This window comes from Inquilinus limosus (assembly GCF_002195995.1).
Lineage (GTDB): Bacteria > Pseudomonadota > Alphaproteobacteria > DSM-16000 > Inquilinaceae > Inquilinus > Inquilinus limosus_C.
Map to the genome: position 1 here is coordinate 110399 of NZ_NHON01000003.1, position 56357 is coordinate 166755.

50 protein-coding genes, 2 tRNA genes and 1 pseudogene (2 of these 53 running past the window's edge) are annotated in these 56357 nt (G+C 69.1%); 23 read left to right on the forward strand and 30 right to left on the reverse strand.

Features of this window, described 5'->3' with window-relative positions; genetic code table 11:
• Positions 1 to 903: the 5' portion of an alpha-D-ribose 1-methylphosphonate 5-triphosphate diphosphatase gene (locus tag BWR60_RS03000; RefSeq protein WP_218823320.1), read on the reverse strand. The gene continues 309 nt to the left of window position 1, outside the view; the window shows 903 of its 1212 coding nt (coding positions 1–903); the start codon lies at positions 901 to 903; the stop codon falls past the left edge of the window.
• Between the two features lie 333 nt (positions 904 to 1236).
• Positions 1237 to 1824: a DUF6456 domain-containing protein gene (locus tag BWR60_RS36845; RefSeq protein WP_179221608.1), complete on the reverse strand. Its 588-nt coding sequence runs from the start codon at positions 1822 to 1824 to the stop codon at positions 1237 to 1239.
• 120 nt (positions 1825 to 1944) lie between these two features.
• Here BWR60_RS36845 and BWR60_RS03015 point away from each other — a divergent pair, with 120 nt between their 5' ends.
• Complete coding sequence (locus BWR60_RS03015) at positions 1945 to 2238, forward strand: hypothetical protein (protein WP_088149524.1); 294 nt, start codon at positions 1945 to 1947, stop codon at positions 2236 to 2238.
• A gap of 18 nt (positions 2239 to 2256) precedes the next feature.
• On the opposite strand, the gene BWR60_RS03020 is transcribed toward BWR60_RS03015, so the two are convergent.
• Positions 2257 to 2763 (reverse strand): hypothetical protein, encoded by a 507-nt coding sequence (locus BWR60_RS03020; protein WP_088149525.1) that lies wholly within the window; start codon positions 2761 to 2763, stop codon positions 2257 to 2259.
• The gene (locus BWR60_RS03025; protein WP_088149526.1) at positions 2763 to 3095 is read right to left on the reverse strand and encodes a hypothetical protein; all 333 of its coding nucleotides are present in this window, start codon (positions 3093 to 3095) and stop codon (positions 2763 to 2765) included. Before BWR60_RS03025 ends, BWR60_RS03020 begins: the two co-directional genes overlap by 1 nt.
• Positions 3096 to 3362: 267 nt before the next feature.
• Between BWR60_RS03025 and BWR60_RS03030 the strand changes: the two genes are divergently transcribed.
• Together BWR60_RS03030 and BWR60_RS03035 are read left to right on the forward strand one after the other, a co-directional pair.
• On the forward strand, positions 3363 to 3929 hold the full coding sequence (locus BWR60_RS03030; RefSeq protein ID WP_218823321.1) for a LexA family transcriptional regulator: 567 nt from the start codon (positions 3363 to 3365) through the stop codon (positions 3927 to 3929).
• Between the two features lie 192 nt (positions 3930 to 4121).
• Positions 4122 to 5969, forward strand: a complete 1848-nt coding sequence (locus tag BWR60_RS03035; protein ID WP_088149528.1) for a calcium-binding protein — start codon at positions 4122 to 4124, stop codon at positions 5967 to 5969.
• Positions 5970 to 5987: 18 nt separating this feature from the next.
• Here BWR60_RS03035 and BWR60_RS03040 read toward each other — a convergent pair.
• The 7 genes from BWR60_RS03040 to BWR60_RS03070 form a co-directional block, all read right to left on the reverse strand.
• Positions 5988 to 6064: transfer RNA gene (locus tag BWR60_RS03040), tRNA-Arg, on the reverse strand.
• Between the two features lie 42 nt (positions 6065 to 6106).
• On the reverse strand, positions 6107 to 6397 hold the full coding sequence (locus BWR60_RS03045; protein WP_088149529.1) for an ETC complex I subunit: 291 nt from the start codon (positions 6395 to 6397) through the stop codon (positions 6107 to 6109).
• Between the two features lie 128 nt (positions 6398 to 6525).
• Positions 6526 to 6602: transfer RNA gene (locus BWR60_RS03050), tRNA-Pro, on the reverse strand.
• A 490-nt stretch (positions 6603 to 7092) separates the two neighbouring features.
• The gene (locus tag BWR60_RS03055) at positions 7093 to 7782 is read right to left on the reverse strand and encodes a DUF3313 domain-containing protein (RefSeq protein WP_088149530.1); all 690 of its coding nucleotides are present in this window, start codon (positions 7780 to 7782) and stop codon (positions 7093 to 7095) included.
• A 233-nt stretch (positions 7783 to 8015) separates the two neighbouring features.
• Positions 8016 to 10373, reverse strand: a complete 2358-nt coding sequence (locus BWR60_RS03060; RefSeq protein WP_144445509.1) for a DUF3300 domain-containing protein — start codon at positions 10371 to 10373, stop codon at positions 8016 to 8018.
• 64 nt (positions 10374 to 10437) lie between these two features.
• A complete protein-coding gene (locus BWR60_RS36850) occupies positions 10438 to 17709 on the reverse strand; it encodes an autotransporter outer membrane beta-barrel domain-containing protein (protein ID WP_179221609.1) in 7272 nt (2423 codons plus the stop codon).
• Positions 17710 to 18044: 335 nt separating this feature from the next.
• Complete coding sequence (locus BWR60_RS03070) at positions 18045 to 18635, reverse strand: hypothetical protein (protein ID WP_144445510.1); 591 nt, start codon at positions 18633 to 18635, stop codon at positions 18045 to 18047.
• Between the two features lie 364 nt (positions 18636 to 18999).
• Here BWR60_RS03070 and BWR60_RS03075 point away from each other — a divergent pair, with 364 nt between their 5' ends.
• Both BWR60_RS03075 and BWR60_RS03080 read left to right on the forward strand, forming a co-directional pair.
• On the forward strand, positions 19000 to 20079 hold the full coding sequence (locus BWR60_RS03075; protein ID WP_218823322.1) for a sensor histidine kinase: 1080 nt from the start codon (positions 19000 to 19002) through the stop codon (positions 20077 to 20079).
• Positions 20067 to 20852, forward strand: a complete 786-nt coding sequence (locus BWR60_RS03080; RefSeq protein ID WP_088149535.1) for a LytR/AlgR family response regulator transcription factor — start codon at positions 20067 to 20069, stop codon at positions 20850 to 20852. Before BWR60_RS03075 ends, BWR60_RS03080 begins: the two co-directional genes overlap by 13 nt.
• Before the next feature lie 296 nt (positions 20853 to 21148).
• On the opposite strand, the gene BWR60_RS03085 is transcribed toward BWR60_RS03080, so the two are convergent.
• Complete coding sequence (locus BWR60_RS03085; RefSeq protein WP_088149536.1) at positions 21149 to 22183, reverse strand: helix-turn-helix domain-containing protein; 1035 nt, start codon at positions 22181 to 22183, stop codon at positions 21149 to 21151.
• An 889-nt stretch (positions 22184 to 23072) separates the two neighbouring features.
• Between BWR60_RS03085 and BWR60_RS03090 the strand changes: the two genes are divergently transcribed.
• Positions 23073 to 25340, forward strand: coding sequence for a calcium-binding protein (locus BWR60_RS03090; protein ID WP_088149537.1), 2268 nt, complete (start codon positions 23073 to 23075; stop codon positions 25338 to 25340).
• Between the two features lie 266 nt (positions 25341 to 25606).
• On the opposite strand, the gene BWR60_RS03095 is transcribed toward BWR60_RS03090, so the two are convergent.
• From BWR60_RS03095 to leuC (BWR60_RS03125), 7 genes are all read right to left on the reverse strand, one after another.
• A complete protein-coding gene (locus BWR60_RS03095) occupies positions 25607 to 26356 on the reverse strand; it encodes an ABC transporter permease (RefSeq protein WP_088149538.1) in 750 nt (249 codons plus the stop codon).
• The gene (locus BWR60_RS03100; RefSeq protein WP_088149539.1) at positions 26353 to 27105 is read right to left on the reverse strand and encodes an ABC transporter permease; all 753 of its coding nucleotides are present in this window, start codon (positions 27103 to 27105) and stop codon (positions 26353 to 26355) included. The genes BWR60_RS03095 and BWR60_RS03100 overlap by 4 nt, the downstream gene beginning before the upstream one ends.
• Positions 27102 to 27929, reverse strand: a complete 828-nt coding sequence (locus tag BWR60_RS03105; RefSeq protein WP_088149540.1) for an ABC transporter ATP-binding protein — start codon at positions 27927 to 27929, stop codon at positions 27102 to 27104. Before BWR60_RS03105 ends, BWR60_RS03100 begins: the two co-directional genes overlap by 4 nt.
• Positions 27926 to 28924, reverse strand: coding sequence for an ABC transporter substrate-binding protein (locus BWR60_RS03110; RefSeq protein ID WP_088149541.1), 999 nt, complete (start codon positions 28922 to 28924; stop codon positions 27926 to 27928). Before BWR60_RS03110 ends, BWR60_RS03105 begins: the two co-directional genes overlap by 4 nt.
• A 61-nt stretch (positions 28925 to 28985) precedes the next feature.
• Positions 28986 to 29876, reverse strand: a complete 891-nt coding sequence (locus BWR60_RS03115) for an isocitrate lyase/PEP mutase family protein (protein ID WP_179221610.1) — start codon at positions 29874 to 29876, stop codon at positions 28986 to 28988.
• A gap of 5 nt (positions 29877 to 29881) precedes the next feature.
• Positions 29882 to 30508 carry a 3-isopropylmalate dehydratase small subunit gene (gene leuD / locus BWR60_RS03120; RefSeq protein ID WP_088149543.1) on the reverse strand — a complete coding sequence of 209 codons (627 nt, stop codon included), beginning with the start codon at positions 30506 to 30508 and terminating at the stop codon, positions 29882 to 29884.
• A complete protein-coding gene (gene leuC, locus BWR60_RS03125) occupies positions 30505 to 31935 on the reverse strand; it encodes a 3-isopropylmalate dehydratase large subunit (protein ID WP_088149544.1) in 1431 nt (476 codons plus the stop codon). The genes leuD (BWR60_RS03120) and leuC (BWR60_RS03125) overlap by 4 nt, the downstream gene beginning before the upstream one ends.
• A 226-nt stretch (positions 31936 to 32161) precedes the next feature.
• Between leuC (BWR60_RS03125) and gcvA the strand changes: the two genes are divergently transcribed.
• Positions 32162 to 33067 carry a transcriptional regulator GcvA gene (gene gcvA, locus BWR60_RS03130; protein WP_179221611.1) on the forward strand — a complete coding sequence of 302 codons (906 nt, stop codon included), beginning with the start codon at positions 32162 to 32164 and terminating at the stop codon, positions 33065 to 33067.
• Positions 33068 to 33364: 297 nt separating this feature from the next.
• Here the strand turns inward: gcvA and BWR60_RS03135 are convergent, their stop codons facing one another.
• From BWR60_RS03135 to BWR60_RS03145, 3 genes are all read right to left on the reverse strand, one after another.
• Positions 33365 to 34288: an SMP-30/gluconolactonase/LRE family protein gene (locus BWR60_RS03135; RefSeq protein ID WP_088149546.1), complete on the reverse strand. Its 924-nt coding sequence runs from the start codon at positions 34286 to 34288 to the stop codon at positions 33365 to 33367.
• Positions 34289 to 34316: 28 nt separating this feature from the next.
• Entirely contained in the window at positions 34317 to 35345 is a 1029-nt protein-coding gene (locus tag BWR60_RS03140; protein ID WP_088149547.1) for an ABC transporter substrate-binding protein, read from the reverse strand.
• A gap of 125 nt (positions 35346 to 35470) precedes the next feature.
• Positions 35471 to 36364, reverse strand: coding sequence for a LysR family transcriptional regulator (locus BWR60_RS03145; protein WP_088149548.1), 894 nt, complete (start codon positions 36362 to 36364; stop codon positions 35471 to 35473).
• Between the two features lie 205 nt (positions 36365 to 36569).
• Between BWR60_RS03145 and leuC (BWR60_RS03150) the strand changes: the two genes are divergently transcribed.
• Genes leuC (BWR60_RS03150) through BWR60_RS03180 form a run of 7 tightly spaced genes read left to right on the forward strand, consistent with a single transcriptional unit; the run spans position 36570 to position 43224 of the window.
• Complete coding sequence (gene leuC, locus BWR60_RS03150; RefSeq protein ID WP_429913002.1) at positions 36570 to 38000, forward strand: 3-isopropylmalate dehydratase large subunit; 1431 nt, start codon at positions 36570 to 36572, stop codon at positions 37998 to 38000.
• A gap of 2 nt (positions 38001 to 38002) precedes the next feature.
• The gene (gene leuD, locus BWR60_RS03155) at positions 38003 to 38602 is read left to right on the forward strand and encodes a 3-isopropylmalate dehydratase small subunit (protein ID WP_088149550.1); all 600 of its coding nucleotides are present in this window, start codon (positions 38003 to 38005) and stop codon (positions 38600 to 38602) included.
• On the forward strand, positions 38583 to 39698 hold the full coding sequence (leuB, locus tag BWR60_RS03160; RefSeq protein WP_218823323.1) for a 3-isopropylmalate dehydrogenase: 1116 nt from the start codon (positions 38583 to 38585) through the stop codon (positions 39696 to 39698). The genes leuD (BWR60_RS03155) and leuB overlap by 20 nt, the downstream gene beginning before the upstream one ends.
• Before the next feature lie 56 nt (positions 39699 to 39754).
• Positions 39755 to 40777 carry an ABC transporter substrate-binding protein gene (locus BWR60_RS03165; protein WP_088149552.1) on the forward strand — a complete coding sequence of 341 codons (1023 nt, stop codon included), beginning with the start codon at positions 39755 to 39757 and terminating at the stop codon, positions 40775 to 40777.
• Positions 40774 to 41628, forward strand: a complete 855-nt coding sequence (locus BWR60_RS03170) for an ABC transporter ATP-binding protein (RefSeq protein ID WP_088149553.1) — start codon at positions 40774 to 40776, stop codon at positions 41626 to 41628. The genes BWR60_RS03165 and BWR60_RS03170 overlap by 4 nt, the downstream gene beginning before the upstream one ends.
• Positions 41609 to 42415, forward strand: a complete 807-nt coding sequence (locus BWR60_RS03175; protein WP_088149554.1) for an ABC transporter permease — start codon at positions 41609 to 41611, stop codon at positions 42413 to 42415. The genes BWR60_RS03170 and BWR60_RS03175 overlap by 20 nt, the downstream gene beginning before the upstream one ends.
• Before the next feature lie 41 nt (positions 42416 to 42456).
• Entirely contained in the window at positions 42457 to 43224 is a 768-nt protein-coding gene (locus BWR60_RS03180; protein WP_088149555.1) for an SDR family NAD(P)-dependent oxidoreductase, read from the forward strand.
• 134 nt (positions 43225 to 43358) lie between these two features.
• On the opposite strand, the pseudogene BWR60_RS03185 reads toward BWR60_RS03180, so the two are convergent.
• A pseudogene (locus tag BWR60_RS03185) lies at positions 43359 to 43610 on the reverse strand (MucR family transcriptional regulator); the annotation flags it as partial.
• Between the two features lie 136 nt (positions 43611 to 43746).
• A complete protein-coding gene (locus BWR60_RS37990; RefSeq protein WP_230982930.1) occupies positions 43747 to 44241 on the reverse strand; it encodes a hypothetical protein in 495 nt (164 codons plus the stop codon).
• Between BWR60_RS37990 and BWR60_RS38915 the strand changes: the two genes are divergently transcribed.
• From BWR60_RS38915 to BWR60_RS03220, 6 genes are all read left to right on the forward strand, one after another.
• Entirely contained in the window at positions 44143 to 44394 is a 252-nt protein-coding gene (locus tag BWR60_RS38915; protein WP_429913003.1) for a hypothetical protein, read from the forward strand. The genes BWR60_RS37990 and BWR60_RS38915 overlap by 99 nt on opposite strands.
• A 32-nt stretch (positions 44395 to 44426) precedes the next feature.
• Positions 44427 to 44696 (forward strand): hypothetical protein, encoded by a 270-nt coding sequence (locus tag BWR60_RS38920; protein ID WP_088149558.1) that lies wholly within the window; start codon positions 44427 to 44429, stop codon positions 44694 to 44696.
• 25 nt (positions 44697 to 44721) lie between these two features.
• The gene (locus BWR60_RS03205; protein ID WP_088149559.1) at positions 44722 to 45372 is read left to right on the forward strand and encodes a tyrosine-type recombinase/integrase; all 651 of its coding nucleotides are present in this window, start codon (positions 44722 to 44724) and stop codon (positions 45370 to 45372) included.
• Positions 45373 to 45812: 440 nt separating this feature from the next.
• On the forward strand, positions 45813 to 47468 hold the full coding sequence (locus BWR60_RS03210) for a DEAD/DEAH box helicase (protein ID WP_088149560.1): 1656 nt from the start codon (positions 45813 to 45815) through the stop codon (positions 47466 to 47468).
• Positions 47469 to 47559: 91 nt separating this feature from the next.
• Positions 47560 to 48309, forward strand: a complete 750-nt coding sequence (locus tag BWR60_RS03215) for an HAD family hydrolase (RefSeq protein WP_088149561.1) — start codon at positions 47560 to 47562, stop codon at positions 48307 to 48309.
• 92 nt (positions 48310 to 48401) lie between these two features.
• The gene (locus tag BWR60_RS03220) at positions 48402 to 48875 is read left to right on the forward strand and encodes a VOC family protein (RefSeq protein ID WP_088149562.1); all 474 of its coding nucleotides are present in this window, start codon (positions 48402 to 48404) and stop codon (positions 48873 to 48875) included.
• A gap of 7 nt (positions 48876 to 48882) precedes the next feature.
• On the opposite strand, the gene BWR60_RS03225 is transcribed toward BWR60_RS03220, so the two are convergent.
• From BWR60_RS03225 to BWR60_RS03235, 3 genes are read right to left on the reverse strand one after another with little or no spacing between them, the layout of a single operon-like run.
• The gene (locus tag BWR60_RS03225; RefSeq protein WP_088149563.1) at positions 48883 to 49086 is read right to left on the reverse strand and encodes a hypothetical protein; all 204 of its coding nucleotides are present in this window, start codon (positions 49084 to 49086) and stop codon (positions 48883 to 48885) included.
• Positions 49083 to 49310 (reverse strand): hypothetical protein, encoded by a 228-nt coding sequence (locus BWR60_RS03230; RefSeq protein WP_088149564.1) that lies wholly within the window; start codon positions 49308 to 49310, stop codon positions 49083 to 49085. The genes BWR60_RS03225 and BWR60_RS03230 overlap by 4 nt, the downstream gene beginning before the upstream one ends.
• Before the next feature lie 34 nt (positions 49311 to 49344).
• Complete coding sequence (locus BWR60_RS03235) at positions 49345 to 49575, reverse strand: hypothetical protein (RefSeq protein WP_088149565.1); 231 nt, start codon at positions 49573 to 49575, stop codon at positions 49345 to 49347.
• 73 nt (positions 49576 to 49648) lie between these two features.
• Here BWR60_RS03235 and BWR60_RS03240 point away from each other — a divergent pair, with 73 nt between their 5' ends.
• The 3 genes from BWR60_RS03240 to BWR60_RS03250 all read left to right on the forward strand — a co-directional run bounded on the left by BWR60_RS03240 (position 49649) and on the right by BWR60_RS03250 (position 52628).
• Entirely contained in the window at positions 49649 to 50269 is a 621-nt protein-coding gene (locus BWR60_RS03240) for a LexA family transcriptional regulator (RefSeq protein ID WP_088149566.1), read from the forward strand.
• A 224-nt stretch (positions 50270 to 50493) separates the two neighbouring features.
• Positions 50494 to 51957, forward strand: a complete 1464-nt coding sequence (hydA, locus tag BWR60_RS03245) for a dihydropyrimidinase (protein ID WP_088149567.1) — start codon at positions 50494 to 50496, stop codon at positions 51955 to 51957.
• Complete coding sequence (locus BWR60_RS03250; protein WP_088149568.1) at positions 51954 to 52628, forward strand: O-methyltransferase; 675 nt, start codon at positions 51954 to 51956, stop codon at positions 52626 to 52628. The genes hydA and BWR60_RS03250 overlap by 4 nt, the downstream gene beginning before the upstream one ends.
• Before the next feature lie 11 nt (positions 52629 to 52639).
• On the opposite strand, the gene BWR60_RS36855 is transcribed toward BWR60_RS03250, so the two are convergent.
• From BWR60_RS36855 to BWR60_RS03260, 3 genes are all read right to left on the reverse strand, one after another.
• Positions 52640 to 52810, reverse strand: coding sequence for a hypothetical protein (locus BWR60_RS36855; RefSeq protein WP_179221612.1), 171 nt, complete (start codon positions 52808 to 52810; stop codon positions 52640 to 52642).
• A 246-nt stretch (positions 52811 to 53056) separates the two neighbouring features.
• Positions 53057 to 54496: an efflux transporter outer membrane subunit gene (locus tag BWR60_RS03255; RefSeq protein WP_088149569.1), complete on the reverse strand. Its 1440-nt coding sequence runs from the start codon at positions 54494 to 54496 to the stop codon at positions 53057 to 53059.
• A gap of 2 nt (positions 54497 to 54498) precedes the next feature.
• On the reverse strand, positions 54499 to 56357 hold the 3' portion of the coding sequence (locus BWR60_RS03260; protein ID WP_088149598.1) for a MacB family efflux pump subunit. It continues 100 nt past the right edge of the window; 1859 of the gene's 1959 nt are visible here — the last part of the coding sequence; the start codon falls outside the window, past its right edge — the gene reads right to left on this strand; it ends in the stop codon at positions 54499 to 54501.

Here is a 56357-nt window from a genome sequence, read left to right on the forward strand (position 1 = left end):
GCCCGCCTTGTGGCTGCCGCCGCGCAGCACGTTGGGGCCGCCCATGACGACGTGCTCGCCCTGGGCCCGGGCGTCGGCGGCGACGGCGCGGGCCAGGGGGAACTCCGCGATGCGCGCGCCCAGCGCCCGGTAGCGTGCCCGGGTTTCGAGATCGGCATCGTCATGGCTGAGCATCGGCACGCCGGCCGCGGTCGCCATGCCGGCGAGCGCGGCGACCGTGGCGTCGAGCTCGGCCGCGCGCTCCCCGACCCGGCGCATCAGCGCGCGGAACGCCTCGGTGGAGAGGCCGGTGCGTCCCGGGTAACGCGCCGCCTTCTCCGGGTTCGCCAGGTCCTCCTCGATATCGGCCAGGTGGTCGTTGAAGGCGACCACGCCGATGGTGCCGTCGGCGATCAGCGGCGCCACCTCCCCCAGGCCGTCATGGTTGTGCACCTCGAAGCGCAGATGCAGATGGGTGTCGCAGCGCAGGCGGCCGCGCAGCTCGCGCAGCGCCCCGGCCAGCGCCAGGAAGGTCTCGCGCCCGCGCAGCCCCGGCTCCCAGGAATAGGTGACGCCGTGCAGCGCCGTGGTGATGCCGAAGCCGGCCATGACCCGGTCCGCCTCGTCCAGCGCCAGCGCCGTCGGGAACCGCACGCCCGGCCGCGGCATCAGCGATCGCTCGAAGGCGTCGCCATGCAGGTCGACGATGCCCGGCAGCATCAGGCGGCCGCGGCCGTCGAGCCGGCCATCGGCGGCGCGGCCCTCCGAGCCCGCGATCTCGGCGATGCGCCCCGCCTCGATGCGGATCACCGCCTCCTCGAAGCGGCCATCGACCAGCGCGTGGGCGCCGACAATGGTCAGCGAGGGGGCCGGCCCGCGGGCCGGCGAGGGCATGGCAGCGAGGCCGGCCGTCCTGTCGTTCATGATGGAACCTTCAAGCATGCGTGCACGGGCCCGGGGTGATGGCAGGCGCTCAGAGACCGCTTGGAAATGCGCTGGCGCGGCGGTCTGATGGCGGCTTCTCCGCTTCCGGTGCTCACGCACCAATGTGCGCTGCGCTCCGGTTCTCGAAACCACCACCAGCCGACTCACGCCAGCGCATTTCCAAACGGTCTCTCAGACTTAGCCCCTCCTTGTGGCAGCTTTCTTACAACCGATCGAGGCCGGCCTGGGATGCGGGCAAGGCAGTGCTGCGCCATCCGGAGGGCGCCCGGCATACACGCCCAGGAAGCGCCTGGGTCCGGGGGTGCTCCCCGATCACGGGACGCCGATGGCGCGGGGCCGGGGGCCGCGCTCCCCCTTCTCCGGGGCAGGATCGTCGCGCCCGGTCAGGCGATAGTGATCGGCCAGCGTCTTCAGCCCATCCTCCAGCACCCCCATCACCCGGTCGCGGTGGCGCCCCTGCCTGCCGGCCACGGCCGAGACGTCCTGCTCATGGCAGCACACCGCCTCCACCACCGCCCCGACATGGGCGCCGAGGCAGCGCAGCGCCGATTTGTAGGCGCGCAGGGTTTCGAGCTGGACCTCCCCCGGGGTCAGCACCATGCCGGTGCCGCGGATCCCGGTGGGCAGCTCGCCGTCGCGGTCCTGCACCCCCAGCACGCCGATCTCGAACTGGCCGCGCAGCCGCTGCCCGGCGGAATGCATGCGCGGGCTGATCGAGCCGCGTGCCGCCAGCCGGTCGATCGGCGCCTGCACCAGCCGGCCCGTCGGCGCGCCGATGGCGGTGCCGGTCGGCCGGTCGACGATGCCGGCGGCATGCCGGGCGCGCTCCGGCGTCTCCCGTGCCGCGGCCTCGGGCCCGGCCACGGCATCCCGGCCGCAGCCGATTTTGTGTCGCGCCATGCTTCCCCCTGCTGGGTTCGGATCATCGATGACGGAGACGGCCGGCACAGCGGCTCATCTCATTGACAGGGAACAACTTCCGGCGTCGCTCGCTTGCTTAGACGGAGCACCGGAGGTCACATGTCGGAGTCCTTGAGGCAGGCCGAGGCGATCCACGCCTGGCTGCGGATCTATCTCCTCAACTGGCAGGAGGGCCACCAGCCCTCCCCGCTGGAGATGGAGTGGATCGCCCGCGCCATGCGGATCGCGCATGAGGGCGGCAGCCTCGGCCGGATCCATGACTGCGTCCTGGCCGCCATCACCCGACGGACGCTGGCGGAACCGCCCGAGCCCTATGGGCTGGAGCAGTTCCGGCGGGACTTCGCGGCGTTCCGCGATGCCTATTTCAGCGGGCCGGACGCCGCCCGGATCTGAACCGGCCCGCCGGCCATCTCACCAGGCCGCCATCATCGCGGTCGCGCAACCGGTCGGCGACTGCCGGGCCGGCGGGCGGATCCGGACCAGCGGGCCGGCCGGCTCGGGATGCTCGTGCCGGGCGAATTCGCGGCGCCGCACCGCGGCGTCATAGGCCGCGGCGCTCTCCCGCGTCGGCCGCGGCCAATCCGCCGGATCGACCCCGGACCGCAGCCTCAGCCGGGCCAGGAGCAGCATCCGGCTTTTCCCGGCAAGCCGCCGTTCCGTGCGCCGGCCGGTGCCGGCGATCTCGAAGACCCGCCGGCTCTGCCGCCCGATGATGGTGATCCGGCCGGCGCGCTCCAGCCGCCGCAGCTCGTAGCCGATCTGGCCGGGATTGCGGCTGAGCCGGTGCCCCGCCGCCTCCAGCGCCGCCGTCAGCTCGGGGGCCGAGGGCGTCGGCGCCCCCTCCTCCGCCGCGGCCGCGATGATGGCGAGCAGCGCCCGGCTGCGGTCGCTGAGCGGGACCGGGACCGCGTCGCCCATCAGGCGCCCGTCCCCGGCACCGGCGTCGCCGCCGGGCTGACAAGGGTGAAGGCCGACCCGGTCGCCAGCACGCAGGCGCTGCCGGTGGGCTGGATGCCGAGCACGGTGAAGCTGGCGCCGTCGTCCGAGGCCAGGACCTCGATGACGAAGCCGCGGTCGGACAGCATCCGCGCCACCGGCGCCTCGTGGTAGCGCTCGTTGAGCGCTGCGGCCACGATCTCGTAGGGCGCGCAGGGGCTTTCCGCCTGGGCGGCCGCCGGGGCCGGCTGGAGCGCGGACAAAGCGAGGGCGAGGCCGGCCATCGGGCCGGCCGACAGGGGTGCGAGGGACATGGCGGAACTCCGGAAAGGAAGGGCGGTCAGCCGGGCCGCCACGGTCCGTTGCGGATGGACAATCAGCCGGCGTCGCCGAGGCGCGGCGGCGCCGGACTGTCCGGCAGCCGCGGGATCACCCGGATGGGCCTTCGGACGGGATGAAATCGATCAGAGCCATACGATGAATATTCCCCAATATGGGGAATTAAGTCAAGTCGATCTTTCCCATAATGGGGAATTACAAACCAAATCGGATCCGCTAAGATCCCCATAATGGGGAATGGATTGAAACAGCTGCGTCAGGCCCGGGGCTGGACGCATGAGCAGGCGGCCGAGGCCATGGGCGTCTCCCGCGGCCAGCTCATCAAGCTCGAGCGCGGCGAGCGGCGGCTGACCGCCGACTATATCCGGCTGGCCGCCGACGCTTTCGGCGCCAGCGAGCTGGAGGTGCTGGGCACGCCGCGCGCCGTGCGCCTGGTCGGCAAGGTCGGCGCCGGAGCGGAGGTGCATCTGTTCGACGGCGACATGTCGTCCGAGCGGATCGACGAGGTCGAGGCCCCGCCCGGCGCGGACGAGGCGACGGTGGCCGTGATCGTCGAAGGCGATTCCATGTTCCCGCGCTATCTCGAGCGCGAGACGATCTACTACCGCCGGGCCGACGCCGCCGGCGACCCGGCCGGCCTGATCGGCCGCGAGGTGGTGGTCCGGCTCGCCGACGGCCGCACCTTCGTCAAGGTGCTGCGCCGCGGCTCCGGCCCCGGCTATTTCACCCTCGACAGCTACAACGCCCCGCCGATGGAGGATGTGGTGGTCGAATGGGTGGTGCCGGTGAAATGGGTGAAGCGGGACTGAAGGCCGACGCCGACGCCATGGCAATGCGGCTCCCGAATGATTGTGACCAAAAACCCATCACCATAGTTCATATGTGACAAACGCGCATCTCCTGTCCGGGCGATGCCGCCCGCGCCGTTCCGCGCCAGATTATCCCGCCATGCCCGGCCCGGTGGCCGGGCACGACGGACCTGGAACGGGGGGGGAATCGTCATGCCGGTGCGGAAATGGGGCGGTGAGAAGGTCGTCGGGATGGGCGATGCCGATATCCGCGGGTCGGATGTCGTCGGCCTCGCGGATGGCGGCTATGTCGTGGTGTGGGCGGACAACGACAGCTCGCCCCAGCATGTCCTGGCCCAGCGCTTCGACGCTTCCGGCAACGCCGTCGGCGCCCAGATCGTGGTCATCGGCGAGAATCCGAACGGCTTCTATTCGGAGCCGCAGGTCGCGGCGCTGGCGGATGGCGGCTTCGCCATCAGTTTCACCGAATCCGTGCTCGGCGACAGGAACGCATGGGTGAACACCTACGGGGCCGACGGCACGTTCCAGTCCGCAGAGAGTTTCGCGGCCCCGGCTGTCTTCGAAAGCCAGGGCACGATCAGCGCGCTCGGTACCGGCTTTCGCTCCGCCTACAAGTCGGGCGACGACATCAGGATCGGCGCCACGGTGGTCAACAGCGACGCGACGGCCGGAATCCAGGAAGCGCCGTCGATCGCGGAGCTGTCCGGCGGGAATCGCTACGTCGTCACCTGGATCGACCATGAGGGGGGCAACAACTACCGGTATCGCGTCTTCCATGCGGACGGCACCGCCATCACCGCTTCGACCCAGGTCAACGACACGGCGGGTGCCCCAGCCGGGGGCAGCAACCCGGCGGTCGTGATCGGCCTGGCCAATGGTGGCTTCGCCATCGCCTGGGGCGAATTCTCGACCACCCTGCAGGACCGGAGCGGCACCAGCATCCACGCCCAGATCTACGATGCCGACGGCGCACAGGTCGGCGCCGAGTTCCTGGTCAACTCGATCTTCGCATCCCATCAGGGCTTTCCCGACCTCGTCGCCCTCGCGGATGGCGGCTTCGTCGCCGTCTGGTCCGATGCCTCCTCGGGCGTCAACAGCGCCGACTACAATATCGTCGGCCAGCGCTTCGACGCCTTCGGCGCCCGGGTCGGCGGCCAGTTCACCGTCAACACAGGCACCGACGGCGCCGGGGGGCAATTCTATCCCCACATCACGGCGCTGGCCGACGGCCGGCTGGTGGTGGCCTGGCACAGCTCCGCCGCCGACGAGATCCGGACCCAGATCATCGACCCGCGCGACGGGCTGGTGACCGGCACCGAGGACGCCAACACCCTCTACGGTCACGACTCCGTCGGCGACGAGATCAACGGCCTCGGCGGCGACGACACGCTCAACGGCCTCAATGGCGACGACGCGCTCTATGGCGGCGACGGCGCCGATGTGCTGCGCGGCGGCGCCGGCGCCGACACCCTCGACGGCGGCGCGGGGACCGATACCGCCAGCTACTTCACCGGCGCGGCCGGGATCTCGGTCAATCTCGTCACCGGCATCGGCAGCGGCGGCGAGGCTCAGGGCGACGTGCTGGCCGGGATCGAGAACCTGTCCGGCAGCCAGGGCAATGACAGCCTGGTCGGCCACAGCGGCGCCAACACGCTGCAGGGCTGGAACGGCAACGACGTCCTGACCGGCTCCGGCGGCCAGGATACGCTCACGGGCGGCACGGGGGCCGACCGCTTCGTCTATGGCAGCGCGGCGCAGAGCCCGGTGGGCGCCGGCTCCGACCTGATCACCGATTTCAGCCATGCCCAGGGCGACAGGATCGACCTGGCGGCGATCGACGCCAGCACCGGCGCCGCCGGCGACCAGGCATTCACCTTCATCGGCACCGCGGCCTATTCCGGCGTCGCGGGACAGCTGCGCTATGCCTCGGGCGGCGGCGTCACCACGATCGCCGGCGACCTCAACGGCGACAAGGTGTCGGACTTCCACATCCGGCTCACCGGCACCATCGCGCTCGTCGCCGGCGATTTCGTGCTGTAGCGACCGTCGGGAGAAGGGTGGCGACCCCGGCTGGACTCGAACCAGCGACCGTCCGCTTAGAAGGCGGGTGCTCTATCCAGCTGAGCTACGGGGCCGTGTGCGGCAGGGCGCGCGGCGCCCGGCGCCGGCAGCCGCGCTCAGCGCGGCCGCGGGCGGAAATTGTCGGCATAGTTGCGCGGCACCACCCGGCGCTCATGCTCCGGCAGCACCGAATAGGCGATGCTCTTGCGCTCGGCGAAGGCGATCGCCTCCTCCTTGCTCGGGAAGGTGAGCTGCACCTGGTTCAGCGTGTCGCCCGAGGCGACCCAGCCCATCAGCGGCTCCGGCCGGCGCGGCGTCGCGGGCTCGTATTCCAGGACCCAGTCATGGACCTTGCCGCGGCCGCTCTGCATCGCGGATTTGGAACGACGGTAGATGCGCGCCTGCATGCCTCGGCCGACCCTCTGACTGATCCCCGGCGCGGCCACGAGGATTCGCCGGCCGCCGCCCGGGCCTCCTCCTACCATCAAGCTCGGTCGATGGGAACAGCGCTGTGGGCCGGGGGGCTCGGACAGGATGGTCGGGGCGGAGAGATTCGAACTCCCGACATCCTGCTCCCAAAGCAGGCGCGCTACCAGACTGCGCTACGCCCCGACGGCCCGAACGCCGCAGGTTTCCTAGAGGTTTTGCAGTGGGTTGGCAAGGAGCATCTGCAGGCTCAATGAGAACAAAACAGCATCCACCCGAGCACCCTAAAGCCAGGAGTCCCGACATAGTCCCGACCAATGTTCCATATTTGTTCACACAACCTCAATGACAAGGCCCTGGACCGCCACCGACGCAAACACGAGTCGCCGACCGCCAATTTCCCGGCGCAGGTGACGATGGACAAGTCGATGCCGGTGGGCGGCTACGTCATCGCGAGCCTTGCAAGCGGCATCTTGCCGCTGCGTCCACCCCTGGCCCATTCAGCCGCTATCACCGACTCAGCTTCAAATCGGGGACATGCAGCCAACGACGCTCGCGCGTACCGACTCACGATCATCGGACCGAGAGTCCAGACTCAAATTCAACATGAAGGCTCTTCGGGAAGCCAGCCGTGTTGCGACGGGCCGTATCGCGATCCTGCACGGCCCGGGCATCGTCAAGGGCGCTGCGCTGCCATCTTGTTGATCGCGATGGCAAGCTCGTCCGCAAAACTGGACAGGGCGAGTCGTGCCGTCTCCATCGTGCCGGCAGAGGATCGCAGATCGTAGGCCGGCGGGCTCTGGCGCGTCACGAAGCCACCGAGGATCTCTCCGGTCCGGGAATCCGTGAATTTCCCGGCGATGGTGACGGTACCGACAAAGGCGGCAGGCATGCCTTCGGCGGATTTGAGCGCAGTGACCCCGAGCCCCACGGGCGTCAGCCGGGTCAGCGACAGAACCGGCCGGGTCTTGGATACGCCGGCAAGGGTCAGTTGCAGAGTGACGATGCCGGGCCCGGGGCGGGAGACGATGTTGCGACTGCGGGCGAGGGCCTTCGTGACATCCCGCGTCAGCTCCTGGGCCAGCAGGCTCTGATCCTGCATCGCCGTTTCCCCGAAATCCGTATCGGCGCCCCTGTAGACGCCCGCGGCCGGGATGTAGAAGCCGTGATATTTCGAGATATCGAGCGTCGGCGAGCGATAGACGAAGGTGTTGTCCGCGAGGCCCGCCGGGACGTTCGGGTTCGCAGCCGTCGGCGCCGCGAGCGACATCTCGGCCCCGAGGCCGGCCGTCGTCTCAGGCGTGGTCGAGGAACAGGCGGCGAGGATGAACATCGCCGCTACTGCCGGAATGCCTGCCGTCTTCATGATCGTCCCCTTGTCTTCGCCTGGCGGCTGGCTGCCTCCGGGCCTGGATTGGCATGGTCAGGGCCTGCCGTCAGCGTGCCTCGGCGACGAGCCTCCGATGCTGCGTCTTCGCTGCAGAACCGCGACGAAGGACGGTCCGAACAGCATCGCGAGGCAGGTCCAGCACCGTTGGGCGGTTATTCGGATCCGTGCTTCGCGACGGGCCGGCTGCACATCGCTCCAGCCCCGCGGGGTCATCGACGCCGCCTGATGCCACCGCCGAACCGCCCGCCTGCCTCCGACCTCTCCAGCCGCTGCTGGCCGAGGCCGCGCGCCTGGCGCTGGCCATCGAGGCCGCCGAGCTCATCGCTGTTGCGCTGCACCGGCTGCCAGCCGTCGGAGCCATGCTTCTGCCAGCCGTCGTCGGTGTGCTGGTAGACGTTGCCGTCATGGCCGGCATAGACGTTACCGTCGTTCCACGCCATGCCGGAATCGGTGCGCGGGTTGATCACGGCCCCTGTGCTGTCGACCGAGCGGTCGCCGTCCCGGACATTGCCGGTGACGGTCGTCTGGGCGGCGCCGATCCGGCCGGTCTGCGCATTCACCCCGGCGACCTGCCTGCCGGCCTGGTAGTCGCCGGTGTCGACATTGCCGGTGATGCCGGCACGGCCGGCAACGGCGACACCGGTCGAGGGGTTGGCGAAGGAACCCTGCCGCCCCGCGGCATAGCCGCCGGTGTCCCAGTCGAAGGCCCCGGCCCGGCCGGCCTGGCCATGGGCACCGGTGTAGGGGTTGAAGCCGGAGACATGGCTGCCGCTCCAGCTCGTGTCCGTCCAGCCGTTCCAGCCGCTGGCATGGGTGACCGTGCCCGCGCCCCAACGGCCATAGACATTCACCTGGTTGACGTCGACATGGCTCCAGTTCACGTAGCCGCCGTCATAGCCCCAGTACGGCCCCCAATAGGGCGAGGCCGAGCCCCAGAGCGCCCCGGCCGCAAAACCGAAGGCGAAGCCGGTCGCAGCCCCCAGGCCGAAGCCCGCGCCGTAGCCATAGGTTGCCGGATAGCCGTACCAGACATCGCCCGAGACATAGGCCGGATAGGCGTAGCCGGTGCCGTAGACCACGGTGCTGGCGGGATCAACGACGACACCGAGATAGCCCGGCGTATAGCCGGCCACCACGATCTCCGGCGTCGCCGAATAGATCCGGACATAGGTGGCGTAGTGCAGCGGCGACGAGGCCGGGATGGTGTAGATCACCGCCGGCACCGCATCGGCGACGCGCCACGGGCCCGCCGGCACCAGGGCGACGAACCAGACGCCCTTCGACACGGCATAATAATGCTCCGCGTCGACCCGGATCACCGGCACCGGCGTATTCACGGCGTAGGCCAGGGGCGTGCCCTGGATCGGCTCGAACTCCGGCGCGCCGCCAGCATAGGACACCTGCAGGCCGGCCTTGCTGCGCGAGACTGTGGCGGTCTGCGGGATCGAGGCCGCGATCACCGCCTCCTTGGCCTGCGGCGTGCCGGCGACGGAGACCAGCACATCGGCCTTCGGATCGTCGGGCGGGATCTTGGCGAAATCGGCCGGCAGCGAATCCGGCGGCACGAAGCTCCACGGCCCGTCCAGCCCGGTCGACCGGAACCAGCGGCCGGAGACCAGCACGTAGGTGCCGTTGGTCGAGGGATCGACGAACACCGCATGGTCGGCATTGGTCATGGTCAGCAGGCCGACCCCGGCCACCGGCGCGACCTGCGGCGGGCCGCTGGTGACGACCAGCTCGGTCGGCTGGGTCACGACCAGCAGGGAGGGCGGCGTCGCCGGCGGCTTGCCGTCCTCGGGCAGCAACGGGTCGGGCGCGACGGACCGGACGGCCGCCTTCGCCGCCGCCTGCAGCGCGGCCGGGGGCGCTGCCGTCACCACCCAGGTCCCGTCGAGCGTGGACGCCGCGTACCAGGCCCCCGCGGCCTGGACGTGGAAGGTCTTGTCCTCCTGCAGGATCAGGGCGCGGGCGTTCACCACCCGCTGATAGCCGGCCGCCCCGTCCACCGGGTGCAGCAGCGGATCGCCGTCGATCGACACCAGCACTGTCGGGGCACTGGCGAAGACGATCTTCGGCGGGTCGTTCCGCACCGGCACGCCGGCCTGCTTGGCGATCTGCTGCTGCGCGGCGTAGCTGGTCTGCAGATGGTCGAGCGTGACGGTCATGCCGTCGGCCGGTAGCCGCGCCTGCAGCGCCTTCTGCAGCTCCGGCGCCTTGTCGGGCGCGGTCGGGACCTCGACGCCGTCGATGGCGATCCCGTGCAGCCGGACCAGCCCGGCGGTCTTGTCGATATCGGTGTCGGCGCTGAACCGGGCGACGCCGTAGACCGGCTGGCCGCCCTTGGCGCCGATGGCGATGGCCGCCCGGCCAGAGAGACGGTCGCCGCTCCAATCCTCGATCTGCGGCTGGTAGATCTCGACCCGCTGACCACCCTGGTCGAAGTCCCGTGGCCAGGACAGTGCCGTCACGGAGTCGGCCGGAGCCTGGGCCCTGGCGTCGGGATATGGCCATCCCAGCGCCAGCAACCCGATGGCGAGCACGCCCATGGCACGACTGATTTGGCCCATGATCTCTCCAAGGTGACAGCCGCCAGGTCCGGACATTCGGTGCCGAGTGGCTCGGCTCCTCCGCTCAGAACGGCAGGATGGCTTTCAGCGAGCCGGCGTTGCTGGAGGTGCGGTCGGAGAACTCGCCATCATACTGCAGCCGGATGTCCATGCCCGCCGTCGTCAGGAGCTGGACGCCGGCGCCGATGCGCGCCACCACATCGTCGATCGGCAGCGAGGTGTCGAAGCTGCCGGTGCCGGACGGCGCGCCGGTGAAGCGGGCCTTCGCCGACCAGTCGTCGTCGCTGAGGACCGTGACGCCGGCATAGGCGTAGGGCCGCAGAATGGCGTTGCCCGCCGCGACGCGCCCGCCGACCTCGAGGGTGGGCGAGAAGGCGAAGGTGAACTGGTCGCTGTCCTCCACCTTCAGGCCGAGATCGCCGCCGCCGCTTTCACGGTAGCCCGGCATCCGCGAATAGATCGCGTCGAGGTCGACATAGGGCTTCAGGTACATCTCGGAGAAGGCGAAGGTCCGCGCCACCCGCAGCCGGGCCGCCCCGGCGAACACATCCGGGTCGCTGGAGACGGTGTCGGCGAAGCCTGGAATAGCGATCCGGCGCTTGATATCGAAGCTGCCGTAGCTGCCGCTGAGCGCGCCGGCGATCTGCCAGGCCCCCATCTCGCGCTTCACCGTCAGGCCGAGATAACCGCTGCTGCCGTCGCCGTCGACCCGGTTGTCATAGCCCTCCAGCCAACTCTGCTGATACGCGCCGGACATGCCGACGAACCAGCCCGGCGCCACCTCGTGCTGGCCGCCGACCTGGTAGGTGATGCTGTCGTTCGAGAAGCCGGAGATGCCGGCGTCGGCGGTCTGCTGGGTGGAGCGGCCGGAGACCTGGGCCCAGGCGCAGTCGGTCTCGCCGGTCAGGGCGTCGGCGCCGCTGAACACCGGGCAGCTCATCAGCCCGGTGTTGAAGCGGGCCATGCCGGCCTGCAGCTGCGCCGCCGGGGCCAGGACCACGCCCGGAGAAAGGTCGGACAGCATGCCGGAGTAGACCTTCGAGCCCTGCTCCGCTGCCGTACCGAGGGTGGCGAACAGCGTGCCGAAGCTGTCGGTGCCGCCGGCGTCCCAGACGCCCTGCAGGCCGTGGGCGACGCCGGACTGGCTGTCCTCCAGCCGCATCGACGCCGCATCGAAATCGGCCGAGGCGACCGACAGGCGATAGTCGTGCCCGGCCGGGGTCAGCGCGAAATCGTAGATCGGCGAGGCCTCCGGCGTGATCGCGCCGGCAGCGGCGCCGTCGACCGTCAGCACGGTCAGCTCGCGGTCGGGCCGCAGGCTGGTGGCCTGCAGGTCCAGCGTGCCACCCAGCTGCGCGTCGCCGCGCACCAGCAGCCGGTCGGCGCCGAAGCTGTTGAAGTCGGTGTCGACGACCAGGGTGCCGGCCGCCCCTTGGGTGAAGTCGCCGGTGATCTCGGTGCCGTCGATCGCACCGGAATGGCCGACCACCATCCGGCCCTGGTTGTTCACGTCCGCCTGGTACAGCGACGCGTCCACCAGCGTGTGGCTGGAATAGTTGTTCACCGTGCCGGCGGCGCAGCCCGAGGCGCTGTCCGCGGTTGTGGTGCAACTGCCGTCGGCGTTGCTCAGCAGGATGTTGCCGGAGATCGTGCCGTAATTGTCGACCGTCAGCACGCTGCCATCGGCGGTTTCGGACCTGCCGTCGTAGCGGATGGCGGTGCCCGAGGCGGCCGACACGCTGCCGCCGGCATTCACGGTCAGCACATTGTTCTCACCGGCCACCACCCAGACACCGGCGCCTGCGCCCGACCCGCCGGTGACCGTACCGTTCACCGTGCCCGTGATGGTGCCCATGAAGCCGGGGCCGTTGAGGCTCGTGCTCTGGGCAAAAATACCGATCGAGTCCGCGCCCGTCGTCGTGAGTATGCCGGACTGGGAGACCGTCACGTCGCCGGACGCGCTGGTGCCATCGAAACTGGATGCGGTGGAGCCATAGATCGTCTCGCCGTTTCCCGAGACGCTGTAGATGCCGCCGCCGCCGCCGATGGACTGCGCAATGATGCCGTGGGCCCGATCGCCAGTGGTGGTGATGTTGCCGTCCACGGTCACCGAAACGGCGTGGCCCGAGCCGGAACTGTCGGAGAAGGCGTAGTTCGAGGCGCTTACGGAGCCGCCGGTGTTCCCGGCGATGCCGCCGCCGCCACCGATGGACTGCGCGATCAATGCGTGCGCCCCGTCGCCCTCGGTGCCGATGCTGAAGCCGCTGAGTTGAACCGTGACGTCTCCCCCGTCTCCGCTCGCCCCGTCCTGTCCGCCGAACTTCAGGGGCGTATTCGCGGTCACGGTACCCGCGCCGCCGATGCCGCCGCCGCCGCCGATGGACTGCGCAACGATGCCGTACGCATCGTTGCCGGCGGTATGAAAGCCCCCAGTCAGCGACAGGCTGACCGCCTCGCCGTTGCCCGTTGCGCCGCCCGACCCGCCGACCGTGAGGCTCGACACGCTGTCGGACGACCCGCCGCCGCCGAGGCCGCCGCCACCGCCGATGGACTGCGCCAGGACGGCGTAGGACCTGTTGCCCATCGTCTGGATGCCGGACCAGGGCGCGGTGAAGCCGAGCGTGACGGTCCCGCCGTTGCCACCCGATCCGCCGGAGCCACCGACGGAGAGGTCGATCGTGTGGCTGTCGTCATCGGTCGCCGCCTCGGAACTCCCCGCCCCGCCAACGCCGCCGCCACCGCCGATGGACTGGGCGACGACGCCATGGGCGTCGTGCCCCGTTGTCAATACGGCGAGCGCGCTTGGGGAAATGATCGTGACGGCACCGCCATCGCCGGACGAACCGGAGGAGCCGCCGATGCCGCCCCCGACGGTGATTCCACCCGACGCGCTGTCGGAGCCGTCGCCGCCCTGGCCGCCGCCACCGCCGATCGACTGCAGGAGCACACCGTAGGCCGCGAATCCGGACGTGCTGATGACATAGCTGTCGTTGCTCCCGTCGGGATCGTCGAACGTGGCATTCACTGCGCCGCCGTCTCCGCCCGCTCCGCCATGGCCGCCGATCGCGAGGGCGATGGTTGCCGTCGCGTCGCTTCCTGCCGCGGTGGAGGTGCCCCCGGCCCCGCCGCCGCCGCCGATCGACTGCGCGACGACGCCGTCCGCCCAGTCTCCGGTCGTCGTCACATGGCCCTTGTCGACGATGACATCGACCTCGCCGCCATGTCCGCCGGTGCCTCCGGCTCCGCCCAGCGAGGCGGTCAGGGTATACTTCGTGTCCTCGTCACCGCCTCCGAAGCCATCGCTGTCGGAGCCCGCATCGTTGCCGACCGAGCCTGCGAGACCTCCCGAGCCTCCGATGGACTGGGCGAGAATGCCGTCCGCATCGCCGCCGGCCGTGGTGATCGTGCCGTTCGCGGTGACGCTGACCTTGCCGCCGGTCATGCCGTCGCCGGTGTTCGAGCCGATATTGACGGTCACGCTGCCGGAGATCGGATCCGCATCGTCGTCGCCGCCATCATCGTCCGCGGCCGCCGCCTCACCCTCTCCGTCGCCGCCGGCAACGGATGCGCTGCCGGACAGGCCGATCGTGCCGCCCTGCCCCGTGCCGCCGCCGCCGCCGATCGACTGCGCCAGAACGCCGCGAGCGCCCGAGCCGGTTGTGCCGATGTTCGTCCCGTCCTGGAGAACCACCGTGGCCGAGCCCGGCGTGCCGCCACTGCCCCCGGCACCGCCGAGACCGATATTGGCGCTCAGGTTGAAGCCGCCGCCGATCTGGTCGTTGCTCGCGCTGCCGACGCCGCCGTTGCCGCCGCCGCCGCCGATCGACTGCACCACGACTGCGTTGGAATAATCGCCCGCGGTGTAAACCGAGGCGGTGTCGTCGAGCGACACACTGGCGGCTCCGGTATCGCCACCGGCACCGCCCGAGTTGCCCACCGCGGTGGAGATGTCCGACGAGACCGTGTCGACGTCGCCGATCGTGCCGGCGAACGATGAGGCGCTGCCGCCGTTGCCACCGCCGCCGCCGATCGACTGGGCGAGCACGCCGATCGATCCGTCGCCGCCCGTCTGGACATGCGCATTGCCCGTCAGCGTGACCGCCGCCGTGCCGCCCGCGCCGGCCACCCCGCCCTTGCCGCCGACCGACGTCGTGATGCTCGCGGCAAAGGGTGGAAGGTCGAGCTCCGCGCCCGGAAAGGCGAGGGTCATCGCATCGGCGACCGAGGTGCCGCCGTTGCCGCCGCCGCCGCCGATCGACTGCGCCACCACGCCGTGGGAGTCGGTCACCCCGTCGATGACGTTGCCGCTCGCGTCGAACCCCGTGGAAATATGGGTGGAGGTGATGCTCACGCTGACCGTGTCGCCGGACCCGCCGGAGCCTCCCGAGGCGCCGACCGAGGTGTTGATGCCGAGGCCCACCGAGGCGCTGTAGCCGGCCGCCGAGCCGCCGTTGCCGCCACCGCCGCCGATCGACTGCGCCACGACGGCGGACGAATGCGCCCCGGTGGTCGTGAGGGCGCCCCCGTCGAGGTCCACCGTGGCGAGGTTGCCCGCGCCGCCGCCGCCGCCGGCGCCCCCCACCTGCACCGGCAGAATGTCTTCCACGTCGGCCGACTTGGCGTTGCCGCCGTTACCGCCACCGCCGCCGATCGACTGCGTCAGAAGGCCCGGCGCGTTGTTGCCCTGCGTCGTGAGCGTGAGGTTGTCGAAGGTCATCAGCGCCGGGCGGCCGTCCGAGCCCCCGGCCCCCAAGCCACCGATCTGCAGCGTCGCGACATCGAGTGCGCCAGCGCCGTTTGCAGTGCCGCCGTTGCCACCACCGCCACCGATGGACTGGGCGATCGCGCCGGCGGAGAAGTCGCCCGACGTGATGATGGTCGATCCGCTCAGCGCCGGTGCCTTGTCGCCGTCGTCGCTCGGGCTGCCGTCCACCTCACCGGTGGAGTCGGTGTAGTCGCAGCCATCGTATGTGTTGCTGATGCAGGCATGCCCGCCATAGCCGCCGCCGGAGCCCGATCCGCCGATGCCGAGGCCAGCGCCGACCGACACGTCGACGACGTTGCCGCCCGAGCCGCCGCCGCCGCCGATCGACTGTGCGACGAGGCCGGGCGAGAACTCGCCGGTCGTCGACACGGTGCCGCCGACGTCGAAGATCCGCGCGATGCCCGCATCGCCACCCGCGCCGCCGGAGCCGCCGACAGCGGCGATGCCGGCGGCCCCCGCTCCCGTGCCGCCACCACCGCCGATCGACTGGACGAGGATGCCGACAGCGGCGTCGCCCTTCGTCGTCACGTCGTTGTTGTTCGTAACGTAGGCGATTGCCGAGTTGTTGGCGCCAGCCCCGGCGTTGCCGCCGACGCTGATCGCACCGCCGGCGGCACCGGCCGCGCCGCCGCCGCCCGACAGCGTCTGCGCCACGATGCCGTTCGCACCGTATCCCGATGTCGTCACCGCACCGGTGTTGTTCACGATCACGTTCTCGCCGCCGCCGCCTTCACCGCCCTGACCGCCGAGGGCGAGAACGAACCCGACGCCCACGCCGCCCGCACCGCCGGACCCGCCGATCGACTGCACGAGCAGACCATGCGCGTACTGGCCATGCGTCGTCACATCCGCGCCGGACGTGATCTCGACCACTCCGGCATCGCCGCCGTTGCCGCCGTCGCCGCCCGAACCGGCGAGGACGTTGGTGAAATCTCCGCCGAGGCCGCCGCCGCCGCCGATGGAGTGCAGCGTCACGCCGGCGGCATAGTCGCCCTGGGTGGTGATCGTCGTGCCCGATGAGGCGTAGACGCCGACGTCGCCGCCGTCGCCGCCCGCGCCGGCCGTGCTGGCATTGCCGCCGCCGATCCCGCCGACGGACTGGCCGAGAACGGCATAGCCATCGTCGCCGTCCGTCGTGATGGTGGCGCCGTCCTCGACATTGATCTGGATCTTGCCGCCGTAGCCGCCGGCCCCGCCGCTGGTGCCGTCGCCTCCGTCTCCGCCGTTGCCGCCGAGGCTGCGGGCGGCGACGCCCATGATGCCGGCCCCCGACGCCGAGATCGTGGCGGCGTTCTGAACGGTTATCGTGGTGGTGCCCTCACTCTCGCCGCTGGCGTTGATGCTTGCGCCGCCGCCGGCGCCGCCATCATGGTCTTTGTCGGGGCCATCTCCACCATCGCCGCCCTGGGAGATTGCGTACATCCCGGCCGAGGCGCCCTCCGGCGCCCCTCCGTTCGAGAGCGACGAGGAAACCGTGATGTCGCCGTTGGTCGTCAGGGTGATCGGGCGTCCGGACTCGCCTTTGCCGCCCGGGTCGGAGTTGTCGCCCGAGGCGATGCCGCTGCCGCCCTGGCTGCGGGCATAGATGCCCTGAACGCCATCCGATGTCCCGTCCAGCCCCTTCCAGTAGAGGGAGATCGCGGCGTTGTTGGTGACGGAGATGGTCGCCCCGGCGCCCCCTTCGCCATTCTCCGTGCCGCCGTTGCTGCCGTCGCCATGGGCATTGATGATGCGGGCCTGTCCGGTCCCCGTGAACGGACTGCTCTCGCTGCCGATCTGAATCGCGCCGTTATTGGTGATGGTGATCGTCTTGGCGTCGCCGCTGTTGCCGCCCTGCTGGTCGCCTGCGCCCGTATTCATGTCGCCGCCCGCGCCGGCACTCGCGCCGGCGTCGATGCCGTTCACCTTCGGCGTGGAACCCTGCGCGGCCGAGGCATCGATGATGATCGTCCCGTTGTTCGTGATCGTGATCGTGCCGCTGTCGCCGCCGCGTCCGCCGTCATGTCCATTGTCGCCCGGCTTCGCCCCGGCGCCGCCATTCGCCTGCACGAAGATGCCGGTGACCTGGCCCCAGTCGTTGGTGTTGCTCGACTCGCCCTGCAGCGTGATGTTGCCGGTGTTGGTGAGCGACAACGCGCCGCCGCTATACGCGGTTGCATCGGTCGTGCCGCCGTTGTCATTGCCTGCGGAGCCGTCCAGTTCCAGATGCAGGATATTGGACTGATTGGCGGTGGACGCGGTGATGTTGGCGCCGTTGGTGAGGCTGTACGGGTAGTCGTCCCAGAACGTTCCGGTGTCCACGACGCTCACCCCGGTCGTGTCCGCTCCGCTCTCCACCGTGCACGAGCTGCCGCCGTCCTGGGGAGTGGTGCAGGGGTAATAATTCTGTGCCACGGCCGGGGCGAGCGACCAGAGGCCGGCGACGACCGCAACGGTGCCCAGCAGGCGGCCCCGGGTTGCGACACGGCCGACATGGCTGTGGGCCGGTATCGCGCCAATCTTCCGCTCGATAGCAGCCAGGGATCGGGCTCCTGCGGCGTTCCGGCCCTCGTGACCTTTCGACTCGACCATATCGGCCTCCTGCCTGAATCCGATCGACCTCGCGCCGACGCCGGTTATTTGCGTTCGGGGGAGAGGTGCTATTGATTCCTTGTGAAGACGCGAAATATCCTCTTCACCGACGGTAGTCCTAACCTCATTGCCCAGCCGGGGCGCGCATTAATCGATGAAACGGCCAGTCCAGTCGATGAAGCGACATGCCGACGATCACTCGCCGCATCTTGGCGGGCAGCCTTCGGCAACAGATGCGACGGACGAATGACTCCGTCGGTCCTTGGCGCCTAGCGGTTCGGACATTTCGTTCGCGCATTGCACGAGAGCCGGCCGGGGCTACGCCCTTGCGCCCGCTACGACGCGGGCTCCACGGAGATTGCTTCGGATTCGACGAAGGAGATCTGGACCATGTCGCCCACCTGCAGCTGATCCAGCAGCTGCCGAACCCGCGGCCTCTGGACGAAGACCGTGCGGACGCCGCCTGCCGGCCCCATGAACATGATCGTGTGCTGGGCGGGGTTGAGGCCGACGACCTGCGCCTTGATCCGGGTCACGACCGATGCATCGCCATAGGGGAGCTCCCCTGGCTCGGCCAATGTCGCCTCTGCCGTCTGCGTCGCCATAGGCGCCGAACCCGCCACCGCCTTGGCGATATCGATGGCCACGGCCTGGTAACGGCTGACATTGACGCGGTCGCCGGGCCGGACCTGCGGAAGGTTGATGACCTGCGGTCCGACATGGACGGCCGTGATGCGGCCGTCGCCGTCCTTGAGCGTCACCGACCGGCTCTCGAGATCGATGGCCTGCACCGTCGCGGTTGTCGTCATCAGAACGCCCGCGCCCGCTCCCTCCTGGGCGGCGACGGGCGAGACGCCTATGGCAAGGCCGACCAGGCACGCCGCAATGCAGCCCAATGGCCGTGCAGGGGCTCGAAATCCGGTCATGTCAGCCTTCCTCTCGTCGTGTTGATCAAACGAGGACGGAGCAGGTTGGGGGCCGGCCGACATGCCGGCGCCCAGTTGCACCGTCCGAGGGTCAGGGCGTCAGCTCGCACCGACTGGCGGCGACGCTCGCCTTTTGCGCCCAGCAGAAAGATGCTATCGGTTCCTTGCTGGCGGACACGAAGCATCATCCGCTTGACCAAGGTCCTAATATCGTTGCGCCGGTGGGCGCCTGCCCAATTCGATGAAACGGCCGATCCAGTCGATGAACCGACATTTCCACGGCCGGCCGGTCGCCGCATCATGGCGGACCGCCCTTGGCGAGAGATGCGATCGGATCTCCGCCGGATATCGGAGACTGGCTGACTTGCCCCCTTTCGCGGCTGCGGATGGAGCGACGGACGGTGCCCCGTCGCCACCGATTTCATTCTGGCGCGCGAACGCGGCAGCCTGGATCTTCATCGCCTTCTTCGGCCTGGTCTCGCGGCTCGCCGCCTTCAACGACGTCGCGCTGACCGTGGCGCTGACCCTGGTGCTTGACCCGATCGGCTTCCTGCTGACGAGCGCAGCGTACAAGCTCTATCTGCAGCGGACCCAGCATCGCGGGGCTGTCATCGCCGCCTGGGCGCTGGCATGCTCCGTCCTCGGCGGGATCCTGCAGATGGTGATCGCCAATGCGCTCAAGGACGGCCTGTTCCCCGACATCCCCGTAGGCAACATGGCGGCCAACGACGCCGTCCCGGCGGTCTTCTACACCGCGGTCTTCCTCGGCTGGTCGCTGGCCTATTTCTGGATCCGGGCGGCTGTCGACGCCCGATCGGAGCGGGTGCGGCGCAGCGAGGCGCAGGCGGCCGCGACCCGGGCTGAGCTGCAGCGCCTGCGCCTGCAGCTCGACCCCCATTTCCTGTTCAATGCGCTCAACACCGTGGCGGCCGAGATCCCGGACAATCCCGATTCCGCGCTGGAGATGACCCACCGCATCGCCGCCTATCTCCGCTATTCGCTGGACCAGCAGACCCGGCCGGTGTGCCCGCTGACCGACGAGATCGAGGCGGTGCGCGCCTTTGTCCGCATCCAGGAGCTGCGCTTCGAGGGCCGCCTGCGCTGCGTCGTCGAGATGGATCCGGCGGTACGAGCCGTCGCCGTGCCGCACCTGATCGTGCAGGGGCTGGTCGAGAACGCAGTGAAGCACGGTCTGCGGTCATCCGCCGAGATGCTGGAGATCCGCGTGACCGCCCGGCGGACGGCCGACGACGCCGTGGTGATCGAGGTCGTCAACCCCGGCCGGCTGGCCCCGCGCGTGGGCGACCGGCCGGGCGTCGGCCTGGCCAACACCAGGCGCCGGCTCGAACTGCATTATCCGGCGCGCCACGAACTGTCCCTGAGCCAGGAGGACGACCTCGTGATGGCGCGGCTGCTGCTGAGGGGGGATGCATGCTTCGCGTGATGGTCGTGGATGACGAGCCGCCGGCGCGCCGCGGCTTGCGGCGGCTGCTGCAGGCACATCCGGATATCGAGGTCGTGGCCGAGGCCGGCACGGTGTCCGAGGCGCAGGCGCAGGCCACGGCGCTGCGCCCCGATGCGATCTTCCTGGACGTCGAGCTGACCGACGGTCGCGGCTTCGATCTGGTCGCACAGCTGTCGCCGGCGCCGGCGATCGTGTTCGTGACCGCGCACGACCTCTATGCGGTCAGGGCGTTCGACGTCTCGGCGCTCGACTTCCTCCTGAAGCCGGTCGACCCACGGCGGCTGGCCGTGACGGTCGATCGGCTGCGCCAGCACCGGCAGGACACGTTGCGCGCGCCGACCTCCGGTCGGGAGCGGCAGGACGACGTCGAGCTGGATGGCGATCCGCAGCGCGACGGGCCGCAGCAGCGCATCCATCTGCGCATCGACGGCAAGTCGGTGATCGCACCGCTCGGCACGGTCGCCATGCTGGCGGCGGAGGCGGATTTCACCCGCGTCTTCCTGATGGGGGCGCGGGACTATCTGGTCTGCCGGCTGCTCCGGCACTTCGAAGCCCAGCTGCCCACGCCTCCCTTCGTCCGCATCAGCCGCTCGCTGATCGTCAACCTGGACCAGCTGGAGCGGGTGGACTGGCAGGAAGCCGGGCGCTGCAGCCTGTCGCTCGGTGACGGCATTGGACCAGTCACGCTGGGCCGCATTGCCGCCCGGCGACTGCGGCAGAGCCTCGAGACCCGCCCCATGATGATCGTCTGATGTACTGACGCCACGCTCAGATGCAACAAGCGCCGCCGTTCTGGGGCGGGGCTCTGTGTCAGATGTCGATGTGGATGGAGTTATAACAAAGTTGGTTGCGGGGACAGGATGCCACCGATGTACACGCAGTCTTGCTATTGCGGTATAGGCGCATTTACCTGCAGCGCTGACCCGGCCGAGAGCTCATAGATGTTAATCGGCACGGGGGCTCGGCACCGATGGGCATAATCATATCTCCTTGATTCGATTGGCTCCTGCGAAGGGGCCTCCACGGCGCCGATTGACACCCACGCCGATCAATGGATTTGGCGGAGCAAATCGCTGTAGAGAACACCACGGTCCGTATGGGCTCGAAGAGATTGCGGATGTGGCCTTGTCGCAATCGCCTCGCGAACCTCTCTTGGAGAGTAGCCGTAGATCTGCCGGAAGCTGCGGCTGAACTCCGCAGCGCTTGAGAAGCCGGCTTCATAACCGATTTCCTTGATCCGGAGGACTTCGCTCAGATCCGCAAGCCTCGCATGGGCGTGGGCGAGGCGCCGCCGCTTGATGAAGCGGTCTACGCCGCCGAAGGGCTCGAACAGCCGATAGACCTGTCGCCGCGACATGCCGAAGTGCCGGCCGATCTGGTCTGCCGACAGGGAGGAATCATGGAGATGATCCTCGACGTATCGCTTCACCCGCTGGACCAGGACCTGAGCGATCGGCCTCTGTGCTTCCATCAGAGCATCTCGCGTCGGAGCAAGACAGGCGGCAATCATCGCCTGCGTGGCGGCAACCATGTGAGGCGCATCGGCCGGGGTAAATTCCGACATCCGATGGGTAAGGCTGATGATGTGATCCGCGAGAAGCCCGGCGAGCGGGCCGGGTACCGACCGGGCATTGAGGGGTTCGGCCAGCGCCGAGGCTCTGCCCAGGCTATCCCGCGGCAGAACGATAAAGCTTATGTCGGCATCAGTGTGCAACCCCTCCCATGGCTGCCCGTGATCGTGTGTGAAGACCTTCCCAGACGGAATATCTTCCAAAAGAGATATCTTGCCGCGTCGGTAAACCAAGAAGCAGAAGTGATCGATCGGATTCCTGCGAATCTCTGAAGCTGAACGAATATAGCTGGAGGCTGCGACTCGTCTCGTTGCAACCAACATAGACCCTAGAACGGCCATACGATCTTCCATATGGAACCCATGAGCCGAATCATCGTTGGCAGGAACGATGTGCGCGAACTCGCTTTCGTATGCGACGGCAGCCTCAGCCTGCTCGGCCGGCGACAAGCCTCGGGTCGAAAACGACACCGGTGACGGATTCCGTATATTTTCTTGATGCGCCGTGTCCATGATCGGTGCTCCCAACTGTCTATGTCGAGCTGTCGCCAAGCATGGCGTCGCCGCTGGCGTGACGGAGTTGGCACTTCTCGGTAATTGTGATCTCGAGCTGCGGGTTGCTGATCGCGAGATCCGTCGCCACCAGCGGCCCGACTGCGGCTGCTGGAGCCTTCACCAAGCTTCGCTTTTTACCCGGCTCCGCTTGAGCCAGATGGTCCGCAGGCGAGTTGTGGGTTCAAAATCGTGAATCGTCTCCTGCACGGTTGATTTAAACATTTAGATCAAATTTTAGATAATTTGCAACAACCGCTATAGGCCTTTTTGGCCTATCCGTGACAGGCGTGTCAAAGTGACGCTAGAGAATCAAGAAAATCCAATGGGTTAGAAGCATAGGCAAGCAACCGGACAGACTGGCGGCGGCCAGTTCGGAGCAGGCGATGGCGAGATCAGTAAGCGGGAGATGGCCGTTCCCTATCAACCAGGACCACTTCGTCGTCCGGGTCAGCGTGGTCTAGTGTGGCCTCGTGGGAGCATCGGGTCTGCAGGGCACACGAAACGGATTTGGCTAAAATTGCATACAATCTGGCACGCATCGCCAACACTTCATGCGCCCCCTGGAATCGAACAGATATATATTCAAATCGAACTCGTACCGAGGGTCGGGAATGGCCTCATCGCCAAACCTATTGGTCGTTATTGCATGACACTCCAAGCGTAGCTTGAAATCAAAGACAGTTTCTGCGGCCGAAGATACTGGGCGGAACGCCTTCCAGTACTATCAGAAATCGAGCGTCACCTGCTGATGACGGTGCGTGACCGCTCGCTCGGGGCGGAGACAACGACCAATCCTGCCCCAAACCTCGAGTTCTGATGAAAATAAACCTTGGGAAGGCTACTTTAAATGACGATCTCTCCTGAACTGAAGAACATTCTTGGAATTCAGCACGAATTCTATGGAACAGAAGCCAGAGATGAAATTACAGGCACTGCTCAGAATGACTATATTGAAGCTAAAGGAGGCGGGAACGGAGCTTGGAATGGCGTTTTCACCGGTGGGAATGGCTACGAGAAACTGAATGGAAATGGCGGAAGCGATACGATCGGCTATTCCGAGTCGTCCGGGGGCGTCACGGTAGATCTCGGAAAGGTTGAGGCTTATTGGGCAGGCTCATCGATTGTTTACGCGGGTCTCAATTTCACCATCGGAGCGGCGTGGCGCACCATTGAGGCTTTTGTCAAAACTGTGGTTTCTCTTGGACAGGTCAACGACTGGGATAAGGTTTTTGAGAACAACTATTTTACCGCTATTCATGCCTCGGGCGGCGACGCCAATGGGACCGATGGGAACAATGTCGATGTCGCCATTGGATTCGCCAATGTGGTGGGATCCAATTACGACGACAGCCTGACTGGCGACGTGGAGAGCAACAAGCTGGTTGGCCTGGACGGCACGGATATCTTGAACGGTGGGGATGGCGACGATCTCCTGATCGGCGGCAACGGGGCCGACAAGCTCGACGGTGGCGCCGGCATCGATACCGCCAACTATCAGCTCTCCACCAGTGCCGTGACGGTGAACCTGGCCAGCGGAACCGGCGCCGGCGGCGAGGCCGAGGGCGATACCCTGGCCAATATCGAGAATGTCGTCGGCAGCCGGAGCAACGACACCCTCATCGGCAATGCCGGCGCCAACACGTTGCAGGGCGGAGACGGCAACGATGTGCTCCAGGGCGGTGCCGGCGCGGACCGTCTCGACGGCGGTGCCGGCGTCGACACCGCCAGCTACTACGCCAGCAATATCGGGGTCTCGGTCGATCTGTCGACCGGCAAGGGCAGCGGCGGTGAGGCCCAGGGCGATGTCCTGGTGGGGATTGAGAACCTGTCCGGCAGTCAGGGCAACGACACCCTCGTCGGCGACACCGGCGCCAATACGCTGGCGGGATGGAATGGCAACGACGTGCTCCGCGGCGGCGCCGGCGCGGACCGTCTCGACGGCGGTGCCGGCGTCGACACCGCGAGCTACTACACCAGCAATATCGGGGTCTCGGTCGATCTGTCGACCGGCAAGGGCAGCGGCGGTGAGGCCCAGGGTGATGTCCTGGTGAGGATCGAGAACCTGTCCGGCAGTCAGGGCAACGACACCCTCCTCGGTGACGGCGGCGCCAACACGCTGCAGGGGTGGAGCGGCGACGATGTGCTCCGCGGCGGCGCCGGCGCGGACCGTCTCGACGGCGGCGCCGGCACCGACACCGTGAGCTACTTCACCAGCAAGGTCGGGGTCTCGGTCGATCTCGGCGCCCACACCGCCTCAGGCGGCGACGCCCAGGGCGATACTCTCGGCAGCATCGAGGGGCTTCGCGGCTCGGCCTTTGCCGACAAGCTGACCGGCGATGGCGGCAGCAACACCATCGGCGGCGGCGACGGCAACGACGTGATCGATGGCGCAGGTGGTGCCGATAACCTCTGGGGTGAACGTGGCGATGATTCGCTTCAGGGTGGCGCCGGTGACGACAAGCTCACCGGCGGCGACGGCGCTGACGTGCTCGACGGCGGCACCGGCATCGACACGGCCTACTACGACAAGAGCGGCGGCGGCGTGACCATCGATCTCGGCAGCCACATCGCCTTCGGCGGTGAAGCCCAGGGCGACACGCTGATCAACATCGAGAACGTCTACGGCTCGGCCCTCACTGACAGTCTGACCGGGGATGGTGGGGCGAATTACCTCGTCGGCCTCGGGGGGAACGACACCCTGGTCGGAGGGACCGGGAACGACCGTCTCGACGGCGGCCTGGGGAACGACAAGCTTGAAGGCGGGGCCGGGGCGGACACTCTTCATGGCGGCGTCGGGGCTGATGCCTTCGTCTATCGCAACGTGTCCGACAGCACGGTCGGTGTCCTCGGGCGCGACGTCATCGACGACTTCCAGGCCGGCGACAAGATCCACCTGGGGATGATCGATGCCGACGGCAATTCCAGCAATGGCGACACCGCCTTCACCTTCACCGCCGGCGGCACCTTCACCGGAACCGGCCATGAGGTGATCGCGGTCGACGGCGGCAACGGCATGACCACGGTCTATGGTGACCTCAACGGCGACCGTCAGGCTGATTTCGCTATCAACGTGCAGACGGACCACTCCCTGACCGCAGCGGATTTCCTACTATAGCTGCGGGCCTCGGCACCAACCGGGGGCGGGGAAACCCGCCCCTTTTTTGGGCCTATCTCGAGGAGTGGCTGTCGAGGCACGGGTCACGATCGTCTAGCACTGAGTCAGATCGTTCAGTCAGGATCAACCCAAACGCCAGAGATATCCAATTGCTCGCGCAATTGGAGCCCGGCCGACCTTTCCGATCCCAGATCGCAATCCGTGCTCGATCGACCGAGACCGACCTGCAATCCGCTCACGGGTCTATCCGTGCACGGTGCACCCGGTCACGCAGGACTTTGCAGCCGCCGGTTCAGGTGAAGCAGCAGGATGCTCGCGGCGCCCGCGAAGAGCGTCAGCAGGAAGGTCAGGGCCATGATGACGTCGATGTTGTGCAGGCCGATCGCGTTCATCAGCAGGAAGCCCAGGCCCCGCTGCGACGCGAACATCTCGCCCAGCAGCGTCCCGATCAGGGTCAGCGAGAAGCCGATCCTGAGGCCGGCGAAGATCTCCGGCATCGCCGCCGGCAGCAGCACGCGGGTGACCATCTCGAACGGCCCGAGGCCCATCACCCGGCCGCTCTTCACCAGGACCGGGCGGATGTTGCGCACCGCGCTGATGGTGAACAGCGCCACCGGGATGATGCCATGGATGGTGCCGAAGGCGATCTTGGCGGAGATGCCGAGGCCGAACATCAGCAGCAGGATCGGGTACAGCGTGATCTTCGGGATCGAATAGGCGGTGACGAGCATCGGCTCGAACACGTCGTTGGCGAAGCGGTTGATGCCGAGGATGAAGCCGATCGCCAGGCCCCCCGCCACCGACAGCGCCAGCGCCACGCCGAAGGCCGTCGCCGTCTCCGCCAGATGCGGCCAGAACATGTCGGAGCCCAGCAGCGTCGCCGTGACCATCACGGTCTGCAGCGGCGAGCGCAGGGCAACGTCGCCGACCATCCAGTACAGCCCCTGCCAGATCGCGAGCAGGACCAGGATCAGCACCGCGCCGTTGCGCGATGAGCGAAGGGACGATGCGGTCATGCCAGCCCCCGCCGCGCCATCAGCGCCTTCTCCCACCGGCCCAGGGCGGCGTTGAGGGCGCCGGCCACCACCAGGACGAGGACGATCAGCGGGTACATGGTCGCGTTGTCGAAATTGTTGTAGGCGAAGCTGATCTCGTAGCCCATGCCGCTCGACGACATGATGAACTCCGCCCCGATGATGCCGATCAGCGAATAGGCCACGGCCAGCTTGGCGCCCGACAGGATGTAGGGCGAGGCATAGGGCAAGGTGATGCGCCACGCCGTCTCCAGCGTGCCGAAGCGGGCGATCCGGGCCGACTTCATCAGCACGCGCGGCACGCGGTCCAGCCCGTTCAGCGTGCTGACGATGACGCCGACGACGCCGAGCGCCGTGCCGATGAAGATCTCCGGCGCGTCGCCGAGGCCGAACAGGATGATCAGCAGCGGGTAGAAGGCGAAGATCGGGATCGCGTAATAGGTCGCGAACAGCGGGTCCAGCGCCTCGCGAACCGCCTTGACGCGATGGATCGCGATCGCCGCGGCGACGCCGATGGCCATGGCCAGCAGGAAGGCGATGGCCGCGTTGCCCAGCGTCTTGGCGATCGCCGCGTTGAGCGAGCCCGAGGCCAGCATCCGCCAGATGTCCAGGACCATGACATGGGGCGGCTGCATGGTCAGCTTGTCGATCACGCCGGTGAGGCAGAGCACCTCCAGCAGCGCGACGAGGCCGATGACGAGGCCGATCCGCCAGAGCGCCGCAGGCTTCATGGTTGCCTCCCGCCGCCCGGCCTGCCGATGGCCTTGATCGATTCCTCGCGCAGCGCGCCCCACAGCCGGGCCGTGATCGTCCCGAACCGCTCCTCCTGCACGATGCGGCTGTCGCGGTCGCGCGGCCAGCCGGTCTCGACGATGTCGATCAACCGCCCGGGCCGGGCCGACATGATGCCGATGCGGTCGGACAGCATGGTCGCCTCGTCCAGCGCATGGGTGATCAGGAAGATGGTGGCGCCGGTCTTGCGCCAGAGATTGAGCACCTCGTCGCCCATCAGCAGGCGCGTCTGCTGGTCCAGCGCGGCGAAAGGCTCGTCCAGCAGGATCAGCCGCGGCTCGGTCACCAGCGTGCGGGCGATGCAGACTCGCTGGCGCATGCCGCCCGACAGCTGCGACGGATAGCTGCGGGCGAAGGGCGCCAGCCCCATCATCGCCAGCGCGCGCTCGATCCGGGCCTCGCGCTCGCCCTTGCCCAGCTTCATCCGCCTGAGGCCGAAGGCGATGTTGTCAACCACCGACAGCCACGGGAAGGACGCATCCTCCTGGAACACCACGCCGACCCCGTCCGGGATCTGCCCGGCGATCGGCCGCCCCTCGAAGGCGACCTCGCCGCGAGAGGCGGTGGACAGGCCGGCGATCAGCTCCAGCAGGGTCGACTTGCCGCAGCCGGACGGCCCGACGACGGAGAAGAACTCGCCGCGCCGCAACTCCAGGTCGATCGGCCCCAGCGCGTGGATCGGCTCCGCTGACTTGCCCGGCGGGGGGAAGACCTTGTCGACACCCCGCAGCGAGACCTGGGCCAGGTTGGTCATCATGTTCATTGCAATGCCTTCAGGTCGTCCGGCAGGAACCGGGTGTCGACGAGGCTCTTGGCGTCGACGTCGCCGGAGATCGCGCCGACCATCTTCTGCACCTCGATCGCCTTCTCCAGCCCGCCGAGATGGATCTGCCCCGGCCCCCAGTAGTCGAGCCCGTCGGTCTTGCTGGAGATCAGCGCGCGCACCGCGTTCCGCGCCACCTCCGGCTCCAGGTTGTAGGCCTTGGCGACGATGTCGCCGGCCTCGTCCGGATGGTCCTTCATGAACTGCACGGCCTTGATCCGGGCGCGGATGACGCCGCGGATGAAGTCGCCCTTGCTGTCCGCCTGCGACATCGAGGCGACGCCGACCACATTGGCGATCGGCGGCAGGATCTCGGTCGCCCGGGCGATCGGCCGGTACTGGTCCTTGTATTTCGACCACAACGGCTCGGGCACCGGTGCGGCGTCGACCAGGCCGGAATCCAGCGCCGCCACGCCCTCGCCGAAGCCGCCGGTCTTCACCAGCTCGACATCCTCGGTCTTCAGCCCGCCGGACTGCAGCACCAGGGTGGCCAGCGCCTGGCTGGTGGAGCGGGGATTGGTGTAGCCGATTTTCTTGCCCTTCAGGTCGGCGACGGTCTTGATCGGGCTGTCGGGCTTCACCGCCCAGACGAATTCGGCGACGGTCAACACGTTGTCGCTGATGATCTTGACGTCGGCGCCCTGCTGGATCGCCGCGATCACCGCGTTCGGGTTGACCTCGGCATAGGGTGCGCTGCCGGCCAGCATGTTGCGCAGCGTCGTGCCGCCGCCGGCCGAGGACAGGATGCCGGTGACGTCCGCCCCCTCCTCCTTGAAGAAGCCCTTGGCCATGGCCACCGCGAAGGGCATGCCGTTGGCCGAGACGCCGTAGTTGCTGACCACGATGTCGTCGGCCCGGGCGGTGCCTGCGGCGACCGTGCCGGCCAGGGCGCAGGCTGCGGCGATCCGTGCCAGCGTCGAAAGCGCTCTTCCCATCTGATCCTCCCTTGTTGTCTGCCGGCGGCGGGACCGTCCGCCGCCGTCGATGATTTCGCGATTACACCGTCTCGGCCGGCGCGCCCGCCGTCTCGATCGCCCGCCAGCCGGACAACTTCACCGCCCGGTCCAGCCCCGCCCGTGCCGGCGCGGCCTGGGCGAAGGGCGTCAGCGCCTCGATCCCGTCGGCATGGCGGCGCAGGGCCGACAGCCCGTCCTGCAGGGCGCCGACGGCGCGCAGCAGCAGGCTGGAGGGGTACGACACCTGGGTGAAGCCCATGGCGCCGAGATCGCCCGGCGACAGCCAGGGCGTGTCGCCGCCCTCGAACATCGCGGCGGACAGGAAGGCGCCCTTGAACGCCGCCCCGACCCGGCGGTAGTCGGCCTCGGTCCGCAGCCCGGCGATGAAGACGCCGTCGACGCCCAGCGCCAGGAACCGCTCCGCCCGCCGCATCGCGGCGTCGAGGCCGAGCGGACCGTAGGCGTCGGTGCGGCCGATGACGAAGGTCTCCGGGTTGCGGCGGACCGCCAGCGCCGTGCGCAGCTTGGCCTCGATCACCGCCTCATCCGCCACCGCCGCGGCCTTCTCCGCCCGCTGCTGCTTGCGGTCGCGGTCCTGGTCCTCGAGCAGGAAGCCGCTGACCCCGATCGCCTCATAGGCGGCGACGGTGCGGGCCACGCTCTTGACATCGCCATAGCCGTCATCGGCATCGGCGAGGAACGGCAGGCAGGACGCGGCGGCAATGTCACGCAGCCCCTCCACCATGTCGGTCAGGCCGATCAGCCCGATGTCGGGATAGGCGTGGCGCGCCGCCAGCAGGGCCGAGCCGCCGACCGTGAAGGCGTTGAAGCCGGCATCCTCGATCAGCCGGGCCGACAGGGCGTCATGCGCCAGCGGCGTGACCAGCGGCGTCTCGCGCTCGAGCGCATGGCGGAAGGACGGTCTGTGCACGGGTCTCATCCCTGTTCGGCGGCGTAGAGCCAGGCGCGGTCGGCGCTGGCCGTGGCGTAATAGGCCTCGATCTCGTCGGCATGGCGCAGCGTGGTGTCGATGGCATCGTCGCCACGGATCAGCGGCTGGGCCAGCGCGTCCGGCACCTGGAGGCCGTAGCTGGTGCCATCCGGCGCCGCGATGGTCCGCGCCGGCAGGTCGACGCGATAGACCGGGCTGCCGGCATGGCGGCTGGCGGATTGCGCCAGCGCCGCCAGCGTCGCCGGATCGACCAGCCCGGCCAGCAGGCCGCTGCGGAACGCGTTCTCGTAGAAGATGTCGGCGAAGCTGGGGGCCAGCACGCAGCGGATGCCGAATTGCAGCAGCGCCCACACCGCGGCCTCCCGCGATGACCCGCAGCCGAAATTCTCCTCGGCCAGCAGGATCTTCGCCGACCGGAAGGGCGGGCGGTTCAGCACGAAGCCCGGCCGCTCCCGCCCGTCCGCGTCGTAGCGGTCGCCGCCGAACAGGCCGCGGCCGTAATCGGCCGTGGCCGTGCGCAGCCAGGCGGAGGGGATGATCGCGTCGGTGTTGATGTTGGCGGACAGCATCGTCGCCATGACGCCTTCGACGGCGGTGAAGGGCTGTCTCATGCTGGGCGCATCTTTCGGACGTCGGCAATGCGGCCGCTGAGCGCGGCGGCGGCGGCCATGGCGGGGCTGGCCAGATGGGTGCGGCTGCGCGGCCCCTGGCGGTTTTCGAAGTTGCGGTTGGAGGTGGCGATGCAGCGGGCGCCGGGCGGCACCACATCCTCGTTGATGCTGACGCACATCGAGCAGCCGGCGTCGCGCCATTCGAAGCCGGCGTCGCGGAACACCCGGTCCAGCCCCCGCGCCTCAGCCTCGGCCTTCACCTTCATCGAGCCGGGCACGACCAGCGCCCGCACGCCGGGCGCCACCCGCCGGCCGCGCGCCACCGCCGCCGCGGCTTCCAGGTCGGACAGCCGCGAATTGGTGCAGGAGCCGATGAAGGCGATGTCGATCGGGATGCTGTCCAGCGGCGTGCCCGGCTCCAGCCCCATATAGCGCAGCGCCGCGGCGGCGAGATCGCGCCGCCTGGTGTCGGCGAAGGCGGCGGGGTCGGGAACCCGCTCGTCGACGCCGCAGACGTCCTGCGGTGAGGTTCCCCAGGTGACCTGCGGCGCCACGCGGCTGCAGTCGATCGCGACCTCGCGGTCGAATTCGGCGCCGTCGTCGCTGCGCAGCGCCCGCCAGGCCCGGGCCGCCTGCTCGAAGGCCTCGCCCTTCGGGGCGAATTCGCGGCCGCGGACATAGTCGATCGCCGTCTCATCCGGCGCCACCAGGCCGAACCGGGCGCCGAACTCGATCGACATGTTGCACAGGGTCAGCCGCGCCTCGACCGGCAGCGCCTCGATCGCCGCCCCGGCGTATTCGACGGCGCAGCCCCGGCCGGCGGCGATGCCGTGCTCGCCCATCACCCGCAGGATCAGGTCCTTGGCGGTGACGCCGTCCCCTGCCCTGCCCTCGAACCGGACCCGCATGCGCCGCGGCCGCGTCATGGCCAGGGTCTGCGTCGCCAGCACATGCTCGACCTCGCTGGTGCCGACGCCGATGCCGATGGCCCCGAGCCCGCCGACCGTCGAGGTGTGGCTGTCGCCGCAGGCCAGGATGCAGCCAGGCAGCGCCAGTCCGAGCTCCGGCCCGATCACATGCACGATGCCCTGGCGCGGATCGTCCACGCCGAAATGCCGGATATGGCTTTCGCCGGCATTGCGGCGCATCAGGCCCAGCAGCTCGCGCCCGGTCGGGTTGCTGTCCTCGGTGCGGCCCGGCGCGGTCGAGACGATGTGGTCCTGGGTCGCCACCGTCAGCTCCGGATGCCGCACCGCGCGGCCGGCCCGGCGCAGGCCCTCGAAGGCCGGCGCGCTCGTCGTCTCCTGCAGCACATGCCGGTCGACGAAGATCAGGTCGCGGCCGTCGTCCAGCCGGCGGATGAGGTGGGAGGTCCAGATCTTCTCGAAGACCGTGAGCGGCGCCACGCCGCGCGGCTCACCGGTCATGGCCGGGAGGTCCCGCCAGGGCGGGCAAAGGGGGCTGGCGCAAGGCTGGCATCATGGTCCTCCCTGCCGGCGGCTGCATCGGCAGGCCGTCCCGGCGTGGTCCCTCACGGCTCGTGCCCTGCAGAAATCGGTGGGCAGTGCCATGTGTATGATGAAGGCTAGCGCCTGCCTTCCGCGACGAATAGAGTCAATTTGCTCATATTTCTCTCAGGAAAAGTCAGAGCAGATGAACCGCCGCCTGCCGCCGCTGAACGCCCTGCGCGCCTTCGAATCCGCCGCCCGGAACGGCAGCCTGACCCGCGCGGCGCAGGAGCTGTCGGTCACCCAGGGCGCGGTCAGCCGCCATGTCTCGCAGCTGGAAGAATGGATCGGGCTGAAACTGTGCGCGCGCATCCGCCGGGGCATCGAGATCACGCCGGAAGGCGCGGCCCTGGCCGCGGTGCTGGGCACCGCCTTCGACCAGATCGAGACCCAGGTGCACCGCCTGCGGCACCACCGTCCGGCCGGCAACACCCTGCGCATCAAGCTGCCGCCGACCTTCGCCATCCGCTGGTTCGTGCCCCGGCTGGCGCGATTCCATGCGCTGCACCGGCAGATCGACGTGCAGATCACGACATCGCACCAGACGGTCGATTTCGATCGCGAGGACATCGACATCTGCATCCATTCCGGCCCGGCGCCGCTGACCGGCCTGGCCTGCCGCCGGCTGTTCGGCGAGACCCTGCTGCCGGTGTGCAGCCCCGGCCTGCTGCAGCGGACCGGCGCGCCGGCCGACCCGGCCGACCTGTCCCGCCACGTCCTGCTGTGCTCGCTGCACCGGCCCGACGATTGGCCGACCTGGCTGGACGCGGCGGGGGTGACCACGGTCGACGGCAACAGCGGGCTGAAATTCGAGAATTCGGCGTTGGCCTATCAGGCGGCGGTCGACGAGCTCGGCATCGTCATGGCGCAGCGCGCCTTCGTCGAGGAGGATCTGCGCACCGGCCGGCTGGTCGAGCCGCTGGGGCTGCGGATCAAGACCGGCAGCGGCTACTACCTGGCCTATCCCCAGCCGCAGCGCAGCTCTCCCCTGGTCAAGGCGTTCGAGCAGTGGATCGTCCAGGAGGCCAGCGCGATGGAGGAGGCCGGATGATCGCTGGCCTTCGCTAGAACGGAATGAATTGAGGTCCGGTCACATCAGGGACTGAAGGACGTCGAGAGTCTTCGCATTGCCTCTCCCGCAAGCGAGAGCTTTTCAGAACGCTCGTTCCTCACCGTCATTGCGAGGAGGCGAAGCCGACGAAGCAATCCATCGGTCCGCACGAGCTGCACCATGGATTGCTTCGCTGCGCTCGCAATGACGGTGTTGGGAATTCGAAAAGGTCTCGCAAGCCGCAGGGGCAACGCCAAATCCGATCCCCGGAGTGATCTGACCTAAAATCATCCTGCTCTATCGGGAGAAGGCCAGCGGCAGCCCCGGCTCGGGCCAGTCCATCGCCACCAGCTGCCCGGTGCCGGACAGGGTGATGTAGGCGGTCCTCCGGTCCGGCCCGCCGAAGCAGATGTTGGTGGCGATCGGGTCCGGCAGCGCGACCTGGCGCAGCACGGTGCCATCCGGGGCGATCACGGTGATGCAGCCGGTGATCAGCGTGGCGACACAGATATTGCCATGGGCGTCCACCGCCATGCTGTCGAAGCGCTGATAGCCGGGCAGGCCGCAGACCAGCCGGCCGCCATGCGGGGACGGGAACGGGTGGCGCTTCGGCTGCCCCGGCGCCTCGAGGTCGAAGGCCCAGAGGCGGCCGGTCTCGGTCTCTGACACATAGACGGTCGCGTCGTCCGGCGACAGACCGACGCCGTTCGGCGTCTCCATCGGATGGGCGACCTCGACGATGCGCGAGCCGTCGGCCAGGGCGTAGTACAGGCCGCCATGGTCGCGATCGCGCTCGCGGTGCTTGCCGTAATCGGTGAAGTAGAAGCCGCCGGACCGGTCAAAGACAATGTCGTTCGGGCCGCACAGCGGATGATCGCCGCAGCGGTCGTAGAGGGTGCGGACCTCGCCGGTGGCGGGATCCAGGCGCTCGATCCGCCCGCTGGTGTAGTGCGGGTGGACGCCGCGGCGGGTCCGGTTGTAGCCGGCGACGGTCTGGAACAGGAAACCGCCATTGTTGCAGACATAGAGCGCCCCGTCCGGCCCGACCGCCAGCCCGTTCGGCCCGCCACCGAGCCGTGCCACCACCTCGACCGTGCCGTCGGGCCGGACCCGGCTGACGGTCTCGCGCTGGATCTCGACGATCAGGATGGAGCCGTCGGCCTCGACCACCGGCCCTTCCGGGAACTGGAGGCCGCTGGCGACGACGCGGATGTCCGGCATGCTGCTTCTCCCTTGCTTCAGGCCAGGATCAGGGCTGGCCGGCCTTGACCGCGTAATCCTGCACGAAGCGGTTGTCGTAGGTCGCGCTCAGATCAATCTTCGCATCGGCGATGGCCGGGTCGAAGGCTGCCAGCACGGCACGGACCAGGACAGCGGAATCCTCGGTCATCATGCCGTCGCGCGAGAGGCAGCGGCGCAGCTTGGAATAGGCCCGGGCGAACAGCGCCTTGTCGGTGACCATATAGTCCTGCGGCACGCTGTCGGCCACCTCCTCCGGCGACGCCGCGGCCATCCAGCGCTCCGCCCGCACGATCGCGTTGGCCACCGCCTGCGCGGTGTTCGGGTTGGCCTCGACGAAGTCGCGGGTGCTGTAGATCGCGGCCTCCGGATAGTCGCCGCCGAAGGCCGTGCGGTTGCCGTCCTCGCTGCGCATCTCGATCAGCGGGGTCAGGTCGCCGCTCTCCTCCAGGATCGTCGCCACCGGATCATTGGTCATCAGCGCGTCGACCAGCCCGGCCTTCGCCGCCGCGACCGCGCCGGAGGACGCGCCGATGCCGACGATCGACACGTCGTCGGGATGCAGCCCGGCCTTGGCCAGCAGGTAGTTGACGCCCATGTGGAAGCTCGATCCCGGGGCGCTGACGCCGATGCGCTTGCCCTTCAGGTCGGCGATCGACCGGATCGTATCCTTGTTGGCCTTCGTCACCCCGAACACCCAGTCCGGGCAGTTCGCCTGGATGGCGAAGGACACCAGGGGCTGGCCCTTGGCCGCCATGCTGATGGTGTTGGAATACGCCCCGGCGACGATGTCGGCGCTCCCGCCCATCAATGCCTCCAGCGCCTTGGAGCCGCCGGCGAACACCCCGATCTGTACGTCGAGGCCCTCATCCTTGAAGTAGCCGCGCTGGGCCGCCACCAGGAAGGGCAGATAGGGGAAGCCCGTCCCCGCGGCGGCCAGGTGGATCTCGGTCTTCTCCGGCGCGGCCTGGACGCCGGTGGTGCCGGTCCAGGCGAGCAGCAGCGCGGAGCACAGGGACATGGCGAGGACGCGCTTCATCAGACCCTCCCGTTGGTGCCGGCCGGTCGCTGCCGGCCGCCTTGGAGGGAACTGTGGCACGGCCCCGGCGGCCGGCCGCCGACACCATTGGGAAGGCCGCCATCGCTGATGGCGATGGTTCCAGGCTAGGCCGTCCCGCGCGTGGTCAGGTGCTGGACCAGGACCTGGACCGGCGGCGGCAGCGACGCCGCGTCCCGGGTGCAGATCTTCCAGTGCCGCAGGGCCCAGGCCTCGTCGAGCCGCACCGCCACCACCTGGCCGCCCTCGGTGTAGCGCGCGGCGTGCAGCTCGGGGACCAGGGCGATGCCGAGCCCGGCCTCGACCATGCTGCGCGCCGGCTCGAAGCCGTTGACCCGGATGCGCAGCCGCAGCGGCTGGCTGAGCTCGGCCCCCGCCCGCATCACCAGGGAATCGAGATAGCTGCCGGTCTGCGGCCCGACCAGGTCGTAGCGGGCGATCTCGGCGAAGGTCAGTTTCTTCGCGCCGCACAGCGGATGGTCCGCCGGCATCAGCACCATCAGGTGGTCGCTGCGATAGGGCAGGATGCGCAGGTCGGGGAACAGCAGCGGCCCGCCGAAGATGCCGATATCGGCGGCGTTCTCGGACACCGCCCGGCAGACCTCGCGGCTCAGCCCCTCCTCCAGGTCGATGCGGATGGCCGGGTGCAGGGCCAGGAAGTCGCGCAGGTCGTTCGACAGGTACTGCACGATGGTCGAGACGCTCGCATGCAGGCGGATCTGGCCGCGCATGCCCTTGGCGTGGTCGACCAGCTCCCGCTCCATCTGCATCAGGTCGCGCATCACGATATGCGCATGGCGCAGCAGCGCGTGGGCGGCGGAGGTCAGCTCCAGCCCGCGATTGCTGCGGTGGAACAGCGGCGCCCCCATCCGCTTCTCCATGTCGGACATGCGCTTGCTGACCGCCGAGGCCGCGATGTGCTCGACCTCGGCCGCGCGGGCGATGCTGCGGTGCTCGCAGACCGCGACGAACAGCTTCAGGGACAGCAGGTCGAACTGCATGGCGCTCTCCACGCGATGGGCGTCGGGCACTGTGGCAGATCCGGGCGTCTCTGCCATCGCCGTTCGCGATGGCAGGCTTGCCGATCACGATTCCGGCCCGGACGCGGCCTGCGGCAGCATGGTGGAAATCGAACCGCCAACGCCTTGAAGCGCACTGGCCCTGCAGGTCCGCCGCTTCACGATGCCGCCGCATGGGAAGGAAGCCGTGAGCCCGGACGCGAGCCCAACGCCGCAGACCCTGTTCGACAAGATCTGGGGCCGGCATCGGATCATGACTCGGGAGGATGGCCAGGACCTCCTGTTCATCGACCGCCACTTCATCCACGACGTCACCGCCACCGCCTTCGACATGCTGCGCCAGCGTGGGCTGAAGCCACGGGCGCCGCACCGCATCTTCGGCACGCCGGACCATTACGTCCCGACCCATCGCCGGGACATGGCGGCGGTCAACCACCCCGAGCGCCGCGCCATGATCCAGGCGCTGGAGCGCGACGCGGCGGAGTCCGGCATCACCCTGTTCGGCCTCGGCGACCCGCGCCAGGGCATCGTCCATGTGGTCGGGCCGGAACAGGGCCTGAGCCTGCCTGGCATGACCATCGTCTGCGCCGACAGCCACACCTCGACCCATGGCGCGCTCGGCGCGTTGGCCTTCGGCATCGGCGCCACCGAGGTCGGTCATGTGCTGGCGACCCAGTCGCTGTGGCAGCGCCGGCCGCGCCGCATGCGCGTCTCGGTCGACGGCACGCCGGCGCCGGGCGTGACCGCCAAGGACATCATCCTGGCGATCATCGCCGAGATCGGCGTCGCCGGCGCGGCGGGCCATGTCCTGGAATATGCCGGCAGCGCCATCCGGGCGCTGTCGATGGAAGGGCGGCTGACGGTCTGCAACATGTCGATCGAGGCCGGCGGCCGGGCCGGCATGATCGCGCCGGACGACACCACCATCGCCTATCTGGCCGGCCGCCCCTACGCACCGCAGGGCGCCGCCTGGGACCGGGCGGTGGCGGACTGGCGGGCGCTGCGGTCGGACGACGAGGCCGCCTTCGACCGCGAGGTCGCGCTGGACGCGGCGGCGATCGCTCCGATGGTGACCTGGGGCACGACGCCCGAGGACGCCGCCCCGATCACCGCCCGCATCCCGGACCCGGCCGAGGCGGCCGATGCCGGCCGGCGCGACGGCATGGAGCGGGCGCTGGCCTATATGGGGCTGGTGCCCGGCACGGCGCTGGAGGAGATCGGCATCGACCGGGTGTTCATCGGCTCCTGCACCAATGGCCGGATCGAGGATCTGCGCAGTGCCGCGGCGGTGGTCGAAGGCCGCAAGGTCGCGCCCGGCGTCGAGGCCTGGGCGGTGCCGGGATCGCAGCAGGTCAAGGCGCAGGCCGAGGCCGAGGGGCTGGACCGGATCTTCACGGCGGCCGGCTTCGACTGGCGCTTCGCCGGGTGCTCGATGTGCCTGGCCACCAATGGCGACACGGTGGCGCCGGGGCAGCGCTGCGCCTCGACCTCCAACCGCAACTTCGTCGGGCGGCAGGGGCCGGGCGCGCGCACCCATCTGATGAGCCCGGCGATGGCCGCGGCGGCTGCGGTGACCGGCCGGCTGACCGATGTCCGGCGGCTGCTGGCAGGAGGCTGAGCATGGACCGTTTCGAGCGGATCGAGGCCGTGGCCGTGCCCATTGCCCGGGTTAATTGCGACACCGACCAGATCATCCCGGCGCAGTATCTGCAGAAGCTGCGCTCCGAGGATTTCGGGCGGTTCCTGTTCGCCGAATCCCGCTTCCGCAAGGACGGGTCGGAGGTGCCGGACTTCATCCTGAACCGCCCCGCCTACCGCCCCGCCCGCATCCTGGTCGCCGACCGCAATTTCGGCTGCGGCTCGTCCCGCGAACATGCGGTCTGGGCGCTGCACGACTACGGCATCCGGGCCGTGATCGCCCCCAGCTTCGGCGACATCTTCTTCAGCAACAGCCTCAAGAACGGCCTGCTGCCGATCGTGCTGCCGCAGGCGGTGGTGACGCCGCTGCTGGAGCAGCTGGAGTCCTCGCCGGGCGCCATGCTGGCGGTCGACCTGCCGGCGCAGGAGGTCGCGCTGCCGGACGGAGGCCGCCACCCCTTCGACATCGAAGCCTTCGCCAAGACCTGCCTCGTCAACGGCATCGACGAGCTCGGCTACACGCTCGCGCAATCCGGCCGGATCGATGCGTTCGAGCGCAGTTATGACGGCGGGAGCATCTAGCCGCTCCCGGTTCCAGACCAAGGAGAGAGATTCCGTGAAGATCGCGATCATGGCCGGTGACGGCATCGGCCCCGAGGTGGTTCGCCAGGCGCTGAAGGTGCTGCGGGTGGTGGCGCCCCAGGCCGAGACGGAGGACGGGCTGATCGGCCACGCCGGCATCGATGCGCATGGCGTGCCGCTGCCCGACGAGACCCTGGCCCTGGCCCGGCGGTCCGACGCGATCCTGTTCGGCGCGGCGGGCGTGGCGGACGAGGCCAGCATCCCGCGCGAGCGCCGGCCGGGCACCGGGCTGCTGCAGTTGCGCGAGGCGCTGACCCTCTACGCCAATTTCCGCCCCGCCTTCATGTTCCCCGAGCTGATCGGCGCCTCGACCCTGAAGCCGGAGGTGGTCGACGGGCTGGACCTCATGATCCTGCGCGAGCTGAACGGCGACGTCTATTTCGGCAAGCCGCGGGGCATCGAGACCCGCGCCTCGGGCGAGCGCGTCGGCATCAACACCATGCGCTATTCGGAATCCGAGATCGAACGGATCGCCCATGTCGCCTTCCGCACCGCCCGGCAGCGCCGGCGCAAGGTCTGCTCGGTCGACAAGGCCAATGTGCTGGAGGCGATGCAGCTGTGGCGCGAGGTGGTCACCCGCGTCGGCCAGGACTATCCCGATGTGGAGCTGACCCATCTGTTCATCGACGCGGCGGCGATGGCGCTGATGCGGAATCCCAAGCAGTTCGACGTCATCGTCACCGGCAACATGTTCGGCGACATCCTGTCCGACGCGGCGGCGATGCTGACCGGGTCGATCGGCATGCTGCCCTCGGCCTCGCTCGGCCTCGACCGCAAGGGCCTGTACGAGCCGGTCCACGGCTCGGCCCCTGACATCGCCGGCAAGGACCTGGCCAACCCGCTGGCCGCGATCCTGTCGCTGGCGATGATGCTGCGCCAGAGCTTCGACCTGGAGGACCAGGCGCGGCGGGTGGAGGCTGCGGTCCGATCGGTCCTCGCCCAAGGCTACCGCACCAGCGACATCCACCAGCCCGGCACCCGGCGGGTGGGCACCGAGGAGATGGGCGACGCCGTCGTCCGGGCGCTGGCGGCCTAGCCGCCACGCGCCACCAGGCATCAACCAACAACAACGCGACAGATGGAGGAAAACAGGTGAAGCTCGGAACCACGCTCGCGCTGTGCGCCGCCCTGGTCCTGTCGGGACCGGTGGCCGCGATCGCCCAGGACCAGCCGGAGAAATCCGAGGTCCATATCGGCGCCGCCTCGGTCGGCATGACCTACCTGCCCCTGCTGCTGGCCAAGCAGCTCGGCTATTTCAAGGACGAAGGACTGGACGTCACCATCGCCGCCTTCTCCGGCGGGTCGAAGGCGCTGGAGGCGCTGATGGGCGGCAGCACGGACGTCGTCGCCGGCGCCTATTCCAACACCATCACCATGGCCGCGAAGGGCCAGACCCTGGTCACCTTCGCCGCCCAGGTGAATTGCCCGGCCTGGATCTTCGGCATCGCCAAGAAGAACGAGGGCAAGGTGCACTCCGCCGCCGACCTGAAGGGCATGCGGGTCGGCGTCAGCGCGCCGGGGTCGAGCACCCACATGGCGCTCAACTACATCCTGCACAAGGCGGGGCTGCAGCCGGAGGACGTGTCGATCATCGGCGTCGGCCAGGCCGCCGGCGCCGTGGCGGCGATCCGGGCCGGGCAGATCGACGCGCTGATCGTCAACGATCCCTCGGCCACCATCCTGATGGACAGCGGCGACCTGATCCCGCTGGCCGAGATGCGCACCGAGGCGGGCAACAAGGCGGTGTTCGGCTCCGACTATCCGGAATCGAGCCTGTACACCACCAAGGCCTTCATCGACGAGAACCCGAAGACGGTGCAGGCGGTGACCAATGCCATCGTCCGGGCCGAGCACTGGATCGCCCAGGCGACGCCGCAGCAGGTGGCCGACAATGTCCCGCCCGAATATGTCGGCGACGACAAGGTCCTTTACGCCAAGGCGTTCGAGAACAGCCGGCGTTGCCTGTCGCAGACCGGCGCGCTGTCGGCCGAGGGCGCGCAGACCGTGCGCGACGTGCTGACCGCCTTTGACCCCGGCATCGGGTCGGCGTCGATCGACCTCGGCGCCACCTACGACAACAGCTTCGCCGGCAAGGCCGCGGGCCGGACGCCATGAGCGTCGCGGCCCGCAAGATCGGCGAGCAGCCTGTGGCCGAGAGCGCGCCGCATGCGCTGCGCTTCGACGGGGTGACCTGCACCTTCGCCAGCAACGAGGGCGCCGGCAAGACCTACACCGCCGTGCGCGACGTCAGCCTGACGGTGCAGGAGGGCGAGTTCCTGTCCGTCGTCGGGCCGACCGGCTGCGGCAAGTCCACCCTGCTCAACGTGGCGGCGGGGCTGATGCGCCCCTCCTCCGGCACGCTCAGCGTGTTCGGCCAGCCCCTGACCCAGGGCCTGAACCGGGATGCGTCCTACCTGTTCCAGGTGGATGCGCTGATGCCCTGGAAGTCGGCGGAGGACAATGTCGCCGCCGGCCTGCTGTTCCACGGCAAGCCGAAGGCCGAGGCCCGCGAGATCGCGCGCGAATGGCTGGTGCGGGTCGGGCTGGACGGGCACGGCAAGAAGTACCCGCACCAGATGTCGGGCGGCATGCGCAAGCGCGCCGGCCTGGCCCAGGCGCTGGCCCTCAACCCGCGCATCCTGCTGATGGACGAACCGTTCAGCGCGCTCGACATCCAGACCCGGCAGCTGATGGAGGACGAGCTGCTGCAGATCTGGTCGGCCGACCGCAAATCGGTCGTGTTCGTCACCCACGACCTGGAGGAGGCGATCTCGCTGTCCGACCGCGTCCTGGTGCTGTCGGCCGGGCCCGGCACGCGGCCGATCGCGGAGTTCGAGATCGACCTGGAGCGGCCGCGCCAGGTCGCCGAGATCCGGATGACGCAGCGATTCCTGCAGCTGCACGCCGCCATCTGGGACGTGCTGAAGGGAGAGGTGCTGAAAAGCTATGCGCGCAACCGCTCTTGATCCCCGCAACCACGCGCTGGTGCTGGCCACCCGGCTGGCCCTGCTGTTCGGCTGCCTGTTCCTGTGGTGGCTGGCCACCGCGACCGGGCTGCTGTCGACCTTCTTCTTCGGCGACCCGCTGGGGGTGGCCCGGCGCCTGTGGATCTGGTTCTCCACCGGCTCGGTCTTCCTGCATCTCTACACCACCCTGCTGGAGACGCTGCTGGCCTTCGCCATCGGGACCATCCTCGGGCTGGGCATCGGCCTCTGGCTCGCGCTCAACCCGTTCCTGGCCGCGGTGACCGACCCGTTCATCAAGGCCTTCAACTCGATGCCACGGCTGATCTTCGCGCCGATCTTCGCGCTGTGGTTCGGGCTCGGCATCTGGTCCAAGGTGGCGCTGGGCGTGACCCTGGTGTTCTTCGTGGTGTTCTTCAACGTCTACCAGGGCGTGCGCGAGGTCAGCCCGGTGGTGCTGTCCAACACCCGCATGCTGGGCGCGAATTCGCGCGAGCTTCTGCGCCACGTCTACATCCCGTCGGCGATGAGCTGGGTGTTCTCCAGCCTGCACAACGCCGTCGGCATCGCCTTCGTCGGCAGCGTGGTCGGCGAGTATCTCGGCTCGGAGAAGGGCATCGGCTACCTGATCCTGCTGGCCGAGGGGGTGTTCGACATCAACGCGGTGATCGCCGGCATCCTGCTGCTGACCGTCTTCGCCCTCGTGCTCGACACCGCCGTGTCGGTGTTCGAGGAACGCTTCATGCGCTGGCGGCCAACGGCCGGCCAGACCGTGGGCGCCAACGCCTGAGCCGGCGCCCGCATCGCAACCCCGTCACCAGAGGTCCTTCCGTGCAGCTCAACTCGATCAATCTCGACGGCCGCGTCGCCGTGGTCACCGGCGGCGCCCAGGGCATCGGCCGCGAGATCGCCGACCGCTTCCTGCGCTCCGGCGCCCGGCTCGTGATCTGGGACGTCAATGGCGACGGGCTGGAGCCGGCGAAGCGCGAGCTCGCCGCGGCCACCGGCCGGGACGACATCCACACGATGCGGGTCGACATCGCCGACCATGCCGGCGTCGAGGCCGCGGTGGCCGGCACCGTCGAGGCGCTGGGGCGCATCGACATCCTGGTCAACAACGCCGCCATCGTCGGCCCGAACGCGCCGCTGGCGGAGTATCCGGTCGATGCCTGGCGCAGCGTGCTGGAGGTCGACGTCAACGGCACCTTCCATTGCTGCCGGGCGGTGGCGCCGGTGATGATCGCCCAGGATTACGGCCGCATCGTCAACGTCGCCTCGATCGCCGGCAAGGAGGGCAACCCGAACGCGGCGGCCTACAGCTCGGCCAAGGCCGCGGTCATCGCCATGACCAAGTCGCTGGGCAAGGAGCTGGCCGGGCACGACATCGCCGTGAACTGCGTCACCCCGGCCGTGGCGCGGACGCCCGGCGCGATGGAGCAGGCGCCGGAGCACATCCAGTACATGCTCAGCCGCATCCCGCGCGGCCGGTTCCTGGAGCTGGCGGAGGCCGCGGCGATGATCGCCTGGCTGGTCAGCGCCGAGAACTCCTTCGCCACCGGCGCGGTGTTCGACCTGTCCGGCGGCCGGGCAACGTATTGAGCGACCGGAGTATCGGAATGTGTGAGCTCCGCCTCTTTGGGGCGGCGCTTTGAATCAGATCTCGATGTGGATCGAGTTATAACAAAGGTGGTTGCGTGTCCCCGCAACCACCTACGCTCATACATGGCGATGCCGCAGCCGAACCAGATGATGTAGTCGGGCGTCACCAACTTCTTGATCGGTACGGCCGGCTCTGGCCGCTGTTTCACCGGCTCGACAGGCTTTCCGAGGCTGTCGAGGGCGTTGTAGGCCTGATCAATCAACGCCGGCAGGTCATTCGCCGCAACATTATTATGAGCCACATGCGCGGCAACGATCTGAACAGTCAGCTTCCGTGTCTCGTCCGCCGTTCCCTGTTGCAGGCCGACAGCTGTTCCTCCCGCCATTTCTGTTCTCCTTGAGAATCAACGAACGACTGCTGTCGAAGCCGCTCAGCGAGTCCAGGAATTTCAAAAGCTCTTACAGGTTATTCTCGCCTGGGCCTCTTCTGTGGGGTACAATAGCTGCAATCACGTCGATCATTTATCGTGAGGTCGACACCATACTGTCGGGCAGTTTTCCGAGGCGCTGGAGATCGGCGACGACGGAGGGCAAAGGTGGCCAGGGGAACTCGTCATCGTCGGATCGGGACTGACTGGCGGAGAGCACCATGGCGAGTTTGGCGGCGGCACCGGCCAAGCTGGCGGCGCGCGCTTGCCAGATAGTCTCGGTAAGGGCATCCCAGCGATCCTCCACCTGACCGAGACCGGTCGCACCTGCGGCCATCTCCCAACAGCGACGGTGCGCTTCGAACTCGCGGTGCAGCCTTTGGCGGAGCTCCTCCGTTCCAGACCGCAAGATCACGACCATGAAGAGGATCGGCCGCTGCTCATGTCGATGGCCAAGGCCGCAAGGCGCCTGGATATCTGCAACAGCACGCTGCAGACACACGTGGCCGCCGGCGACATCCCCTACGTGCTGATCGGTCGCCGAACCAAGAAGTTCAGACCGGAAGATCTGGAGCTCTTCATCGAGCATCGCCGCCGTCAGGAGGTGCCGTGTCGGTCTACAAACCGAAGGGAAAGCCGTACTATCACTACGACTTCATCGTCCGGGGCCTACGATTTCATGGCAGCACGGGCACGAAGAACCGAGCGGCGGCACAGCAGGTCGAAGCTGCAAAGCGCATAGAGGCGGCGACCGGCGCGATCCGGCGCCGGCCGATGACGATGAACGAAGCGGCCGAGCGGCTCTACCAGGAGGTCGCTCAGCACCAGGCCTCCGGCGACGACGTCGACCGCTGGCTCGCGCGGCTGGTGAGGCGTGTCGAACCGGGAAGGCTGCTGTCCGACATAGACGACGATCTGGTGGCGAGGATCGTCGCGGAACGCCGCGGGGACAGGGCGCGCAACAAGAAGGCGCCGGTCTCGCCGGGGACGGTGAACCGGGACACGACGGAGCTGCTGCGCCGGATCATGCGGCGCGCGGACTAAGGTCTGGAAGGTCGATGTCGGCGACATGCCGGACTGGGGCCAGCACCTCCTCGAAGAGCCGGAGGAGCGCGTCCGCGAGGTGTCTTATGACGAGGAGGATCGGATCTTCGCCAGCCTGCGGCAGGATCCGCACCCGATCGTCCGCTTCGCCATGATCAGCGGCTGCCGCCTCGGCGAATGCCGGCGCCTCACCTGGGCCGATGTCGACTTCGATCGGATGGAGATCCGCATCACCGGGAAGAGCAAGAGGCCTGGCGGCAAGCTTCGCATCGTGCCGATGACGCGCGCCATGGCCGCTTTACTGCAAAGCTGCCGCGGGCACCATCCGGTCCACGTCTTCACCTATGTCTGCGAAAAGCCGCGGACGAGCCGCGACGGCACGGTCGTCCGCCGCAAAGGCGAGCGGTATCCGATCAGCCGGGACGGGTGGCGGCGCCTATGGGCCGACGCGCTCGACCATGCCCGGGTGAGGAACTTCCGCCTGCACGATACCCGCCACACCAGCGTCACCCGCGGCCTTCGGGCCTCTGGCAACCTGAAGGCGGTCCAGAAGCAGCTCGGCCACGCCGACATCAAGACGACGGCGAAATACGCCCATGTGCTGGTCGAGGACATTCGCGACATGATGGAGGCCGCGTCCCGACAGGGCTTCCGCAGAAGCGGAAAAAATCGTTGAAGATCAAAATATTAGGCGATAGAGCCTACCTGTTCCCAAAGCAGGCGCGCCACCAGACTGCGCTACGCCCAGAAGCCAAACACCGCAGTTTTCCCAGAGGGAACGCCTCACTTTTGCAAGCATCGTGTGCGGGTGGACGGGAACAGACCGACGCTGATCGGCATGCGCCGGTTGAGAAGGCCCTTACATGGCTTCGGCCGGCATTCAGCATCCGTTCCGTCCTTCGCGCCCCGACGTCCGGGCGAGCCCATCCTATCCCGGGCCGAGCACGGCCCTTGTGCGCCGGGCCCGGCTCGGGTATCGATGCGCGCGACGATCCAGTCGATCTCCTGCCGTTAGACCGGCCCGCAGCGATGCGGCGCCGCAATTTGGCATTTCGGAAGGTCGGAATCCCCCAGGAGCAGTGTCCGCCACGGCTCGAAACAAGGGTCCTGTGCGACATGTCCTTTTCCCCCGCCCCCGCCAGCCTGCTGCGCGCCCTGTCCGAGCGCGGCTATGCCGAGCCCACGCCGGTCCAGGCGGCCGTGCTGCAACCCGACAATGCCGACCGTGACCTGCTGGTCTCGGCCCAGACCGGCTCGGGCAAGACCGTGGCCTACGGCCTGGCCCTCGGCAGCACCCTGCTGGGCGACACCGAGCGTCTCGGGCCGGGCGCGGCCCCGGTCGCGCTGGTGATCGCGCCGACCCGCGAGCTGGCGCTGCAGGTCCAGCGTGAGCTGGAGTGGCTGTACCAGCCGGCGGGAGGTCGCGTCCTGGCCTGCGTCGGCGGCATGGATGCCCGGCGTGAGCAGCGCCTGCTCGCCGCCGGTTGCCACATCGTCGTCGGCACGCCCGGGCGCCTGCGCGACCATATCGAGCGCGGCCAGCTCGATCTTTCTGCCTTGCGCGCCGTGGTGCTGGACGAGGCCGACGAGATGCTCGACCTCGGTTTCCGCGAGGATCTCGAGGCGATCCTCGACGCCGCCCCGGCGGAGCGGCGGACCCTGCTGTTCTCGGCCACGCTGCCGAAGGAGATCATCGCTCTCGCCCGGCGCTTCCAGCACGATGCCCTGCGCATCGCGATGTCGTCGCGCGACGAGCCGCACCGCGACATCGAGTACAGGGCCATGCCGGTCGCCCCGCACGAGGCGGAGCGCGCCGTCGTCAACATCCTGCGCTTCTTCGAGGCGCGCGGCGCCATCGTGTTCTGCTCGACCCGCGAGGCGGTCCGCCGGCTTCAGGGCAACCTGCTCGAACGCGGCTTCGCCGTGGCGGCGCTGTCGGGCGAGCTGAGCCAGGTCGAGCGCAACCGGGCATTGCAGGCGCTGCGCGACGGGCGGGCGCGGGTCTGCGTCGCCACCGACGTCGCGGCCCGCGGGCTCGACCTGCCGGATCTCGGGCTGGTCATCCATGCCGAGCTGCCGCGCGACAGCGAGGTGCTGCTGCATCGCAGCGGCCGCACCGGCCGGGCCGGCCGCAAGGGCGTCTGCGTCATGCTGGTGCCCTACAACCGCCGCTACCAGGCCGAACGCCTGCTCGGCGCGGCCCGGGTCGAGGCGACATGGTCGCCCCCGCCGGCGGCGGACGAGATCCGCGCCCGCGACCAGGCGCGGCTGGCCCAGGAGACGATCCTGGCCGAGCCGGCGACGGAGGAGGATCTGGCCGGCGCCCGCGCCCTGCTGGCCGAGCGCAGCGCCGAGGACCTCGCCGTCGCCCTGGTCCGCCTGCATCGCAGCCTCCTGCCCGCGCCGGAGGAGCTGTCGCCGCCGCCGGAGCGGCCCGCCTCCGCCGAACGGCGCCCGCCCCGTCCCGACCGGGAGGGCGGCGGCGACTCGGTCTGGTTCCGGATGAATGTCGGCCGCGCCAACAATGCCGATCCGCGCTGGCTGCTGCCCTTCCTGTGCCGCCGCGGCCACGTCACCAAGGCCGAGATCGGCCGGATCGAGATCGCCGAGCGGCAGAGCCGGGTCGAGATCGCCCGGCACGCCGCCGGCCGTTTCGCCTCCTCGATCCGCCGGCCGGATGCGCAGGACCGGCATATCCGGATCGAGGAGGATCGCGCCCACCGCCCCTCCCCCCGGCACGCCGCGCCACGGGCGAAGCCGCCGCGGCACTGACCGTCCGGGCGGCCTGCCGTCAGCCGGCACGCTTGCGCCGGACGATGAGCCCGGCGCAAATGCGGTGTCCTCCGCAGACCGACGGCCACAGATGCTGCTGCCCCGCGCGATCCTGTTCGACCTCGACGAGACCCTGATCTCCGCCTATGGCCGACCGGAGGCCGCGTGGCTCGCCGTCGCCGCCGAGCTCTCCGAAGCGCTGGCGCCCTGGTCCCCCGCCGACATCGCGGCGGCGGTCGGCGCCTTCGCCCGCGGCTTCTGGGCGGAGGCGGAGCGGCATCGGATCTGGCGCCAGCGGATCGGCGAGGCCCGGCGGGTGATCGTGGCCGGAGCGTTCGAAACCCTCGCCGCCACCGGCCGGCCGGCGCCCGCCCCCGATGTCCTCCACCGCCTCGCCGACCGCTTCACCGCCTATCGCGACGAGCAGATGCGCCTGTTTCCCGATGCCCACGCCGTGGTCGACGGCTTCCGGGCGCGCGGTGTCCGGCTGGCGCTGGTCACCAACGGCGCGGCAGAGGTCCAGCGCGCCAAGATCACGCGCTTCGACCTTGCCCACCGGTTCGACCACATCCAGATCGAGGGCGAGCACGGCTTCGGCAAGCCGGAGGAACGGGCCTACCGGCACGCCCTGCAGGCGCTCGGCGTCGCCCCCACAGAGGCGTGGATGGTGGGCGACAACCTGGAATGGGAGGTCTCGGCGCCTCAGCGCCTGGGCATCCACGCGATCTGGGTCGATGGCGCCGGCGACGGGCTGCCGGCCGGCTCGACGATCCGGCCGGACCGCGTCATCCGCGCCGTGGCGGAGCTGCTCCTCGACACGTCGGCCGGCACCGCCGCCTGACGCCACCCACCCTGCCCGTCCCGGCGCGCATCCTGTATGATCGCCGGCAGTGCGCGACCGAACGCGCCGTACCCCGCAGCAGGGAGGAGGCCATGACCGCTCAGGTGAAGCCGATTCCGGACGGCTACCCGACCATCACCCCGTATCTCATCGTCCGCGGGGCCGCCGCGGCGATCGATTTCTATCGCACCGCCTTCGGCGCCGTGGAGCGGCTGCGCATGGATGCCCCCGGCGGCGCCGTCGGCCATGCCGAGCTGCTGATCGGCGACGGCCTGGTGATGCTGGCCGACGAGATGCCGGAGATGGGCTGGTCCAGCCCGGCCGCGATGGGCGGCACGCCGGTGTCGCTGCATCTCTATGTCGAGGATGTCGACGCGGTGGTGGAGCGGGCCCTGGCCGCCGGCGCCACCCTGTCGCGGCCGGTCGCCGACCAGTTCTACGGTGACCGGCTGGGCACGGTGGTCGACCCCTTCGGCCATGTCTGGAGCGTCTCCACCCATATCGAGGACGTCACGCCGGAGGAGATGCGGCGGCGGGCGGAGGCGCTGTTCGGCGGCAAGGCATAGCGCCCGGTCATGGTTCCCTGTTCCGTTTGCCGTAGAGGCGATCGGCCTCGTTCACGATGGCCTGGCGGATCCAGTCGTCCTCGACCTCCTCCGGCCGGATTACGGCGACGCCCTGCCCATGCCACGCCGCGGCCCGCATCCGGCGCAGCTGCTCGATCTCCGTCGGCGGGCGCGGCTGGCGGCGCGACAGGCTGCTGCGCGGCTCGCTCATCGCAGCCACCTCATCACCTCGGAGGCGTGGCCGCCGGCGCCCCGGAGAGCCGGCCCACCGCTGCGCAGGGCCAGCGCGGCGGCGATCACCGCCTGCAGCCGGCGGCTGTGCTCGACCAGCACGACCAGGTCGTCGACCAGCTGCGCCAGCGCTTCGGCCGGCAGCGCCGCGACGACCGCGACCGGCATGCCCTCGATCTGGTCGAGGGTCGGCAAGGTGCTCATGAGGATCTCCCTATCCGGGGATGGTTTGCGGGGGTCAAGGCTGCTCCTCCAGGATGTGCAGCCGGACCAGCAGGTCGTAGTCGACGCCGGCGATGCCGCGCCGGGCGGCTGCGGCGACGAAGCGGGGCCAGTAGCGCACCGGGACCGACCGGCGCACCCGCATCATCCGCAGATGCTGCGGCGACACGCCGAGATCGGCGGAGAGATGGCCCTGCCTCGGCCAGCGGGTGAACAGGTCGTCGAAGCTCGTGATGATCGTGTCCATGTCATGACGATACGTTTCGTATCTAGTTAATGCAATACGAAATGAATTGTTCTCACGTTACAAAACGTGCTAAATGCCCGGCATGCTGGAGCCGCATCAACGCCTGGTGCTGGCCCGGACCAAGGCCGGTCACGAGACCGCTGCGGACGCCGCCCGCGCCTTCGGCTGGAGCCCGATCACCTATCGCGCCCATGAATCCGGGCTGCGTGGCCTGCGCCGCGACGCCGCCGGGCGCTATGCCGCCGCCTTCGGCGTCTCCGAGGCCTGGCTGCTGACCGGTGAGGGCGCGCCGGCCGGGCTGCGCCCGATGGTGCCCGTGGTCGGCCATGTCGGCGCCGGGGCCGAGGTCCACATGTTCGAAGGCGACCAGTCAACCGAGCGGATCGACGAGGCGGACGCCCCTCCGGCGGCCGACGAGCACACCGTCGCCGTCATCGTCCGCGGCGATTCGATGGCCCCCGCCTTCCGCGACCGCGACATCATCTACTACCGCAACGTCCAGGCCGACCCGGACCAGCTGATCGGCCGGGAATGCGTGATCCGCCTGGCTGATGGCCGGACCTTCGTGAAGATCCTGATGCGTGGCAGCGCCGCCGGCCTGTTCACCCTGTTCAGCTACAACGCGCCCCTGATCTCCGATGTCGCGATCGAATGGGCGCTGCCCGTGAAATGGGTCATGCGCGACCAGCCGTGAGATACGATACGTATTGACTCGCGGAAGAATGATACGTAACGTATTCATCGGCTCTGTCATGAGCCGCTTTCCTCCCTGACCTCGCCGGGGCCGCAAGGCCCCGGTCTCTTTCCGGGCCCGCCGGCCTGACCAAACGGTCAGGATCGGCCTTGCCTCGCCCCGCGATCCGTCCCACTCTGCCCGGCAACAGGGATAAGGCACGCGACAAGAGGAGAGCGCCGGCCATGACGATCGCACTCAAGGGCGGCACGGTGGTGAACGCCGACCGCAGCTTCCGCGCCGATGTGATCTGCGATGACGGCAGGATCGTCGCCGTCGGCCCCGACCTCGCCGCCCCGACCGGCGCCCGGGTGATCGACGCGTCGGGCAGCTACCTGATGCCGGGCGGCATCGACCCCCACACCCATATGCAGTTCCCGTTCATGGGCACGGTGGCGGCCGACGACTACTACACCGGCACCGCCGCGGCGCTGTCCGGCGGCACCACCATGATCATCGACTTCTGCATCCCCGGGCCGCAGCAGAGCCTGCTGGACGGCTATCGCCAATGGCGCGAATGGGGCGAGAAGGCCGTTTCCGACTGGTCGCTGCACGTCGCCATCACCTGGTGGTCCGACCAGGTGCGGGAGGAGATGGGCACGCTGGTGACCGAGCACGGCGTCAACAGCTTCAAGCACTTCATGGCGTACAAGAACGCCCTGATGGTCGATGACGACGTGCTGATGCACAGCTTCACCCGCTGCCGCGAGCTCGGCGCCCTGCCGATGGTGCATGCCGAGAACGGCGACATCGTCTGGCTCTTGCAGAAGACACTGCTGGAGGCCGGCATCACCGGGCCGGAGGGCCATGCCCTGTCGCGCCCGCCGGAGGTGGAGGGCGAGGCCGCCAACCGCGCCATCATGATCGCCGGCGCCGCCGGCGTGCCGCTCTATGTCGTCCACACCTCCTGCCGCGAGGCGCATGAGGCGATCGCCCGGGCCCGCGCCAACGGCCAGCGGGTCTATGGCGAGCCGCTGATCCAGCACCTGACGCTGGATGAGAGCGAGTACCGCAACAAGGACTGGGCCTATGCCGCCGCCCGGGTGATGAGCCCGCCCTTCCGCTCGAAGGACCACCAGAAGTCGCTGTGGGACGGCCTGACCTCCGGCAGCCTGCAGGTCGTCGCCACCGACCATTGCGCCTTCAAGACCGAGCAGAAGCGGATGGGGATCGACGACTTCACCATGATCCCGAACGGCACCGGCGGCGTCGAGGACCGCATGGCCGTGCTGTGGACCCACGGCGTCAACACCGGCCGGCTGACCCCGAGCGAGTTCGTCGCCGCCACCTCGGCCAACGCCGCGAAGATCTTCAACATCTACCCGCAGAAAGGCGTGATCGCGCCCGGCGCCGATGCCGACCTGGTGGTCTGGGATCCGGCCGCGACCAAGACCATCAGCGCCGCCACCCAGCATTCGAACATCGAGGTCAACGTGTTCGAGGGCATGGAGGTGCGGGGCCTGCCGGTCATCACCCTGAGCCAGGGCAAGGTGGTGTGGGAGAACCGGGAGCTGAAGGTGCAGCGCGGCGAGGGCCGCTTCGTGCCGCGCCCCGGCACCGCCCCGGTGTTCGAGGCGATGAAGATCCGCAACGAGCTGCGGCGGCCGGTGCCGGTGCAGCGCGACCCCAGCGTGCATGTGACGCCATGAGCATCGGCCTGAACGACGCGCTGCAGCGCTACCTGCTCGATGCCTCGCTGCGCGAGCCGGAGATCCTGGCCCGGCTGCGGCAGGAGACGCGGCGGGCCGCGGCCGACCGCGCCGGGATGCAGATCACGCCCGAGCAGGGCCAGTTCATGGCCCTGCTGGCGCGGCTGATCGGCGCCCGCCGGCTGGTCGAGATCGGCACCTTCACCGGCTACAGCGCGCTGGCGGTGATGCTGGCGCTGCCGCCGGAGGCGCGGCTGCTGTGCTGCGACGTCAGCGCCGAATGGACGTCGATCGCCCGGCGGTATTGGGACGAGGCCGGCGTCGGCGACCGGATCGAGCTGCGCCTGCAGCCGGCGCTCGACACGCTCGATGAGCTGGTGCGCGCGGACTGGGCGGGAACCGTCGACATGATCTTCGTCGACGCCGACAAGGACAACTATCCGGCCTACGTCGAGGCGGCGACCGGCCTCCTCCGCCCGGGCGGGCTGCTGCTGGTCGACAACGCGCTGTGGAGCGGCCGGGTGGCCGATCCGGCCGACCGGTCGGCGGGGACCGAGGCGATCCGCCGGGTCAACGCCATGCTGCGCGACGATCCACGGGTCGATTTCTCGCTGATCCCGATCGGAGACGGCGTGGCATTGGCACGGAAGCGGGAGCCGGGAGAGGGCTGAGGCCCCCTCCCCTACAGCACCCCCGCCGACAGCTTGCTCACCACCTCGGCCGGGCGGCGGGTGTCGGTCTTGGCGAAGATGCTCTTGAGCTGGCTGCGCACCGTCAGCGGCGAAACACCGTCGACCGCGGCGATCCCGGCCGCTAGAGCGGGATGAATTGAGGTCGGATCACGCCACTGCATCCGGCACCGGTTCACAGGATGACGAGCGTCTTCACATTGCCTCTCCCGCCTGGCGAGACCTTTTCAGAATTCCAAACACCGTCATTGCGAGCGCAGCGAAGCAATCCAGGGGCCAGTCCGCACCGGCCCCTGGATTGCTTCGTCGGCTTCGCCTCACGGCGAGAGGTCGCGTTATGAAAAAGGTCTCGCAAGCGGGAGAGGCAACGCCCATCCATCGGCCGTGATCTCACCCAAAATCATCCTGCTCTAGCTGCCTGCGGCGGCCTTGACCGATCCGGCCGTCCAGCCGCCGCCCAGCGCCTTGTAGAGGGCGACCGCCGCCTGCAGCCGGTCCGACTTGGCCTGCACCAGCTGGTCGCGGGCGGAGAAATAGCTCTGCTGCGCGTTCAGCACGGTCAGCAGGTCGACCGCGCCCGCCGTGTACTGCGCCTCGGACAGGCGGAAGGCCTCGCGCGCCTGAGTGACCACCTCCTGCTGCGCCTGATAGGCCAGGGCGGTCTGCCGGGTGGCGATCAGCGCGTTCTCGACATCGCCGAAGGCGGCCAGCACGGTCTTCACATAGGTCTGGCCCAGCTCCTGGTACTGCGCCTCGGACAGCTGGACCTGGCCGCGCAGCGCGCCCCCCTCGAAGATCGGCTGGGTCAGCCCGGCGGCGAGGCTGTAGAGCGTGTTGGCGGAGTTGAACAGGGTGCCGAGCGCGGCGCTCTGGAAGCCGCCAGACCCGGTCAGCTGGATCGAGGGGAACAGGGCGGCCTTCGCCTCCTTCACGTTGAACCGGGCCGCGGCCAGCAGCGCATCGGCGTTCTGGACGTCCGGCCGGCGGTCGAGCAGCGAGGACGGCAGCCCGGCGCCGATGGTCGGCACATCCAGCCCGTCGAGCGGCTGGCGGCCGAGCGACAGCCGCTCCGGCGGCTCGCCCAGCAGCAGCGCCAAGGCCGTCTCCGACTGCTGGCGCTGCTGCTCCAGCGGCGGGATCACGGCCTTCTGCTGCGCCACCACCGTGCGCTGCTGCGCCACGTTGAGGGCCGAGGCGGCGCCCGCCTGCTCCTGCGCCAGCACGATGTTCAGCACCTGCTGGGCGTTGGCCAGGTTGTCCTTGGCGATCGCCAGCCGGTCCTGGAACTCCAGGATCTGCATATAGGTCGTGGCCGTGCTGGCGGTGACCGTCAGGGCCACGGTGTCGCGGTCGTAGCGGCTGGCCAGGGCCGAGGCCTGCGCCGATTGCAGCGCCGACCGGTTCCTGCCCCACAGGTCGATCTCGTAGCTGGCCGAGAGCTGGGCCGAGAACTGGTCGCTGACCGTCCGGCTGGTCGTCGAGGAGCCGAACCCGCTGACGGTGCGCTCGGGCGAGACCGAGTGCGAGGCGTCGCCATTGGCGCCGACGCTGGGCAGCAGCGGCGCGCCGGCGATCCGCGCCTGGGCGTCGGCCTGCAGCACCCGGGCGGCGGCGGCGCCGATGTCCTGGTTGTTGCGCTGGGCGGTCTGGATCAGCCGGTCGAGCTGCGGCGACCCGAAGGCCCGCCACCAGGCGGTGTCCGGCCAGGAGGTGCCGGCCGGCCCCTCGGCCTTCCAGCCGCCCGGGATGTCGAGAGCGGGCTTGTCGTCCTCCGGCCCCGCGCAGCCGGCGAGGATGGTGATGGCGACGATCGCCGCGAGGGAACGGGAGAAGCGGGTCGGGCGCGGCATGGTCACTCGGCAGAAAGGGCGACGACGGGGTCGAGGGTGGCGGCCTTGCGTGCCGGCATGTAGCCGAAGATCAGGCCGGTGAGGAAGGCACAACCGAAGGCCAGCAGCACCGGCCCGGGCGAGAACTGGATCGGCGTGCCCAGCGCCTGCAGCGCCGCGGCCACCGCCAGCCCGCCGGCGACGCCGATGGCGCCGCCGATCGCCGAGACCACCACGGATTCGGTGATGAACTGCTGCAGGATGTCCCGCATCCGGGCGCCGGTCGCCATCCGCACCCCGATCTCACGCGTCCGTTCGGTGACGCTGACCAGCATGATGTTCATCACGCCGATGCCGCCGACCAAGAGCGAGATGGCGGCCACCGAGCCGAGCAGGATGGTCAGGGTGTTCTGCGTCGCCGACACGGTCTCGATCAGCGACGACATGTTGCGGATCTGCACGTCCTGGCGGCGGTGCCGCGCCTCGAGCAGGTCCTGCGCGTCGGCCTGGGTCTCGTTGATCCGCGCCACATCCTCGACCTGCACCGTGATCGAGCGGACGAAGCGCTTCCCGAACACCCGCAGGCTGCCGGTCGACAGCGGCATGAAGGCGATGTCGTCCTGGTCGGCGCCATAGGGCGTGGCGCCCTTTGCCGCCATCAGCCCGATCACCTGGAACGGGATGTTGTTGACCAGGACATAGCGCCCCAGCGGGTCGACGCCGTCCGGGAACAGGATCCGGGCCACGGTCTGGCCCAGCACGATCACCGGGGCGTAGCCGGCATCGTCCGCGGCGGAGACGAAGCTGCCGCGTTCGACCGGCCAGCTGCGGGCCTTGGTGAAGTCCGGCGTCGTGGCGTCGGCCTGGGTCGAGTAGTCGGTGTTGCCGTGGCGCAGGGTGACGGTGCCGGTCAGCTCCGGCACCGCGGCGGCGACATTGGGCAGGCCGGCCAGCGCCCTGGCATCCTCGGGCACCAGCGTCGCGATCACGCCGTCGGCCGTGCGGTTGTTGCTCTGCGCCGGCCGGATCAGCAGCAGGTCGGTGCCCATGGCGGAGATGCGGTCGACCACCGACTGCTTCGCCCCGTCGCCGATCGCCAGCATGGCGATCACGGCGCCGACGCCGATGACGATGCCGAGCAGCGTCAGGACCGTGCGGAACATGTTGGTGCGCAGGGCCCGCAGCGCCATCTTCACCGCCTCCGCCATGTCGGCCACGCCCAGCTTGCCGGCATCGCCGCCCTGGGTCACATCGGCCCCGGCCGAGGCGACGGCCGGCGCGCGCGGGCCGCTGTCGCCGACGATGCGGCCGTCGCGGATCTCGATCAGCCGGTGCGCATGCTCCGCCACCGCCCGGTCATGGGTGATCAGGATGACGGTGCGGCCGGCATCGCTCATCCGCTGCAGCAGCGCCATCACCTCGGTGCCGCTGCGGCTGTCCAGCGCGCCGGTCGGCTCGTCGGCCAGGATCACCCGGCCGCCATTCATCAGCGCCCGGGCGATCGAGACGCGCTGCTGCTGGCCGCCCGACAGCTGGTTCGGCCGGTGGTCGGTGCGCTCGGCCAGGCCCAGCGAGGCCAGCAGCTGCTCCGCCCGCTCCCGCCGCTCGGCGGCGGCGATGCCGGCATAGATCGCCGGCACCTCGACATTCTCGGCCGCGGTGGCCGACGGGATCAGGTTGTAGCTCTGGAAGATGAAACCGAAGGTCTCGCGCCGCAGATGCGCCAGGGCGTCCCGGTCCAGCGTCGCCACGTCGGTGCCTTCGACCGTGTAGGTGCCGGTGGTCGGCCGGTCGAGGCAGCCGAGGATGTTCATCAGCGTCGACTTGCCGGAGCCGGAGGTGCCCATGATGGCGACGAACTCGCCGGCATGGATGTCCAGCG

Bases quoted from the DNA above. Each gene is read 5' to 3' on its own strand.
- BWR60_RS36845 (WP_179221608.1), bottom strand. From the start codon at position 1,824: ATGGCGCGACACAAAATCGGCTGCGGCCGGGATGCCGTGGCCGGGCCC.
- BWR60_RS03015 (WP_088149524.1), top strand. From the start codon at position 1,945: ATGTCGGAGTCCTTGAGGCAGGCCGAGGCGATCCACGCCTGGCTGCGG.
- BWR60_RS03020 (WP_088149525.1), bottom strand. From the start codon at position 2,763: ATGGGCGACGCGGTCCCGGTCCCGCTCAGCGACCGCAGCCGGGCGCTG.
- BWR60_RS03025 (WP_088149526.1), bottom strand. From the start codon at position 3,095: ATGTCCCTCGCACCCCTGTCGGCCGGCCCGATGGCCGGCCTCGCCCTC.
- BWR60_RS03035 (WP_088149528.1), top strand. From the start codon at position 4,122: ATGCCGGTGCGGAAATGGGGCGGTGAGAAGGTCGTCGGGATGGGCGAT.
- BWR60_RS03045 (WP_088149529.1), bottom strand. From the start codon at position 6,397: ATGCAGGCGCGCATCTACCGTCGTTCCAAATCCGCGATGCAGAGCGGC.
- BWR60_RS03055 (WP_088149530.1), bottom strand. From the start codon at position 7,782: ATGAAGACGGCAGGCATTCCGGCAGTAGCGGCGATGTTCATCCTCGCC.
- BWR60_RS03060 (WP_144445509.1), bottom strand. From the start codon at position 10,373: ATGGGCCAAATCAGTCGTGCCATGGGCGTGCTCGCCATCGGGTTGCTG.
- BWR60_RS36850 (WP_179221609.1), bottom strand. From the start codon at position 17,709: ATGGTCGAGTCGAAAGGTCACGAGGGCCGGAACGCCGCAGGAGCCCGA.
- BWR60_RS03070 (WP_144445510.1), bottom strand. From the start codon at position 18,635: ATGACCGGATTTCGAGCCCCTGCACGGCCATTGGGCTGCATTGCGGCG.
- BWR60_RS03080 (WP_088149535.1), top strand. From the start codon at position 20,067: ATGCTTCGCGTGATGGTCGTGGATGACGAGCCGCCGGCGCGCCGCGGC.
- BWR60_RS03085 (WP_088149536.1), bottom strand. From the start codon at position 22,183: ATGGACACGGCGCATCAAGAAAATATACGGAATCCGTCACCGGTGTCG.
- BWR60_RS03090 (WP_088149537.1), top strand. From the start codon at position 23,073: ATGACGATCTCTCCTGAACTGAAGAACATTCTTGGAATTCAGCACGAA.
- BWR60_RS03095 (WP_088149538.1), bottom strand. From the start codon at position 26,356: ATGACCGCATCGTCCCTTCGCTCATCGCGCAACGGCGCGGTGCTGATC.
- BWR60_RS03100 (WP_088149539.1), bottom strand. From the start codon at position 27,105: ATGAAGCCTGCGGCGCTCTGGCGGATCGGCCTCGTCATCGGCCTCGTC.
- BWR60_RS03105 (WP_088149540.1), bottom strand. From the start codon at position 27,929: ATGAACATGATGACCAACCTGGCCCAGGTCTCGCTGCGGGGTGTCGAC.
- BWR60_RS03110 (WP_088149541.1), bottom strand. From the start codon at position 28,924: ATGGGAAGAGCGCTTTCGACGCTGGCACGGATCGCCGCAGCCTGCGCC.
- leuD (WP_088149543.1), bottom strand. From the start codon at position 30,508: ATGAGACAGCCCTTCACCGCCGTCGAAGGCGTCATGGCGACGATGCTG.
- leuC (WP_088149544.1), bottom strand. From the start codon at position 31,935: ATGACCGGTGAGCCGCGCGGCGTGGCGCCGCTCACGGTCTTCGAGAAG.
- gcvA (WP_179221611.1), top strand. From the start codon at position 32,162: ATGAACCGCCGCCTGCCGCCGCTGAACGCCCTGCGCGCCTTCGAATCC.
- BWR60_RS03135 (WP_088149546.1), bottom strand. From the start codon at position 34,288: ATGCCGGACATCCGCGTCGTCGCCAGCGGCCTCCAGTTCCCGGAAGGG.
- BWR60_RS03140 (WP_088149547.1), bottom strand. From the start codon at position 35,345: ATGAAGCGCGTCCTCGCCATGTCCCTGTGCTCCGCGCTGCTGCTCGCC.
- BWR60_RS03145 (WP_088149548.1), bottom strand. From the start codon at position 36,364: ATGCAGTTCGACCTGCTGTCCCTGAAGCTGTTCGTCGCGGTCTGCGAG.
- leuD (WP_088149550.1), top strand. From the start codon at position 38,003: ATGGACCGTTTCGAGCGGATCGAGGCCGTGGCCGTGCCCATTGCCCGG.
- leuB (WP_218823323.1), top strand. From the start codon at position 38,583: ATGACGGCGGGAGCATCTAGCCGCTCCCGGTTCCAGACCAAGGAGAGA.
- BWR60_RS03170 (WP_088149553.1), top strand. From the start codon at position 40,774: ATGAGCGTCGCGGCCCGCAAGATCGGCGAGCAGCCTGTGGCCGAGAGC.
- BWR60_RS03175 (WP_088149554.1), top strand. From the start codon at position 41,609: ATGCGCGCAACCGCTCTTGATCCCCGCAACCACGCGCTGGTGCTGGCC.
- BWR60_RS37990 (WP_230982930.1), bottom strand. From the start codon at position 44,241: ATGCTCGATGAAGAGCTCCAGATCTTCCGGTCTGAACTTCTTGGTTCG.
- BWR60_RS38920 (WP_088149558.1), top strand. From the start codon at position 44,427: ATGACGATGAACGAAGCGGCCGAGCGGCTCTACCAGGAGGTCGCTCAG.
- BWR60_RS03205 (WP_088149559.1), top strand. From the start codon at position 44,722: ATGCCGGACTGGGGCCAGCACCTCCTCGAAGAGCCGGAGGAGCGCGTC.
- BWR60_RS03210 (WP_088149560.1), top strand. From the start codon at position 45,813: ATGTCCTTTTCCCCCGCCCCCGCCAGCCTGCTGCGCGCCCTGTCCGAG.
- BWR60_RS03215 (WP_088149561.1), top strand. From the start codon at position 47,560: ATGCTGCTGCCCCGCGCGATCCTGTTCGACCTCGACGAGACCCTGATC.
- BWR60_RS03220 (WP_088149562.1), top strand. From the start codon at position 48,402: ATGACCGCTCAGGTGAAGCCGATTCCGGACGGCTACCCGACCATCACC.
- BWR60_RS03225 (WP_088149563.1), bottom strand. From the start codon at position 49,086: ATGAGCGAGCCGCGCAGCAGCCTGTCGCGCCGCCAGCCGCGCCCGCCG.
- BWR60_RS03230 (WP_088149564.1), bottom strand. From the start codon at position 49,310: ATGAGCACCTTGCCGACCCTCGACCAGATCGAGGGCATGCCGGTCGCG.
- BWR60_RS03235 (WP_088149565.1), bottom strand. From the start codon at position 49,575: ATGGACACGATCATCACGAGCTTCGACGACCTGTTCACCCGCTGGCCG.
- BWR60_RS03240 (WP_088149566.1), top strand. From the start codon at position 49,649: ATGCCCGGCATGCTGGAGCCGCATCAACGCCTGGTGCTGGCCCGGACC.
- hydA (WP_088149567.1), top strand. From the start codon at position 50,494: ATGACGATCGCACTCAAGGGCGGCACGGTGGTGAACGCCGACCGCAGC.
- BWR60_RS03250 (WP_088149568.1), top strand. From the start codon at position 51,954: ATGAGCATCGGCCTGAACGACGCGCTGCAGCGCTACCTGCTCGATGCC.
- BWR60_RS36855 (WP_179221612.1), bottom strand. From the start codon at position 52,810: ATGCAGTGGCGTGATCCGACCTCAATTCATCCCGCTCTAGCGGCCGGG.
- BWR60_RS03255 (WP_088149569.1), bottom strand. From the start codon at position 54,496: ATGCCGCGCCCGACCCGCTTCTCCCGTTCCCTCGCGGCGATCGTCGCC.